We start from the raw sequence: 56,623 nt of genomic DNA on the forward strand, positions 1-56,623 counted from the left end.
CCCGCAGAAACCCTGTTCACAGGAGTACGTGATCCCGGGCAGCTCGGCGCGCACCGCCGCCAGGACCGTCTGGTCGGCGGCCACCTTCACCGTACGGCCGGAGCGGCGGAGTTCGACCTCGAAGGGGGAGCCGCCGGTCGCCGGGGCGGCGGTGAAGCGCTCCAGGTACGGCGTCCGGCCGTCCGGCAGCGCCGCGCCCACGGCCTCCATGAGCCCGTCGGGCCCGCAGCAGTACACGGCGGTCTCGGCCGGCACGTGCGCGAGGAAGCCCAGGTCGGGGAAGCCGGCCTCGTCCTCGGCGACGACCGTGACGCGCCCGCCGTCGCCGCCGAGCCGCTCGGCCTCGTCGGCGTACGGCATGGTGGCCCGGCTCCGCCCGCAGTAGACGAGCCGCCACTCCGCCCCGGCGGCCTCGGCGGCGCGCACCATCGGCAGGACCGGGGTGATGCCGATGCCTCCGGCGACGAAGACGTAGGCGGGGGAGTCGACGAGCGCGAAGCGGTTGCGGGGGCCCCGGACCTCGATCTCGACGCCCTCGTGGAGCGCCTCGTGGACCTCGCGCGAGCCGCCGTCCCCGTCCTCGATGAGACGGGTCGCGATCGTGTACGTACCGGAGTCGGCGGGGTCGCCGCAGAGGGAGTACTGCCGGACGAGGCCGGAGGGCAGGACGAGGTCGACGTGGGCGCCGGGCCGCCAGGCGGGCAGGTCCGCGCCGCCCGTGCCTTCCAGGCGGAGTTCGACGACCCCCTCGGCGGGCGTGGCGCGGCCGGCGACGCGGACCTTGCGGGGGACGGTGCGGCCCCGCCCGTACCCGGAGACGGGCACGTCGAGCGCGGGCAGCGGCCACAGGGGGGCCGAGGACATCCGGTTCCGGACGGCGCGGCGGACGAGGAGCGCGGCTCCGGCCCCGACTCCGGCGAGGACGGTGGCGGTGGTCAACCGGGGCATCAGCGGCCTCCGTTGGCGCCGGGGGAGGAGGTCAGGTAGGCCACGGCCTGCTCGGTGTCCCCCTCCTGGGAGGGGTGGTAGGAGCGGCTCAGGTAGCGGGGGATCGAGCGCAGCATGTCGGGGGTGGAGGGCAGCACGCCCTGGCGTCCCTTGCGGACGAACTGGCCGACGGACGCCTTGGCCTGGGGGTGCGTCGGGTCGTTCTCCATGAAGAAGCGGACGCCCCGCTGCCAGAGGAAGACCATCGCGGAGAAGGCGGTCGCCCAGGTGCGGGCACGGCGCCGGTAGCCGCCGTCGAGGTGCTGGAAGAGCTCGAAGGCGACGGCCCGGTGCTCGACCTCCTCGGCGCCGTGCCAGCGGAGCAGGTCGAGCATGACGGGGTCGGCGCCGCGCCGGTCGAGCTCGTCGGCGTTGAGGACCCAGTTGCCGAGGAAGGCCGTGTAGTGCTCGATGGCGGCGATGAGCGCGACCCGCTCCATCAGCCACCAGCGGCGCGGGCGGCCGGGCGGGAGGGTGCGGTCGCCGAGGAGCTTCTCGAAGAACCAGTCGACCTGGGCGGTGTACGGGGTGGGGTCGAGGCCCAGCTTCCTCAGGTGGGGGAGGACGTCGTCGTGGGCCTGGGAGTGGACGGCCTCCTGGCCGATGAAGCCGATGACGTCCTCGCGCAGCCGGTCGTCGGTGATGTACGGCAGCGCCTGCTTGTAGACGTGCACGAACCAGCGCTCACCGGCCGGGAGCAGCAGGTGCAGCACGTTGATCGTGTGGGTGGTGAAGGGGTCGCCGGGAACCCAGTGGAGGGGCGTCTTCTCCCAGTCGAAGGAGACCTTGCGGGCCACCAGCGCGGGCTGCGTATTAGACATGACGTCAATGTACTGAGCGGTAGGGGTGAGCGACAGAGCCCGAACACCCCTTCTTCCCCGACCTCTCCGCCCTCCCCGCCCCGTCAGCGCAGGGCCGCGACCGGCATCCCGTCCTCCGCCGTGCCGCGCAGATCCGCCCGCGCGCCCGCCGTCGCCCGCACGGCGAGGAGCGACCCGTCGGCCCGCCCCCGCACACCCCCGGTCGCCTCCACGGAGGCCAGGTCGTCGCTCCCGGCCGCCAGGACGTACCAGCTCCCGCCCGGCGCCCGCCACAGGACGCCCGCGAGGACCCGGGGGTCGCGGACCCCGCACGAGGCGGAGTTCTCGGCGTGGGCGGCGACGGCGGCCGGGACCTTCGGATCGGGGACGAGGAACTGGGCGAGGGCCCGGCCGCCGGTGCCCCGCCAGGTCTCGGCGCGGGAACACACCCACGCCCCCTGGCCCGCGCGCTCCGGCAGCGGCTGCCGGGCGAACCGCCAGGCGTTCACGGACCGCACGCCGTGGCCCCGCGCGGCGGAGAGCCCGCAGGCCGTACGGGCCCACGCCTGCCGCGCGTCCGGGCCCGTCGCGTCCACCGGCCGGTCCGGGGCGCCCCAGAGCAGCCGGGCGGGCGCGAGCTCACCGAGGTCGCTCAGCAGCCGGGTGCCGGAACCGTCCCGCACCTGGAGGGTGTTCCAGCGGGCGCACTCCTTCGCCTGGGCGGCGGGACTCGGCATCGGCTCCGTCACCCCCTGGGCGTCCCGGGCGAGCGGCCAGGCCTCCTTGGCGGGCGAGAGGAGATCCCGCACCCCGACCTCCCGCGCCCAAGGAGCCGTGAGATAGCGGACGTTGCCGGAGGCCCGGGACACGACCAGGGCGAGGGAGCCGACCTCGTCGGCCGCGTCGGTACGGGCGAAGTCCAGGGCGGCGCCGTCCGTGCCCTCCACGGGCTCGGCGTACCGCACCGCCCGCAGCCCGTCGTGGAAGAGGACGACCCGGGCCCCGTCCACCAGTCCCGCGAAGAGCAGCTGCGGCGACCCCATGGGCGGCCCGACGGGCGTCCCCGGCGTCGCGGACGAGGTCACGGAGAGCCCCGGCCGCGCCCACACGGCCAACGCCCGCCGCAGCAGCGCGCGATCCGCCACGAGCGGGCCCCGGGCGGGCCACACGGAGAAGTCCCGCCGCGTCGCCGCGGTCCACGCCCCGGCCGGCACCCGCCGGACGGCGGCCGGATCGAGCGCGGCCTCGGCGGCGGGGTTACGGGCGTAACTCGGCGCGGCGGCCCCGTTCCGCCCCCACCCGTCCCCCGGCAGCCCGAGCAGCGCGCCACAGGCGGCGAGCGCGACGACCCCGACGGCGGCGGCCCGCAGATGCTGCCGGCGCCGGAGCAGATCGGTGGGCCGGGCCTGAAGGGAACAGGGATCGAACTCGGCCGATTCGAGCAGAGCGGCACCGCTCAGCCGCGCGGGCCGGGGGCGGCCGGCGGGCATGGAGGAGCCGCCGCCGGGGCGTCCCGCCGTCCCACCCGGACCGTACCCCGAGGCCCCGCCCGGCCCGTGCCCCGGCGTCCCGCCCGGACCGTAGCCCAAGGCCCCGCCCGGCCCGTGCCCCGGCGTCCCGCCCGGGCCGTGTCCTGGTGTTCCGCTCGGGCCGTGCCCCGAGGCCCCGCCCGGCCCACCGCCGTCCTGGGCACCCCGGGTGCCCGCGGTGCCCGGGGCCGCACCTTCGGCGGCGGACCGTCCGGGCCCGCCCGTGCTCCCGGACCGTCCGGGCTCGCCCGTGCTCCCGGACTGGCCGGACCCGGCCGTGCCCCCGGACCCGCCGGGCCCGGCCGTGCCCCCGGCGGTGACGGAGCTGCCGGAGCCGGAGGCGGGGTGCCCACGACCGAGGTCGCCCTCCGCGGCACCTGCGCCGACACCCGCGTCCCCGCCTTCGGTGGCGGCGGCGGTGGCGTCCCGGCCGGGGCCGCCGCCCCAGGCGTCGGCGAGACGGCCGAGTCGGCCGAGGCCCCCGGACTTGCCCGGGCCTCCGCCCCGCCCGGGCCCCGCCTGCTCCCCGACCCGCGCGGACTGCCCGTCGCGACCGGGGGCGCCGGGGGCGCCAGGGGCGCCGGAGGGGCCGGGGGCCCCACGGCCCCCGCCGGTCCCGCGGGCCGAGCCGGGCCCGCCGACCCCGTCGTGGCCACCGGGCCCGCCGGCGCCACGGGCCCCCTCGTGCCCACGGCCCCCGCCGGGGCCCCAGGTTGTGCCGACGGGGCCTCCGGGCCCGCCCCGCCGGTCGGCCTCGCCACCGCCGCCCCGCTCCGCACCGTCCGCCCCGTCCAGCGCGTCGAGCGCGTCCGCCTCCGCCAGGGCCGCCGCCGGGTCCGTGACGCCCGCCGCCGCCAGGACGCGGAGGACCTCCGCGTCGCCCTGGCGTTCCAGGCCGCGGAGCACGTACGCGGCCCGGCCGGGGCCCGAGAGGGCGGACAGGCGCTGGTCCAGGGCGAGTTCGTCGGCCCCGCCGACGCGGGGGAAGACCCGCAGCCCCCACACCTGCGGCAGCAGCGGCGGGAACTGGGCGCGGCGCGGCAGGGCCCGGCGGCGCAGCGGGAGGCCGGCGACGATCGCCTGTCGCAGCACCTCGCCCCGTACGTACGCGTATCCGGGATCGACCGCGTCCTCCGTGCGCCGCGGTGCCGGAACCGAAGGCCCCGGCACCCGCCGCCGCGGCAGTGAGCGCTGGACGAGCGCGTGCGCGGTCAGGACCCGGCGGTTGCGGCCGAGCGAGGGCGGCAGCACCAGATAGGCGATGCGGACGAGCCGCGGATAGCGCTCGACGAGCGCGGCCTCGGCCTGCTCGACGTCGACGGGACCAACGGGCGAGGGGACGAGATCCTGGGTGCTCACGTTCAGCAGAACGAGCGATTCATCCGATGGTCACCCCGGAGGGACCCCGGCGGGGCTCACGCGGGGTACGTCGTCAGACGCTCGCGCAGCAGGTCCGTGACTTCGTCGGGCACGCCGAGCCCGTCCCGTACGTACTTCTCCATCGACCCGTGGCGGACGTCGACCTCGTCGAGCGCCGCGTCCAGGTACTCCGGCAGGACGCCGATCAGCTGGAGCGCGAGGTCGGGGTCGCCGCCCTGGGCGGTGAAGCCCTCGATCATCGGCGCGAACGCCTGCCGCACCGCAGGGTTGACCGCCAGGTACTCGCTCCGCACGGTCTCCGCGTCCGCGCCGAGCAGCGTGAGCACGACCGTCGCCGCCCACCCGGTCCGGTCCTTGCCCGCCGAGCAGTGGAAGAGCAGGGGGCCGGCACCGGGCGTGCCGAGCTCGGTGAGGAGGGAACGGTACGCGGCGCGGGCGGCGTCGCCGGAGACGAAGGTCCGGTAGGTGCGGGCGAAGGCGGTGCGGACCCGGCCGCCGCCGAGGTGCTCCTCGGCGAGCGCCGGGTCGGAGAGCAGGACCTTGAGACGGGCGGCGGGCGGCAGCCCGCTGGAGGCCAGGTGGTCGGCGAGCACGTCCGCGACGAGCGACCGCGCGCCGACAGGCAGCCGGTCGGGCCGTTCGCCGCGCTCGGTGTCGGTCCTGAGGTCGACGACGGTACGGATGCCGAGACCGGCGATCACCGGCTCGGCGGGGTCGAGCCGGTCGAGCTGCGCGGAACGGAGAACGACCCCGGACCGGACCGCCCGCCCACCGCCGAGCGGCAGCCCGCCGAGATCCCGGAGGTTGGCGACGGAGGTGGCGGGAATGGCGGGCATGACGTCGACTCCTCCGATGCGGCTGCTGCTACGGCCACTGCTGCTGTCGACCGTAATGGACCACCCCGATTACGCCAGCCGATCCACCGCCCCGGCGGATCCACCGCCTCCGGCCGGAACCCGCCCCGGCCGGGGTCCTGGCCAGAGCCCGGCCAGAGCCCGGCCAGGACCCGGGCCAGCCCGGCCTGACGGCCGGCCGGGGCCGGCACTCGGTCCGGGGCCGCCCTCGCGCGGACCGCACTGCCGCCGGGCTTCCCGGGCTTCCTGCCACTCCCCGGGGAGCCCCGGGCTTCCCCGGGCCCCCGGGCCCCCGGGCTTCCCCGGGCCCCCGGGCTTCCCCGGGCCCCCGGGCTTCCCCGGGCCCCTGGCCGCCCCGGGCCCCGGGGCGGCCAGGGCCGGGGAGGCCCGGCCCCCGGCCGGGGCCGTCCCCGCCCGGGCCGCATCGGCCCCAGACCCCGACCCCCAGCCGGGGCCGTCCCCGGGTCAGGCCGTGTCGTGCGTTGCCAGGAACTCCTTCTCCCGTTCCGGCGGGAGTCCCTTGGCCGGGCGGTCGGCCCGTGAGGGGGCGGTGCCGGCGAGGGATTCCAGCCAGGTCCAGGTGTCCGCGACCGTTTCCGTCACCGGGCGGCAGCGCAGCCCCGTCGCGACGGCCCGGGAGACGTCGGCGGTGTGCAGGGCGTCGTACATCTCGCCCGGCGGGAGCCACACGGGCAGCTCGGTCCAGGGTTCGATCCCGGCGGCGAGGACCGCCTCCGGGTCGGCCCACCGCAGGCGGGCGTCCGAGCCGGTCGTCCGGACGCAGGCGTCGAGCAGCTCGCCCATCGTGGTGTGGCCGGGCGGCGAGACGAGGTTGTACGGTCCCGAGAGCCCGGCCGCGACCGCGTCGAGCGTCCAGGCGGCGAGGTCGCGGACGTCGACGTACTGGAGGGGGAGCGCCCGCGGCCCGGGGGCCAGGACGTCGCCGCCCCGGGCGATGCGGCCCAGCCACCAGGGGAGCCGGCCGACGTTCTCGTACGGGCCGAGGATCAGCCCGGCGCGGACGTGCAGCGTCCGGTCCTCCCCGAACGCGGCCGTCGCCGCGAGCTCGCCGCCGCGCTTGGCCTCGGCGTACGGCACGTCGCCGGCGTCCGGCGAACCCTCCACGAGCGGCCCGTCCTCGCCGAGCCCGGCGGCGGGCGGCCAGGTGTAGACGGAGCGGCTGGATATGTACGCGTACCGCCCGACCCGGTCGGCGAGCAGCCGGGCCGCGTCTCGGACGGCCGAGGGCGCCCCCGACCAGGTGTCGACGACGGCGTCCCAGGTGCCGTCGGCGAGCGCGTCGAGCCCGCCGACGCGATCGGCGGCGCGATCGCCGACGAGGGTGCGCGCCCCCGCGGGGGCGGGGCGACGCCCGCGGTGGAAGACGGTCACCTCCCACCCGCGCCCCAACGCGGCCTCGACGACCGCCCGTCCCACGAACTCCGTACCACCGAGCATCAGCAGTTTCATGATCGAAGCGTGCCCGCCGGGAGACGGGCAGGGCCAGGCATTCCGCTGCCGGAGGATTCCGCTGCCGGAGGATTCCGCCGGGGGAGGAACGGGCGGGGAGCGCGTCAAGGAGGAGGCGGTCTGTTCCCCCGTTCGGGGGGATGGCACCATGGCGGGCGATGACGGATGCCCGGTCGCCCCTGCGCGCCCTGCGAGCCGCACTCTTCGCGGTGGTGTGCGTGGCATTGGCAGCCGTGGGGCATTCGTCCATGTCTGCGCACCAGCTTCCCGCCCCCGTTCTCCTCGGCGCCTTCGCCGGGACCGCCGCCCTCGCCTGGGCGGCGGCCGGCCGCCGCCGGGGCGCGGCGACCGTCGCGGGCACCATGGCCGGCCTCCAGGGCGGGCTGCACCTGCTCTTCTCGGTGACGGGCGCGCACACCATGGCCCCGGCCACGGCCGTGCCTCACCGGCACCCGACCACCGGCATGCCGGCCGGACACGCGGCCGTCATGGACCCCGCACCGACGGGTGCCATGGACGGGATGGCATCCATGGACGCCATGGATGGGATCGCATCCATGGACTCCATGACCTCCATGGCGTCCATGGCATCCACGAGCTCCGGCGTCGGCATGCTCGCCGTCCACCTCCTCGCCGCCCTCCTCTGCGGCCTCTGGCTCGCCCACGGCGAGGCCGCGTTCCTCACGCTGGCCGAGGCCGCCCTCGCGTACGCCTTCACCCCGCTGCGCCTGCTCCTCGCCTCCGTCCGCGTTCCCGACGCCCCGCGCGGCCCGGTCCGCCGGGCGAACGGCGGAGCCCACCGGCCGGCCACCGTCGTCCTCGCCCACACCGTCTCCCGCCGTGGCCCGCCCCGCCCCGCCGCACTTCTCGCCACGGCCCTCGGAGCACAGGTCTGACACCGGGGGTCTCCTCCCGTTGTCCTCTGAACACTCCAAGGACGGTCCCTCATGGCCATCGACGATCCCGCACGCCCGGAAACGGCACCCGAATCGGCACCCGAACCGGCACCCGAACCGGCACCCGAGGCGGCACCCGAGGCGGCAAGAGAAACGGCACGCCCCGCCCGCCCCGGCACCTGGAGCGCCCTGCGCCCCCTCGTTCTCCGCCTGCACTTCTACGCCGGCGTCCTCGTCGCCCCCTTCCTCCTCGTCGCCGCCGTCAGCGGCCTGCTCTACGCGCTCTCCTTCCAGGCGGAGAAGGTCGTGTACGCGCACGAGCTCGAAGTCCCGGTCGGCGACACGACCCTGCCGCTGTCCCAGCAGGTGAACATCGCCCGCAAGGTCAACCCGAACGGCACCGTCACCGCCGTCTGGCCCGGTGCCGAGCCGGGCGCGACCACCCGTGTCCTGATGGACGACCCGGACGTCCCCGAGGGCACCTCGCTCGCCGTCTTCGTGGACCCGTACACCGGAGACGTACGCGGGCAGCTGCCCAGCTTCGGCGGCTCCGGCGCCCTCCCGCTGCGCACCTGGATCGACGGCCTCCACGCCGACCTGCACCTCGGTGAGCTCGGCCGCAACTACAGCGAGCTGGCCGCGAGCTGGCTGTGGGTGATCGCCCTCGGCGGCGTGGCGCTCTGGGTCGGCCGCCGGCGGAAGAACAAGCGCGCGCTCGTCATACCCGAGGGCGGCCCGGCCTCCCGCCGCCGCACCCTCTCCTGGCACGGCTCGGTCGGTCTCTGGGCGGTCACCGGACTCGTCCTGCTCTCCGCGACGGGCCTGACCTGGTCGCGGTACGCGGGCGAGAACATCGGCGTCGTCCAGGACGGCCTCGGCGGCGCGACCCCGAAGCTCTCCGCGACGCTCGACCCGTCGGCGGGCTCCGGCTCCTCCGGCCACGAGGGTCACGGCGGGGGCCACACCGGCACCACGACCACGCCCCAGGGCCCGGACATCGGCATCGACAAGGCGCTCGAAGCGGCCCGCGCGGCGGGCATCGACAGCCCGAAGGTCTCCCTCGTCCTGCCCGCCGAGGGGAAGGGGTACGTGGTCAAGGAGACGGACACGCAGTTCCCGGTCCAGCTGGACTCGGTGGCCCTGAACCCGGCCGACGGCGCGGTCGTCGACCGGCTCGCCTTCGCCGACTACCCGCTCCTCGCGAAGCTGACCCGGATCGGCATCGACGCCCACACCGGCGTCTTCCTCGGCCTGTTCAACCAGCTCGCCCTCGCGGCCCTGGCCCTGTCCCTGATCCTGCTGATCCTCTGGGGCTACCGGATGTGGTGGCTGCGCCGCCCGGGCCGCCCGGTGGCGCGCGGCGCCTGGCGGAAGGTGCCGGTGACGGCGCTGCTGCCGCTCGTGGCCGTGACGGCGCTCGTCGGCTGGTTCGTCCCGCTGCTCGGTCTGAGCCTGCTGCTGTTCCTGGCGGTGGACCTCACCCTCGCGCTGGTCGCGAAGGTGAGGGCCCGTAACACCGGGACAACTGTCTGATCAGGGCGTGTACTTGTAGCCGACCCGCCGCACGGTCTGGATCGTGTGGCGGTGCTCGGCGCCCAGCTTGCGGCGCAGCCGGGCCACGTGGACGTCGACCGTACGGCCGTCGCCGACGTGTCCGTACCCCCACACCGTGGTGACCAACTGGTCGCGGGTGTGCACCCGGTGAGGGTGCGCCACCAGGTGGGCGAGGAGCTCGAACTCCAGGTACGTGAGGTCGAGCGCCTCGCCGTCCACGACGGCGATCCGCCGGACCGCGTCGATCGCGACCGGCCCCTCCTGCTGCTCCTGCCCGTCACCCGTCTGCTCGACGGTCGGGGCGGGGGCGGCGGCGGCCGTCGGGGCGGCGGCGTCGGCCGGTACGAGGACGAGGTACCCGATCATCGGCGGGCGCCCCGGCAGCGTCGGCAGCGTGTGCGGCGGTGCGGGGAGCAGGGTCGCGCCGGGCGGCAGGAACTCGGCCACCTGGGAGAGGTCGACGACCTCGTTCGGATGGACGGAACGGAGTCGGTGCCGGCCGGGACGGCCGAGACCGGAGGAGGCGGAGACGGCGGAGGCGGCGGGAATGGCGGTGGCGGTGTAGGCCATGGCGGAAGTCAGCTCTTTCGCGCGGAGGAGGAAGACGGAGAGTTCTCCTGCGCGTCGGCCGAAGGCCGGAGGATCGGACCTGCCGATCGGGGCTTTAGAGGGCCGACGCGTTCATCGCGCGACAACACACCCGGTCGAAGTCGTGGTGCTGACGGGAAGGCCAGAACGGCTCGAGGTCGTGGCGACCCGTCGCAGTCTCGTTCCTCTTGGTGATGGCCATATCCCTATTCAATCAGAAGGGAATGCGTCCGACGACCCCTTCGTCGGCCAAACCCCGTGACGTACATCCCACATGACGGAAACAAACGAGGAGAGGCGCCCACCGTACGGAACGGTGGGCGCCTCTCCCGAAGCGGCTGCGGATCAGACCTGGCCGGCCTCGGCGAGCGCCTCGCAGCAGGTGTCCACGATGAGGCGGGTCACCACGTACGGGTCGACGTTCGCGTTCGGGCGACGGTCCTCGATGTAGCCCTTCTGGTCCTGCTCGACCTGCCACGGGATGCGGACCGAGGCGCCGCGGTCCGAGACGCCGTAGGAGTACTGGTCCCACGGGGCGGTCTCGTGCAGACCGGTCAGGCGGTCGTCGATGCCGGCGCCGTAGTTCTTGACGTGGTCGAGCGGCTTCGAGCCCTTGCCGAGCGACTCGCACGCGGTGATGATCGCGTCGTAGCCCTCACGCATGGCCTTGGTGGAGAAGTTGGTGTGCGCGCCGGCACCGTTCCAGTCGCCCTTGACCGGCTTCGGGTCGAGGGTCGCGGAGACGTTGAAGTCCTCGGCGGTGCGGTAGAGCAGCCAGCGGGCGATCCACAGCTGGTCGGAGACCTCCAGCGGGGACAGCGGGCCGACCTGGAACTCCCACTGGCCGGGCATGACCTCGGCGTTGATGCCGGAGATGCCGAGACCGGCCTTGAGGCAGTTCTCCAGGTGCGCCTCGACGATCGGACGGCCGTGGATCTCGTCCACGCCGACGCCGCAGTAGTAACCGCCCTGGGGGGCCGGGAAGCCGTTGACCGGGAAGCCGAGCGGGCGGGTGCCCTCGAAGAAGGTGTACTCCTGCTCGATGCCGAAGATCGACTCCTGGGAGGCGTACTTCGCGGCGACCTCGGCCAGCGCGGCGCGGGTGTTGGACTCGTGCGGCGTCATGTCCGTGTTGAGGACCTCGCACAGCACCAGGATGTCGTCGCCGCCGCGGATCGGGTCGGGGCAGACGAAGACCGGCTTGAGGACGCGGTCCGAGGCGTGGCCCTTGGCCTGGTTCGTGCTGGAACCGTCGAAGCCCCAGATCGGGAGCTCGTCGAGGCCGAGCGGGCCACCCGTGATGATCTTCGTCTTGGAGCGAAGCTTCGCGGTCGGCTCGGTGCCGTCGATCCAGATGTACTCAGCCTTGAAGGTCACGGGTCTCATCCTTTTGCGTGCTGTGGCGTGCTGCTGCGGTGGTGGTCCGCTGCGGCTCGCGGCACTGCGAGAAGCTGCGGTCTCGGCGCTGACTGCGCTGTTTCGTTCGACCGCAGCTTGGCAACACGGGATTTCCCATCGGTTGCCCGTTTGTGAACCCCGTGTTACTCGGCCATCCGTGTCGACCCGGGACGCCTGTGCGAAGCGGGGCCCGGCGGGGGTGCCGCGTCGTATACGAGGACGGATTGTCGGAGCCACCAGGCAGACTGAGGACCATGGCGACGAACCCCAAGCCCCGCATCGGACTCCTCGGCACCGGCCCCTGGGCCGCCCGGACGCACGCGCCCGCGCTCGCGGGCCACGAGGGCGTCGAGTTCAGCGGGGTCTGGGGCAGACGGCCGGAGGCGGCGGCGGAGCTCGCGGGCACGTTCGGCACGAAGGCGTACGAGGACGTGGACGCCCTCTTCGCGGCGAGCGACGCGGTCGCGTTCGCGCTGCCGCCGGACGTCCAGGCGCCCCTGGCGGTCCGGGCGGCGCAGGCGGGCTGCCACGTCCTCCTGGACAAGCCGGTGGCGACGACCGTGGAGGGCGCCCGGTCGGTGGCGGACGCGGTCGAGGCGGCCGGGGTCGCCTCGGTGGTCTTCTGCACGCTCCGCTTCGCCCCGCCGACGGCGCGGTGGATCGAGGAGCAGCGCGCGAAGACCGGCTGGTTCCTGGGCGAGGCCCACTGGCTCGGCTCGCTCTACGGCCCCGGCTCCGCCAGCCCGTACGCGGACTCGCCCTGGCGCCGCGAGAAGGGTGGCCTCTGGGACGTGGGCCCGCACGTCCTCTCGGTGTACCTGCCGGTCCTCGGCGACGTCACGGACATCACGGCGGCCGGCGGCCCGGGGGACACCACCCACCTGATCCTCCGCCACACCTCGGGCGCGACCAGCACCGCCACCCTCACCCTCAGCGCCCCACCGGAGGCGGCGGAAGCGGCCCTCACCCTGTACGGCACGGAGGGCAAGGCCGAACTGCCCCGCTGGGAGGGCGCGGCGGCCGCCTACGGAGCGGCGGTGGACGCCCTGATCGGCGCGGCGGCCACGGGAGCCGCTCACCCCTGCGACGCCCGCTTCGGCCTCCGCCTCACCGAGATCCTGACGGAGGCGGAACGCCTGGTGTGATCTCAGCCCCCCCACGCTCCCTACGGCGACAAGGCCTCGCTCAAGGCACCGCACAGAGCGTCGAGCGCCGGCTCGTACAGGCGGTCGGGCGGGGTCGCGTAGCCGACGACCAGGCCGTCCGGGTGGGCCGGGGGGCTCGCGGCGGGGTGGCGGTACGAGGCCAGGCCCTCGACGGCCAGTCCGTGGCGGGCCGCCGCCGCGAGGGCCGCCGCCTCGGTGCCGGCGGGGAGCTCCAGGACGGCGTGCAGGCCGGCGGCGATGCCCGTGACCCGTACCTCCGGGACGTGCTCCGCGAGGACCGCCGTCAGCCGGTCGCGGCGGACGCGGTACCGCTGCCGCATCCGCCGGACGTGCCGGTCGTACGCGCCGGAGTCCAGGAACTCCGCGAGCGTCAGCTGCTCCGTCGCCGGGGTGTGCGGCTCGCGGAGGCCCTTCGCCGCGACCACCGGGTCCACCAGGGCGGCCGGCAGGCACATCCAGCCGAGGCGCAGGGCGGGGGAGAGGGCCTTGCTGACGGAGCCGAGGAAGGCCGTCCGCTCGGGGTCGAGCCCCTGCACCGCGCCCACCGGACGCCGGTCGTAGCGGAACTCGCCGTCGTAGTCGTCCTCCACCACCAGACCACCCGACCCGCGCGCCCACTCCAGGACGCCCGCCCGCCGCTCGGGATGCAGCGGCCCGCCGGTCGGGAACTGGTGGGCGGGGGTGAGGAGCACGGCCGCCGCGCCCTCCGGGATCTCCGCGACCCGCGCCCCGTCCCCGTCGACGGCCACCGGCACCGTGCCGACGCCCGCCTCGCCGAACAGGCCCCGGTGGAAGGGGAGACCGTACGCCTCGACGGCCCACGGCGCCGCCGGGCCGAGGACGCGCGAGAGCAGCCGCAGCGCGTGCGCGGCGCCCGAGCAGACCACGATCCGCTCCGGCGTCGTCCGGACGCCCCGGACCCGCGCGAGGTACGCGGCGAGCGCCTGCCGCAGTTCGATCCGCCCCTGCGGGTCCCCGATCCCGAAGGCCTCGTGCGGCGCCGCCGTCAGGGCGCGCCGGGAGGCCGCGAGCCAGGCCGCGCGCGGGAAGGCGCTCGGGTCCGGCTTGCCCTGGACGAGGTCGTACGGGGGCGGGGCGGGCGCCGCCGGCCGCGCCGGCCCCGGCGCGGGGGCCGCGACCCTGTCGGCCACCCGCGTCCCCGAGCCCTGCCGGGACGTCAGCCAGCCCTCGGCGACCAGCTCGGCGTACGCGTCGGCGACGGTGTTCCGGGCGATCCCGAGGTCGGCGGCGAGCGACCGGTACGGCGGCAGGGGCGTCCCGGGGGCCAGCCGTCCGCCGCGCACGGCCTCGCGCAGCGCCCGGATCAGCGCGGCGCGGCGGCTGCCGCCCGCGCCGAGCTCCAGATGCAGATCGGCCCCGAGGCCGCCGAGCCCGCCGACGTCGTCCGTCACACCGGTCAACGGGACAGCGCGTCCCGTACGGCCTCCTCCGACCGCGCCACGACGGCGGTGCCGTCCTCCGCCGTGATGATCGGCCGCTGGATCAGCTTGGGGTGCCCGGCGAGCGCCTCGATCCACCGGTCGCGGTTCTCCGCGTCCTTGGGCCACTCCTTGAGCCCGAGCTCCTTGGCGACGGCCTCCTGGGTCCGGGTGATGTCCCACGGTTCGAGGCCGAGCCGGTCGAGGACCTCGCGGATCTCGTCGGGCGAGGGCACGTCCTCCAGGTAGCGGCGGACGGTGTAGTCGGCGCCCTCCGCGTCGAGCAGGGTGAGGGCGCTGCGGCACTTGGAACAGGCGGGATTGATCCAGATCTCCATGCCCCACACGGTACCCCCCAGGCCGTCCTCCACCACCCCCCAAACCCTGTCTGGCCAGGGGCGATTGTCAGTGGGGGCCACTAAAATAAGGGGTGAAGGTGAGGGTCCCGGGGAGGGCCCGCACCCATCCTTCGCCAGGAGGTAGCCCATGGCTCTCGCCGTGATCCGGACGCCGTCGCTCGAAGCCTGGAAGCCGCTCCAGAGGAAGCCGCTGCCCGCGGGCCGCCCCCGCGAGTGGTACGTGACGCACAACCGCCGCCTGAAGGCCATGCGCCTGGCCATCGCCCTGCTCGACGCGGGGGTCTACGTCCCGTCGAAGGCCACGAACGCGACGATAAGGACGACGGCCGCCGGCATCGGCATCCACCCGCCGTCCGACACCACCTGCCGCATGGTCCGCGCCCTGATCCGCTACGGCCGCTGACACCGGGGTGTGCTGCCCGGACACGACCGGGCAGCACACGCGGGGCGCCGGGATCCGGCCGCTACCAGGCCACCGGCAGCCGTTCGGGCAGCCGCTTCATGAAGTTGGTGCGCCACACCAGCTGTTCGACCGGCACCGCGAGCCGCAGCTCCGGCAGCCGGTCGAGGAGCGTCTCCAGGGCGATCTCGGCATGCCGCTTGCCGAGCGCCGTCGCCGGGCAGTAGTGCCCCCCGCCGCCGAACGAGAGGTGCTCGGCGGCGTTCTCCCGGCCCGGCCGGAAGGCCAGCGGGTCCGGGAACCGCTCCGGGTCGTGGTTGGCGGCCTCCACGAGTACGAGGACCAGCTCACCGGCCCGTACCTCGACGTCGCCGAGGCGTACGTCCTCCAGGGCGATCCGCGGCAGCCCGTCGCCGATCGACAGGTTCACCCGCAGCAGTTCGTCCATGGCCCCGGCGACGGCGCCCGGGCCGCCCGCGGTCAGGGCCTCCCGGACGTCCGGCCGGGTCAGGACCGAGACCAGCGCCATGGTCAGGAACCCGGCGGTGGAGATCACCCCGGCCCCGAACAGGGTCACGCCCACCGTCGCCAGCATCTCGTCCGTCAGATGCGCGTACTCGGGGTCCTCGCGCAGCGCCGCGAGCTCGGCCATCAGCCCGCCCGTCGCCGGATCGTCCAGGCGCCCGGTCATGTAGGCGATGTCCCGGTCCCAGTTGAGGCGGGCCGCCTCGATCTCGCGGGGCGCGTTCATGAAGGCCACGTCCAGGCTGCGCAGCAGCCGCGGCCCGTCCTCCTCGGGGATGCCCAGCATCCGGCAGTGCAGCCCCGCCGAGTACGGGTCGGCGTAGGAGCCCCGCAGCTCCCCGGGCGCCCCCTCGGCGACCAGCGCGTCCACCAGGGACGCGGCCCGCGCCCGAAGCCACTGCTCCAGGCCGGGCGCCTTCGGGTTGATGGCCTTCATGACGGCCTTGCGCAGCCCGGCGCCGGTGATGTTCCCCATGTTGTTCACCACGTGCGGCGGGATCGTCAGCGCGTACTGCCGGGGCGCTCCCGGCGCCGAGGTGTCCTTCAGGCTGAACCGCGGGTCCTCCAGGACCTGCTTGCACAGCCCGTACGAGGAGACCAGCCAGGCCTCGGCACCGGCGATCGTGCGGACCCTGCGGACCGGCTCGGCGCGCAGCGCGCCGATCTCGGCGGGCAGCCGGGTGCCGTCCCAGTCGAAGGGGAAGGCGGGCGGTTCGTTCGTCATGACCGCGGTCATCGCGCGTCTCCTTCGACATCGGCTTCGACGGGCGTGAGGATGCCGTGCCCCTGGTTGCGGGAGGCACGCAGCCCGGTGCCCCGGGCGTAGAGCAGGTCGGCCAGCGGCAGCGCCTGGTGGTAGCAGTTGAGCGAGGAAGGCACCCCGAGGATCGCGGGGGTGTCCAGGAACAGCGGCACCTCGGCGCAGATGTACGCCCGGCACACGTCCTTCTGGAGCGCGCTCGCCTCCTGCCCCGGCGTCAGCTTCCCGGCCAGGAAGATCCCGGTGAGCGCGTCACAGGTCTCGCGCACCACCGGATCCCCGTCGACGGCCGCCAGGACCTGACGGTGCAGTTCCCGGTACGCGGGCAGGGCCTGGAACTCCGACATGCCGCGGGCCCGTACCCGTAAGCCGGCTGGGTCGGCCTCCGCCGCGGCGGCGCCGACCTTCGCCCGCACCCCCCGGAGGTTCTTGACGGCCTTGCGGCGCGCCTCGTCCGGCCCGTATCCCAGGGCCTCGTACATGTCGGCGACATGCAGATCGGTGTAGACCAGATCGACCTGGTCGAAGTGGTCCGTTCCCCAGCGCGTCAGCTCGCGCAGCCGCTGGGCGGTGAAATAACTGTTTCCCGGGGAGACGCCGATGACCACGTGTGCGCCTTCTTCGGCGATGACACGGCAGTGGTCGGTGTACGGCTGGAGCCGGAGCGTCTCTACGGGGGCGAAAGCCGCCTGAGTCACGTAGGCAGTCCTCATCGCGCCAGCTAGTCCCAGCGGAGCCCAGTGCTCCGGGTGTGGCGGCGGCGACGACCACACGTTATCGATCAGTCGCGGAGAGCGAACGGCTTACCCGTGGGTAGGGGTGGGAGTTCGTCACCTCTTCGCGTGCCCGTCGTACGGGGGACACAGGACGGGCCGGCCGTCAGAGCCAGTTGCGTTCCCGGGCGGCCAGCGCGGCCCGGAAGCGGTTCGGTGCTCCCAGGCGCCGCATGAGCGCGGCGACGTGGCCCCGGTAGGTCCGGAGGGACATGTGGAGCTCACGCGCGCCGGCCTCGTCCTTGTCCGTCCGCGCCATGGTGCGGAGGACGCGGAGCTCGGTGTCGCTCGGCAGGTCGTCCATGACCCCGTACGACCGTGACCAGCGGGATTCGAAGCCCGACAGGAGATGGGACAGCAGACCGGGCTGGCGGACGACCAGGGCGCCCTGGGTGATGTCCGCCGGATCGGTCGCCACCAGGGCGGTCCGCCGGTCGAAGATCACCATCCGTTCGAGCGGCCCGCCCGTCCCCCGCACCTCGGCGCCCCGCTCCGACAGTTCCGCCACGAAGCGGCCGACCTTCGGGGATTCGAGCGCGTCGGCGTGCACGAGGGTCCGCATCCGCAGGCCCCGGCGCAGGTACTTCAGGTCGGAGCTCCTGACCGCCTCGAAGGCGGCGGTGAGGATCGGCCCCGGGTGCGTGGTCAGCCGTTCCTCGCGGGAGAAGAACGTCAACTCGTCGACGCAGGAGACCACTTGGTCGAGCCCCTCGACGTACTGCAGCTCGGCGACCTGTCCCCGTCTCCCGGTCCGCCTGTCCTCGGCGAGGCTCTCCACCAGGTGGCGCGACGAGGCGACGCGCCGGATCTCGCCCTGGAGCCCGTGGATCCGCAGCCGCGTCAGCCGGTCGACCACGGACGCGGGATCGGCGCCGCTGAACGTCCGCTGATCGGCCGTGGCCACCATGCCGAGGTCCTGGAGCCTGCCGAGCGCGGCTCCGGCGCTTTCCCGGTCGATCCCGCACTCGACGGCGATCGCGGCGATCCCGATCCCCGGTGACCGCAGGGTCGTCCGGTAGACCGCCTCCTCGCCCGCGCTCACGCCCAGGGGAGCGAGCGTGTTGCCTTCCACCGTGTCCATGTCCACCCGTGTTCCTGTCGGTTTCCTGTCGGTGCCTCTGCCGGAGGGAGATCCTTCAACGGGTCCGGCGCGTCCCCAAGGGACCTAAGACCGTTCCCGGAAGGACCAACGACCCGGCCCCGACCCCGCGGTCCGAGGGGCTCGGAACCGCTCGCGTCGGCGGGGCGCATGCCGGTGCGACGCCAAAGCGCCCGCCTGCCGGAGGAGTTCGTCACCGCCCGGTCCGTACCGCGGTGGGTGCGGTGGGCCCTGCCCGGCGAGACGACCCATAGGGCGGACTTATGCGGCCATAGACCTGCCCACGGGCGGGAGCGCGCGGCCTGCAGGAAGCTGCGGCCGGGGCCCGCAGGGAGTGCCCTCGTCTCCGGCCCGGAACCGGGCCCGCCCGCTCATAGCTTGGGTCGGGTCCGTGGTGACGCCTCCGAGGCCGTCGCGCGGGATCAAGGGGGCCCAGGAGCCCCGAACCCACCCAGGAGAAGAGCGACAGTGAGGCGGAAACGCACGGCCCTTACGGTGATCGGCGTGCTCGCGAGCGGCATGCTGGCAAGCGGTGCGGCGGCGACGGCCGTCGCGGCGGACGCCGGTGCCGGAGAAGGAGTCGACGGGGGGCTGACCGTCGAGACGAGCACGCTCGTCGAGAGCGACTACATCGCGCACGTCACGGAGCCCGAGGGCAAGGACGACGGGGTGCCCGGTGGCCTGATCGAGGTGACGACGACCAGTGACGGCACCACCTTGCTCGCGTACTGCCTCGATGCCGGCACCGCGCTGAAGCGAGGCGCCGCCTACCGAGAGGCAGGCCGGTCCGAGGTGCCCACGCTGAAGGGCAACCCGGACGCGGCGAAGGTCGACTGGATCCTGCGGCACGGGTATCCGATGGTCTCCGAGAAGGCGCTCGGCGAGCAGATCGGCGCCGAGCTCTCCAAGGGCGCGGCAGCCGGGGCGACCCAGGCCGCCATCTGGCGCCTCACCAACCACGTCAAGGCGGTCCCGTGGGACCCGGCGGGAGCCGAGCTCGCCGACCACCTCGTGGCCCACGCCGTCGACACCGAGGAACCGGCCCCCTCCCTGGCCCTCGCCCCCGGCACCGTGGCCGGGCGGGCCGGGTCGATACTCGGGCCGATCACGATCGGTTCCACCGGCGATCAGATCGGCGTCTACCTCGACCCCGCGGCCGTCGCGGCCGGCGTGGCGCTGACCGACCGGTACGGAAACGTGGTCTCGGACGGCGACGGCAGGCTGATCGAATCCGTGACGGACGGTGAATCGGTGTTCGTGAAGGCCCCTGCCGACGCGGGGCAGGTCGACGCGACCGTCTCGGCGATGTCCTTCGTCCCGGTCCCGGTGGGCCACAAGCTGGTCAGTACGGAGAGCCAGGCCCTGGTTCTGGTCAGCGGTGACTGGGTTCCGGTCACCGCGCGGACGAAGGCGAGCTGGACCGCCGCCATCCCGCCGTCGCCCACGCCCACGCCCACGCCTACGGCCACGGCCACACCCGCGCCAACGGCCACGGCCGACCCGAGCGGCTCGGTGAGCCCGGACCCGAGCGGCTCGGTGAGCCCGGACCCGAGCGGCTCGGTGAGCCCGGACCCGAGCCAGTCCGTCTCCCCGACCGCGACGAGCGTGACGACCGCGCCGACGGCCACGACCGCCCCCGGCGTCAGGCCGGGCGCCACGCCGGGCGCCACGCACTCGGCCGACGCGGGGCCCTCGGCGCCGGCCGCCACCGGCGCCGCCGGAGACTCGGAGCTCGCCTCCACCGGCAGCTCCGGTGTGCTCTGGTTCGTCGCCGTGTCAGGCGCGGGGCTGGTCGTGCTCGGCGCCGCCGTGGTCCTGATCCACGCATGGCGCCGTCGGTACCGCACTCTGGGCTGACGAAACGAGCGGACCCCGGGTCGGCGCGATGCCGACCCGGGGTCCGTTACGTGTGTCTCAGCGGCTCAGGTGAGCCGTGCCGCTTTAGAGGTCGAAGTAGAGCTCGAACTCGTGCGGGTGCGGGCGCAGCTGGATCGGGGCGATCTCGTGGGTGCGCTTGTAGTCGATCCAGGTCTCGATGAGGTCCGAGGTGAAGACACCGCCGGCCTGGAGGTACTCGTTGTCGTCCTCCAGGGCGCGGAGGACGGCCTCGAGGTTGGTCGGGACCTGCTGGACGTTGGCGTGCTCCTCGGGAGCCAGCTCGTACAGGTCCTTGTCGATCGGCTCCGCCGGCTCGATCTTGTTCTTGATGCCGTCGAGGCCCGCGAGGAGCAGCGCCGAGAAGGCGAGGTACGGGTTCGAGGACGGGTCCGGCGCGCGGAACTCGACGCGCTTGGCCTTCGGGTTCGAGCCCGTGATCGGGATGCGCATGGCGGCGGAGCGGTTGCGCTGCGAGTACACCATGTTGACCGGCGCCTCGAAGCCCGGGACCAGGCGGTGGTACGAGTTCACCGTCGGGTTGGTGAAGGCGAGCAGCGACGGGGCGTGCTTGAGGATGCCGCCGATGTAGTAGCGGGCGGTGTCCGAGAGGCCCGCGTAGCCGGTCTCGTCGTAGAACAGCGGGTCGCCGTTCGACCACAGCGACTGGTGGACGTGCATGCCCGAGCCGTTGTCGCCGAAGATCGGCTTCGGCATGAAGGTCGCGGTCTTGCCGTTCCGCCAGGCGACGTTCTTGATGATGTACTTGAACAGCATCAGGTCGTCGGCCGAGGCCAGCAGCGTGTTGAACTTGTAGTTGATCTCGGCCTGGCCGGCGGTGCCGACCTCGTGGTGCTGGCGCTCGACCTGAAGGCCGACGTTCTCCAGCTCCAGGGACATCTCCGAGCGCAGGTCGGCGAAGTGGTCGACCGGCGGGGCCGGGAAGTAGCCGCCCTTGTAGCGGACCTTGTAACCGCGGTTGTTCTCCTCCGCACCGGTGTTCCAGGCGCCGGCCTCGGAGTCGATGTGGTAGAAGCCCTGGTTCGCCGAGGTCTCGAAGCGGACCGAGTCGAAGACGTAGAACTCCGCCTCGGGGCCGAAGTAGGCGGTGTCGGCGATGCCGGTGGAGGCGAGGTACGCCTCGGCCTTCTTCGCGATGTTCCGCGGGTCGCGGCTGTAGGCCTCGCCCGTGATCGGGTCGTGGATGAAGAAGTTGATGTTCAGCGTCTTGTCGCGGCGGAAGGGGTCCACGCGCGCGGTCGACAGGTCGGCACGGAGCGCCATGTCGGACTCGTGGATCGCCTGGAAGCCGCGGATCGACGAACCGTCGAACGCGAGCTCCTCGGACGGGTCGAAAGCCGTCGCCGGGATCGTGAAGTGCTGCATCACACCCGGAAGGTCGCAGAAGCGGACGTCGACCATCTTGACGTCGTTGTCCTTGATGAACTTCTGGACCTCGTCGGCGTTCTGGAACCCGTGCGTCTGGGACATCCCACTCCTCCTACTCCCGGCCCGGGGAGGGGCGGGGTTTCAGCTTGGTCGTGCGGCCATTGCGGGTGGCACACGCTGGTCCCGACCATAGGCAGACGGGATTTCTCCGGCGTGACCCAATTGTTTCGTCCAAGTTAACCGGAGCCGGTGACGTTCCTCGATCCGACACCGGCGCGGCGCCCGCTCGCCTACCCGGGCCGAAGTGATCAAAACCGGGCACAGTACCGTGGTCGGGTGGACAACAGGCAAGCACTCGGATCGTGGCTCTCCGGCCCCCGTGCCGCGGCGGAGCAAGCAGGCGTGGACTTCGGATACCGGGGTCAGCAGCTGGGACTCCCCGAGGAGGGTCCCGGGTCGATCGCCCGCCCCGGACGCCGGCTCGGCGCTCTCGCCGTCGACTGGGCCCTCTGCCTGCTGATCGCATACGGCCTCATCACCGACAGCTACACCCAGGCCACCGGCAACTGGGCCCTGGCGCTCCTCTTCGTCGTGAGCGTCCTGACGGTCGGCACCGTCGGCTCGACGCCCGGCAAGCGCCTCTTCGGCCTGGGGGTCGTCTCGGTGAACGGCGGCCGCCTCGGCATCCTGCGCGTGGTGCTCCGCTCCGCGCTCGTCTGCCTCGCCATCCCGGCCCTCATCTGGGACCGCGACGGCCGCGGCCTCCACGACCGCCTCTCCGGAGCCGTCCAGGTCCGCATCTGAGCGGGACGCGCGTACGGCGAAGGCCCCGGACCGTTTCCTCGGTCCGGGGCCTTCGCCGTACGTGTCGTCGGGGGTCAGCGCATCTTTCCGCCGCGCGGCATCCGCATGCCCTTGGGCATCGGACCCTTAGGGAGGGGCATGTTGGACATGAGGTCACCCATGGCCCGAAGCCGGTCGTTGGCCGCGGTCACCTGCGGGCCGGTGAGCACGCGGGGCATCTTGAGCATGGTCGTACGGACCTTCTTCAGCGGCACCTGGCCCTCGCCGTCGCCGACGATGATGTCGTGCACCGGCACGTCCACCACGACGCGGCTCATGCGCTTCTTCTCGGCCGCGAGCAGGGACTTCACCCGGTTCGGGTTGCCCTCCGCGACGAGCACGATGCCGGCCCGGCCAACCGCGCGGTGCACGACGTCCTGGCTGCGGTTCATCGCGACCGCGGGGGTCGTCGTCCAGCCGCGCCCGACGTTCTGCAGCACCGCCGCCGCCGCACCCGGCTGGCCCTCCATCTGCGCGAAGGCCGCGCGCTCGGCGCGCCGCCCGAACACGATGGCCGCCGCGAGCAGCGCCAGGACGAAGCCCAGGATGCCCAGGTAGACCGGGTGGCCGATGAGGAAGCCGATCGCGAGGAGGACACCGAGTACGCCGATGCCCACGCCAGCGACGACAAGTCCGACCTTCGGGTCGGCCTTCCGGGTCATCTTGTACGTGAGGGCGATCTGCTTGAGTCGCCCCTGGTTCGCAGCGTCAGCGCTGCTCGTGTTTGCCTTCCTCGCCATGTCCTGAAGTTTACGTGGCCCGCGAGGCGCGGCCCGACGCGGCCTCCATCACATGCAGGGCCTCGACCCGGTCCCTCGCGTGTCGCCGGTCCTCCAGGACGGAGGTCCAGGCGTTGCGGCGGGCGGTGCGCTGGCCGCCGCCGAGCAGCAGGGCCTCCACCGCCCGCAGGGCGTCGGTGACGGACGGGATCGCGCTGACGCGGACATGGTGCGTCGATGCGGCCGGCATGGCGGGGTCCTCCCGTGGACGGTGGCGGTGAGTGAAACCAGGCTCACCGATCGGTGTTACCAGGGCGTGACCCGAGGGTCAAACACTGATGAAACGTTGATGCGGTGATCAGGGGTTCCGCCCCGGCGTGTCGTACGGGACAGGGGTGCCCGGAGACGGCGACGCGGCCCGTACCCCTCCGCTGACCTGCGGAGGCGTACGAGCCGCGTGGTGTTCACGAGGCGCCGGGGCGCGGTCAGACGGCCTGCGTGGCGTTGTCGACCGTGCCGCGCTTCTCGATCGCCTGCTGGAAGAGGCGGCCGGCGCGGTACGAGGAGCGGACCAGCGGGCCCGACATCACACCGGAGAAGCCGATCGCGTCGGCCTCGTCCTTCAGCTCCACGAACTCCTGCGGCTTCACCCAGCGCTCGACGGGGTGGTGCCGGACGGAGGGGCGCAGGTACTGGGTGATCGTGATGAGCTCGCAGCCCGCCTCGTGCAGCTGCCGGAGCGCCTCGCTGACCTCCTCGCGGGTCTCGCCCATGCCGAGGATCAGGTTCGACTTCGTGACCAGACCGTAGTCACGGGCCTGGGTGATGACGTCGAGGGAGCGCTCGTAGCGGAAGCCGGGGCGGATCCGCTTGAAGATGCGGGGGACGGTCTCGACGTTGTGCGCGAAGACCTCGGGGCGCGAGTCGAAGACCTCCTTGAGGAGCTCCGGCACCGCGTTGAAGTCGGGGGCGAGGAGCTCGACCTTCGTCCGGCCCTCGGCGCGGTCCGCAGTCTGCTGGTGGATCTGGCGGACGGTCTCCGCGTACAGCCAGGCGCCGCCGTCCTCCAGGTCGTCGCGCGCGACGCCGGTGATGGTGGCGTAGTTCAGGTCCATCGTGACGACCGACTCGCCGACGCGACGGGGCTCGTCGCGGTCGAGCGCCTCGGGCTTGCCCGTGTCGATCTGGCAGAAGTCGCAGCGCCGGGTGCACTGGTCACCGCCGATGAGGAAGGTGGCCTCGCGGTCCTCCCAGCACTCGAAGATGTTGGGACAGCCCGCCTCCTGGCAGACCGTGTGCAGGCCCTCGCTCTTCACGAGGCTCTGCATCTTCGTGTACTCCGGACCCATCTTCGCGCGGGTCTTGATCCACTCGGGCTTGCGCTCGATGGGGGTCTCGGCGTTCCGGACCTCCAGGCGCAGCATCTTGCGTCCGTCGGGGGCGACTGCGGACACATCGGCTCCTGTAGCTTCGATTCTTCGGCGCACACCAGGGTACGCCGTTGCTTCCCATGCCTTACTACGTCTGGCCAACCTCTGGCCAGCGCCACGCATTCCTCGCGGACCGCGTGCCTTCGTCCTCAGACGGCGGCGGGTTCCGTCGCCGGACGCTCGATCTCGCGCGGCTTGAGCTCCGCGTGCTCCAGGACGTCCCGCAGGTGGCGTTCCACCACCGGCAGCACCTCCGCGATCGTGAGATCGCGGCCGAGTTCGTTGGCGAGCGAGGTGACGCCCGCGTCCCGGATGCCGCAGGGGATGATCCGGTCGAACCACGCGTTGTCCGGGTTCACGTTCAGCGCGAAGCCGTGCATCGTGACGCCCTTGGCGACCCGGATGCCGATCGCGGCGAGCTTGCGGTCCTCGCGGCGCTGGCCGGCGTTGGACGGCGCGTACTCGGGCCCGTTCAGGCGCGGGTCGAACTCCTCGTCCGTGAGACGGGGGTCGAAGTCCAGGTTCAGCCCGCCGAAGGAAGGCCGCTGCTCGACCGGGTCGCCGAGAACCCACACACCGCTGCGCCCCTCGACCCGGGAGGTCTCCACGCCGAACTCGGCGGCGGTACGGATCAGGGCGTCCTCCAGGCGGCGGACGTGCGCGACGACGTCCACCGGGCGGGGCAGCTTCAGGATCGGGTAGCCGACCAGCTGGCCCGGACCGTGCCAGGTGATCTTGCCGCCGCGGTCCACGTCGACGACCGGCGTTCCGTCCAGCGGGCGCTCGCTCTCCGCCGTACGCCGTCCCGCCGTGTAGACCGGGGGGTGCTCGAGAAGCAGACAGGTGTCGGGGGTCTCGTCGGCGAAGCGGGCGGCGTGCACCTCGCGCTGCTTGTCCCACGCCTCCTGGTACTCGACGGCTTCCTCGCCGAACCCCAGGCGGACGAATCGCAGCTCACTCACGGCCATGCCTCCTCCTGGATGCCGGGGCCGGTCCCCGGGGGTCGTCCCGGGCCGGTGCGGCACCATGCGTCATTCACGCCCATGCCACTGTACGGCGGCGCGCCGGGCACCCCTCCGGCAGGTTGACGGGGAGGCCTACGTCAGCGATGCCGTCAATCCTCACACGATCGGATGAATGTGGGGCGAAGGTGGCGGTAAGGGCGGTCGGGACCGCTAAATTCGCGCCGTTCCATGAGGGTCCGAACGGGCTGCACCTGGGCCCGGAAGGCAGGAGACCGCACAGCTGATGACGGAACGACCACCGCAGCGCATCCCGAACCGCCAGCTCGCCGCGCTCATCGCCGAAGCCGGGTTCTCCCATGCGGGCCTCGCCAGACGAGTGGACCAGCTCGGTCTGGAGCACGGCCTCGACCTGCGGTACGACAAGACCTCCGTGACCCGCTGGCTCCGCGGCCAGCAGCCGCGCGGCACGACCCCCGCGCTCATCGCCGAGGTCTTCACCCGGCGCCTCGGCCGCCGCCTCTCCGCCCAGGACCTCGGACTCGACGCCTGCGCGCCGGTCTACGCGGGCCTGGAGTTCGCGGCGACGCCCGAGGAGGCCGTGGACATCGTCAGCGGGCTGTGGCGGAAGGACTCCGGCAGCCACGCGGAGCTCCGCAAGATCGCGTTCACGCCGGCGGGCCTGGTGGTCCCCAGCCGGGACTGGCTGATCGGCAGGGCCGACGAGCGGGTCGCGCGGGGTGAGCCGGCGCCGGGGGCGCGGCCGGTGCCGCCCCACGAGGCGCGCGCGCCGCACGCCCCGCGCCTTCCCGGCCCGGACCCGAGGGTCCCGCCCCAGGGCCGCTTCTCGGTCCCCCGGCAGCGGGGTACGGACCGGGGCCCCGGCCAGCGGGTCTCCAGCGGCGACATCGCGGCGCTCCGCTCCGTCGGCGAGCTCTTCCGGACGCTCGACCACGCGTACGGCGGCGGGCACGCGCGGCAGGCGCTCGTCAGGTACCTGGAGCACGAGGCGGAGCCGATGCTGCGCGGCACGTACGGGGAGTCCGTCGGCCGCCGGCTCTTCGCCGCGGCCGCCGACCTCACCCGGCTCGCCGGCTGGACCTCGTACGACATCGCGGCCCACGGCCTCGCGCAGCGGTACTTCGTCCAGGCCCTGCGGCTCGCGCAGGCCGCGGGGGACCGGGCGTACGGGTCGTACGTGCTCCTCACCATGAGCTGCCAGGCGGTCTACCTGGGCCACGGGCGCGAGGCCGTGCAGCTCGCGCGGGTGGCGCAGCAGGGAGTGGGCCCCGGGGCGCCGCCCGTCGTCCAGGCGATGCTCCACGCGATCGAGGCGCGGGGGCACGCGGTGCTCGGCGAGGCGCGGGTGTGCAGCGCGTCGCTGGTACGGGCGGAGCGGGCCCTGGAGGCGGCGCGGCCGGGGGACGAGGTGCCGTACTGGGCCCGGATGTTCGACGAGGCCCAGCTCGCGGACGAGCTGGGGCACTGCCACCGGGACCTCCAGCAGTACCGGCCGGCCGCGCAGCACGCGGAGCGGGCCCTCCAGCTGAGAGCCCCCGGCTTCGCCCGCAGCCGCCTCTTCTGCCGCGTCGTCCTGGCCACCTCCCGCCTGGCCCTCGGCGAACTGGACCAGGCGTGCGCGCTGGGGGCGGAGGCGGCGCAGCAGGCGTCGGAGATGCGGTCGGCGAGGGCGGTCGAATACGTCCGCGACTTCGAACGCCGCCTGGAGCCCTACCGAGACGCAGCCGCGGCCCGCACCTACCGAGACCGCGTGGCGGCCCTGGGCTGACCCGAGGCCTCCGGGCCTCCGGGCCTCCGGGCCTCTGGGCCTCCGGGCCTCTGGGCCTCTGGGCCTCTGGGCCTCTGGGCCTCTGGGCCTCTGGGCCTCTGGGCCTCTGGGCCTCTGGGCCTCTGGGCCTCCGGGCCTCTGGGCCTCTGGGCCTCCGGGCCTCCGGGCCTCCGGGCCCCCGGGCCTCCGGACCCCCGGGCCTCCGGGCTTCCGGGCCTGGGCTCATGGGACCCCGGAGTGCCGGGGCCCCATGCCCAGGGCCCTCGGCCTCCCGTGCCCCACGGGCCGCTTCGGCGTGGCGGGTGCCCGCCCCGGTCGGGCGGTGCCCGCATGCGTGGGCGGTGCCCGGCCGCACCTCCGTGTGGGCATTCGTCCCGCTGGGGCGGGACGGGTGGGCACACGGGACGGCGCCCCCTGCCGGGCCTAGGCTTCCGCGCATGGACCCGCACCCGGGGTGCGGCGCCGTGGTGGGTTGTGCCCACCCGCCCCCAAGCTCTTCGAGCAGGGGGGGACCCCCGGCCGTGCGGAACGCCTGCCCACAACCCGGGGGCCCGGCCCGAAGTCACCGCCCGGCGGCGCGCCGCCGCAACCCGGGCGGCTGTCCACGGGCACCGCCCGGAGGCGCGCCGCCACAACCCGGGCGGCAGCCGAAGGGACCGCGCGGCGGGGCGCCGCGAGAAGGGGGCCTCGTCAGGCCGCGTGCTCCGTGGGGACGGGGGCGGGGGCCGGGAGGCCCAGGTCCTTCAGGAGGGCTTCGGTGGCTCGGTGGGCCGAGGCGAGGGCTCCGTGGGGGGTGGACGTGTCGCGGTGGTCCCCGCACACGTACAGCCCCGCGAGGAGCCGGACGGGACGCCGCGCGTCGTGCGGCGGCGGCATCGACGGGACCGCGTCCGGCGTGTGGTGCAGCGCCAGCAGCTCCCAGTCGTCCGTCGACGTCCCGTACAGCGTCGCCAGGTGCTTCCGTACCCGCCGGTCCGCGTCGTCCGGCGGCGCCCCCAGGACGGTGGAGGTGATCAGGGGGCGGGAGGTGGGGGAGCGGGTCGGGTCCACGGCGTTCATGACCGCCGTGTGGGACACCGGCCCCCCGGGGTCGGACTCCAGGAACAGGGACGGGTCCGCCGTCGGCGCCGCCGGTGCCGTGTGGTGGAGCACCGTCACCGGGTGGAAGCCCGGCGTCCGCAGCCCCGGCAGCAGCGCCGCCGCCGACCGCGCCCCCGTCGCGAGAAGCATCGCCCGGCAGCCGAACACCCCGTGCTCCGCCGTCGTGACCCGGGAGACGGACACGTCCGTCACCCGGACGCCGGTGCGGACCGTCCCGGCCGGGAGGGCCGCCGCCAGGCGCTCGGGGAGCGCCGAGGAGCCTCCCTCGGGTACGGCGAGACGGCCCCGCGCGAAGGCCCGCAGGGCCAGGTCGGCGCGGCGGCTCGACGTCCCCAGGTCCGGGTCGGAGAGGAGCGCCGCGAGCAGGGGCCGCAGCACCCCCTGGACCGTCCGTGCCGGCAGCCGCGCCGACAGCGCCTCGCGCGCCGTCCGCTCGGGACGGGCGAGCAGTCGCTGGGACGGGGTAGCGGCCAGGCGGACCAGCGAGGCTCCGAGCCGCGCCTGGTCGAGGGAGGCCGCCGGCCGCCGGGGGGCGCTCGCGAGGGCGCGCGCCACGTTCAGCGCTCCCCCCACGCTCCGGGGGCGGGTGTGCGACGCGCCCCACCGCGCGTGCCGCCCGTCGCTGTGCACGATCACCCCGGGCGCGAACGGGCGCAGCGACAGCCCGGCGAGCCCCGGTGTCGCCCGCAGCTCCTCGGCCGAGAGCGTGAGCAGCGGCCCCACCCGGTCGAGGAGGAAGCCGTCGACGGCGTCGGTGGCCATCCGGCCGCCGACCCGCTGCTCCTCCTCCAGGACGAGGACGTCGAGCCCGGCCCCGACCAGCCGGTGGGCGGCAGCGAGTCCCGCGATCCCGGCTCCGACGATGACGACGTCGACGGTCTCCGTGGCCTCCGTGGCCTCCTTGGTTCCCGTGACGTCCGTTCGCTGTGCGGTACTTGAGGTCTTTGCGGTACTGAGCACGTGCCCCTCCCCAGGTCGGCGCCGCCGGTGGGAGGCGTTATGCCCCCAACCGGCCCCCGGAATGCCCGAGTTCGCGGTCGTTTCACGCAATGGGCATCGAGCGTAGGCAGCGCTCCCACGGAAGTCGTCCCGCGCGCACCGGGGTTCACGCAGCACGGGGGAGCGCAAGCCCCTCGGGGCGGGGAGGATTCAGCGCGCCGCCGCCCTGATCGCCTCGTCGATCGTCGGGAACGCGAAGGTGAATCCGGACTCCAGGAGGCGGGCCGGCAGCACCCGCTGACTGCCCAGCACGTCCTGCGCGAAGTCGCCGAGGACCAGCCGCAGCGCCGGTGCCGGGACCGCGCAGACCGTCGGGCGGCGCAGGACCCGCCCCATCGCCGCCGTCACCTCGCGGTTGGTGACCGGCTCGGGGGCGGTGAGGTTCACGGGGCCCGACAGGGACGGGGTGTCGACCAGGTGCCGCAGGGCCGCCACCTCGTCGTGGAGCGAGATGTGGGACCAGTACTGGCGCCCGTCGCCCATCCGCCCGCCGAGCCCGGCGCGGAAGACGGGGAAGAGCCGCCCCCACGCGCCGCCCTCGCGGGCCACGACGAGGCCCGTACGGGCGTACGTGACCCGGATGCCCGCCTCCTCGGCCGGGGCCGCCGCGGCCTCCCACTCCACGCAGACCGAGGGCAGGAAGCCCGTGCCCGCCGGGGCGCTCTCGTCCACCGCGCGGCTGCCGGTGTCCCCGTACCAGCCGAGCGCCGTGCCGCAGACCAGGGCCTCCGGCGGGTGGGCGAGCCCGGCGAGGGCCTGGGAGATCGCGGTCGTCCCGAGGACCCGGCTGTCGCGGATCTCCCGCTTGTACGCCTCGGTCCAGCGGCGCTCGCCGACGCCCGCGCCCGCCAGGTGCACCACCGCGTCCACGCCGACGAGCCCGGCGGCGTCCACGTACAGCCGCTTCGGGTCCCATTCGACCTCGTCGGCGGTCGCGGCCGGCCGGCGGACCAGCCGGAGGACGTCGTGGCCGTCGGCGCGCAGGGAGCGGACGAGGGCCGCGCCGATGAGCCCGGAGGCCCCGGTGACGGCGACCCGCTTACGGGTGGCGGAAGGCTTCATGACCCCATCCTGCCCTTCCGCCGTCCGCGCGTGGCACAGTGGCCGCCATGATCGAGCCGAAGTCTCCGGACACGCCCGAGTCGCACGAGACGCCCGAGTCGCACGAGACGCCCGAGTCGCACGAGACGCCCGAGTCGCACGAGACGCCTGAGGCGCCTGAGGCGCCTGAGGCGTCCGAGACGCGGATACGTGCCGCCGTGCCGGACGACGGCCCCGCGCTCGCCGTGCTCGACGCGGACGCCTGGTCGACGCTCCACGCCGTGCTGCCCCGGCCGACAGAGCCGTACCCGCCGTTCTTCGACGAGCGCCACCTCGTGGAGGACTACCTCGTGGCCGTCCACGACGGGGCGCTCGTCGGGTACGTGCGGACGGTCCCCCCGACCCCGCTCGCCGCCACCGCCCACGTCCGCCAGATCCAGGGCCTCGTCGTCGCCGAGTCCGCCCGGGGGAAGGGCGTGGCGCGGGCGCTGCTGCGCGCCGCCGCGGACCGGGCGCGCGCGGAGGGCGCGCGCCGGATCACCCTGCGGGTCCTCGGGCACAACGCGCCGGCGCGTGCGCTGTACGCCTCCGAGGGGTACGTGGTCGAGGGACTGCTGCCGGGCGAGATGCTGATCGCCGGGCAGTACGTGGACGACGTCCTCATGGGCCGCTCCCTGCTCGACTCCTGAGTCACGCCCCGGCCGCGTCGCCCAGCAGCCTCATCCCGCCCATCAGTTCGCGCAGGCACCGGACGGCGAGTTCCGCCGGTGAGCCCGGGCCGCGTACCGGGGCGTCCGACTCCGCCCAGCTCTCCAGGGCGATCCGGATCGCGTCCGTTGCCGCCGCCGCCGCGAGCCGTACCTCCAAGGGGTCGGCGTCCGGCCCCGCGAGCCCGGCGACGACCTCGCGCAGCCGTTCCTCGGACTCCTGGTTGACCCGGTACCAGACGGCCCGCAGGGCGGGGTCCTCGGTGGCCGCCCGCAGGAGGCCGCGCGTCCAGCGCAGGCCCTCGGCGGCCGTCTCGTCCTGCGCGCCGAGGGATTCGGCGATCGATTCCTCCAGGACGGCGGGGAGCCCGTCGGCCGCCTCGGCCCGGTGCTCCGCGAGGCGCTCGCGCCACCGCTCGGCGCCCACCGCGAGCAGTGGCGCCACCGCGTCCTGCTTCGAGCGGAAGTAGCGGTAGAAGGTGCGCAGCGCGACGCCCGCCCGCTGCGCGATGTCCTCGGCCGTGGTGCCGTCGGGGCCGCGCTCGGTGAAGAGCTCGGCGGCGGCGCGCGCGATGTCCAGCTGCGTGGCCGCCTTGCGGCGCTCCGTCAGGGTTTGCGTGGGGGGCGTGGCGCCCTCGGGCTTGGTGCTCACCCACGAAGCGTACGCCCCCGAATGCCCAAAGTGCACGATATGCAGCTATGGCAAAACGTGCCACTTGGGCGTACGGTGGCAGCACTTTCCGCAAAGCTTTCCCGAGAGGTTGTCGCCATGACCCAGCTGACCCGTTACGAAGGACGCCGCGCCCTCATCACCGGCGGCGGCTCCGGCATCGGCCAGGCCACCGTCCTGCGCCTCCTCGCCGAGGGCGGCCGGGTCGTCGCCGCCGACATCAGCGAGGACGGCCTGAAGGACACCGTCGCCAAGGCCGGCGACGCCGCCGACCGCCTCACCACGGTCGTCGTGAACGTCGGCGACGAGGCGTCCGTACGGGCCGGCGTCGCCGCCGCCGTCGAGGCCCTCGGCGGCCTGGACGTCCTGGTCAACGCGGCCGGCATCCTGCGCTCCTCGCACACCCACGAGACGAGCCTCGACTCCTTCGAGCAGGTGCTCCGGATCAACCTCACCGGCACCTTCCTCATGATCCGCGAGGCGATCCCCGCCCTCCTGGAGGGCAGCGACGCGGCCGTCGTCAACTTCTCCTCGACCTCCGCGAACTTCGCCCACCCCTACATGGCGGCCTACGCGGCCAGCAAGGGCGGCATCCAGTCCATGACCCACGCCCTCGCCGCCGAGTACTCCAAGCAGAACATCCGCTTCACCGCCGTCCAGCCCGGCTCGATCTCCTCCGGCATGACCGACGGCTCCGGTGCCAGCAAGCAGTCCATGGGCCCCGGCCTCCCCGAGGACACCGACTGGTCGCTCTTCGCCAAGCTGGCCCCCGCCCTCGGCCAGGGCTTCGCCGGCCCGGAGACCGTCGCGAGCGTCGTCGCCATGCTGGCCTCCGAGGACGGCAGGTTCATCACCGGCACGGAGGTCCGTGTCGACGGCGGGACGCACTTCTGATGTCCTCGCGTGCGGCACGCGAGTTCGGCGGACGGACGGCCGTCATCACCGGCGCCTCCTCCGGCATCGGCGCCGGGCTCGCCCGGGAGGCGGCGCGGCTCGGCATGAAGCTGGTCCTCGCCGACATCGCCGCCGACCGGCTCGCCCTCTTCGCCGAGGAGCTGCGGGCCGGCGGCGCCGAGGTCGAGTCCGTGGTGACCGACGTGTCGGTGCCCGCCTCCGTCGAGGCGCTCGCCGACACCGCGTACACCCGCTTCGGCACGGTCGACCTGCTCGTCAACAACGCCGGGATCATGGCTCTCGGCTACTCCTGGGAGATCCCGGCCGAGCGCTGGGACGCCATGCTCCGCGTCAACATCGGCGGGTACGTCAACGGGATCCGCGCCTTCGTCCCGCGCATGCTGGAACGCGGCGAGAAGGCCTGGGTGGTCAACGTGTCCTCGGTCGGCGGCCTGCTGCCGAGCCCGCTGATGGCCCCGTACAGCGTCACCAAGTTCGGCACGCTCGCGCTGACCGAGTCGCTGTACTACGAGATGGCGATGAAGCAGGCTCCGATCCAGGTGTCCGTCGTGACGCCCGGCTCGGTCAAGAGCGAGATCTTCTCGGCCGCCAGGCCGGGACAGACCGCGCCCCCGGAGGTCACCGCCTTCGGCGAGCACCTCCAGAACCTCGCCGACGAACACGGGCTCACGCCCGAGGAGCACGCCGAGCGCGTCTTCGAGATGGTCGCCGAGGGGAAGTACTGGGCGATCCCGCAGCCGGAACAGCTCTTCCCGGCCCTCCAGCCGCGTACGGACATGATCCTCGCGCAGGAGAACCCCAGCCTCCAGCTGGGCTGAGCCGAGAGGCGGACCCCGTCCCCCGCGGGGTCCGCCTCTCTTCCGTCTCTCTTCCGTCACGACGTCCCGAAGCGCTGCCACAGCCTCGGCAGGCGCGCGGCGAGCGCGTCGTCGTCCTCCAGGTCGAGCGGCGCGCCCATCGGCTCCCCGCCCGGCATCGGAATCCCCAGGTCGGGCGTCTCGGCGCCGGTCAGCTGCTCGTACGCCTCGTCCGCCGCGAACCCGATCTCCTCGCCGTCCCCGTCGATCTCCACGTCGAAGTCGAGGAGCAGCTCCGCCAGCGCGTCCGGCTCGTGCAGCGCGCCCTCGAAGACGTCCCGGCCCTGGCCGATGAGCCAGCAGCGGAAGGAGTCGAAGGTCTCGTCGCCCGCCCCGTCGAAGATCAGGGCCGCCGCGCCCCACAGGTCCCAGAGGTACGCGCGGTTGTAGCGGGCCTCGAAGTGGCGGGCGTAGTCGAGCACGGAGTCGGGATCCAGCCTGGTCAGCCTCTCCACGAGCAGATCGGCCTGATCCTCGGGGTCGCCCTCGGCGGCCTCGCGGGTGGCGTCGATGATCTCCCAGAACTCCGTCTCGTCCATCACGGGACCAGCATCGTGGGTCGGCGGGCGCGGCGCACCCGGAATGACCGGACGGAATCCGGACAGAAGATGTCGTACTTTCCTGTCAGGGTGGAGCGCATGACGAAGGACAACGCATCTCTCCGCGGACGTGTCTGCCTGGTCGCCGGGGCCACCCGGGGCGCGGGGCGGGCCATCGCCGTCCAGCTCGGCACGGCCGGGGCCACGGTGTACGTGACCGGGCGCACGACCCGCGAGAAGCTCAGCGAGGTCGGCCGCGCGACCGAGACCATCGAGGAGACGGCCGAACTGGTGACGGCCGCCGGCGGCGAGGGCGTCGCCGTCCCCACCGACCACCTGGACCCCGGACAGGTCCGGGCCCTGGTCGAGCGGATCGACCGCGAGCGGGGCCGGCTCGACGTGCTCGTCAACGACGTGTGGGGCGGCGAGCACCTCATCGGCTCCGCGTTCGGGAAGAAGACCTGGGAGCTCGACCTCGCGGCCGGCCTCAGGATGCTCGAACTCGGGGTCCGGACGCACGCCATCACCTCGCACACGGCGCTGCCGCTGCTCGTCCGCCACCCGGGCGGGCTCGTCGTCGAGGTCACCGACGGCACGGCCGCGTACAACGCCACCCGCTTCCGCGAGAACCTCTTCTACGACCTCGCCAAGAACGCCCCGATCCGGATGGCCTTCGGCCTCGGCAAGGAGCTGGAGGAGTACGGGGGCACGGCGGTCGCGCTCACCCCCGGCTGGCTGAGGTCGGAGCAGATGCTCACCACCTTCGGCGTGACCGAGGAGACCTGGCGCGACGCGCTGGAGAAGGTCCCCGACTTCGCGATCTCCGAGTCCCCGGTCTACGTCGGCCGCGCGGTCGCCGCCCTGGCCGCCGACCCCGACCGCCACCGCTGGAACGGACAGTCCCTGTCGAGCGCCGGGCTGGCGGGGGAGTACGGCTTCACGGACGCGGACGGCTCACGGCCGGACGCCTGGGGGTTCATCGTCGCGAGCGAGAACGCGAGCGAGACGGGGAGCGAGACGGGTAAGCCGGACCCGGCGGACTACCGGTAGAGCTCGCCGAGCCCCCGCGCCGCCTCGGCGAACCGTTCCCGCAGCGGCGCCGGGGCCAGGACCTCCGCCTCCGGCCCGAGGCCGAGCAGCTGGCCGAGGGCGACCTCCTCGCTCTCCACCCGCAGCACGATCCGCACCCGCCCGTCCGCCTCCCCCTTCGCGGCGGCCAGCGCCTCCTCCGCCGCCGCGCGGTCCGTCACGTACGGGAGCCTCCGCGCGCCCGCCTCCGTGAGCCGCAGCTCCACCTCCGTACGCAGGAGGGAGCGGGCGAACTCGGCGGCGCGGTCGGACCAGAACTCCGCGAGGTCGAACCCGGTGTCGCGGAGGAAGGGCTCGCCCATCGCCACCGCCGTGAAGCGGTCCACGCGGTACGTGCGGAACGCGGAGCCCGAACGGGCGCAGAGGTACCAGACCCCGGCTTTGAGGACGAGGCCGTACGGCTGGAGCTCCCGCTCCACCTCCTCGCCGTCGCCGCGGCGGTAGCGGGCCGCGAGCCCGCGGTCCTCCCAGACCGCCTCGGCCACCGGGGCGAGCAGGTCGGGGGTCTCCGGCTCCTGGTACCAGCCGGGCGCGTCCAGATGGAAGCGACGGCCGGCCGCGTCGGGAGCGTCCCGCAGGGAGGGCAGCAGCGCCGCCGAGACCTTCAGCCGGGCCGCCGAGGCCGCGTCCTCCAGGCCCATGTCCCGCAGCGCGCCCGGCAGTCCGGACAGGAACAGGGCCTCGGCCTCGCCGCGGGCCAGGCCGGTCAGGCGCGTACGGTACCCGCCGACCAGGCGGTACCCGCCGGACCTGCCCCGCTCCGCGTACACCGGCACCCCCGCCTCCGAGAGGGCGAGGGCGTCCCGGGTGACGGTCCGCTCCGACACCTCCAGCTCCTCGGCCAGTTCGGCCGCCGTCATCGATGGACGCGACTGGAGGAGCAGGACCATCTTGATGAGGCGGGCGGCACGCATGAACCCATCATGCGTGCCGCCCGCCTCGGTGGAGCCTTCGGGGAGGACCCTTACAGGCCGTAGCGCTCGCGCGCCTCCTTCACGGCCGTCGCGCGGATCTCGCCGCGGCGGGCCAGCTGGGCCAGGGTCGCGACGACGATCGACGGGGCGTCGACGCCGAAGTGGCGGCGGGCCGCCTCGCGGGTGTCCGACAGGCCGAAGCCGTCGGCGCCGAGCGAGGTGTAGTCCTGCTCGATCCACTGCGCGATCTGGTCCGGGACCTGGCGCATGTAGTCGGAGACCGCGAGGACCGGGGAGGTGATGCCCGCGAGGGCCTCACGGATGTACGGGACCTGCTCCTCGCCGCGCAGGAGGGCCGCGTCGGCCTCCAGGGCGTCACGGCGCAGCTCCGTCCAGGAGGTCGCGGACCACACGTCGGCGGCCACGCCCCACTCCTCGGCCAGCGTCTTCTGGGCCTCCAGGGCCCAGTGGATCGCGGTGCCGGAGGAGAGCAGCTGGATGCGGGCGGCGTTCGCGGGCAGGTCGAGACCGGCCGACTCCGCCGTGTTGAAGCGGTAGAGGCCCTTGACGATGCCCTCGTCGATGCCGGACGGCTTGGCCGGCTGCGGCATCGGCTCGTTGTAGACCGTCAGGTAGTAGAAGACGTTCTGGTCCTCGCCCTCGGCGGCCTCGCCGTACATCCGGCGCAGACCCTCCTTGACGATGACCGCGACCTCGTAGGCGAACGCCGGGTCGTAGGTCAGCGCCGCCGGGTTGGTGGCCGCGATCACCGGCGAGTGGCCGTCGGCGTGCTGGAGGCCCTCACCGGTCAGGGTCGTACGGCCGGCGGTCGCGCCGACGAGGAAGCCGCGGCCGAGCTGGTCGCCGAGCTGCCACATCTGGTCGGCGGTCCGCTGCCAGCCGAACATCGAGTAGAAGATGTAGAACGGGATCATCGCCTCGCCGTGCGTGGAGTACGCGGTGGAAGCGGCGATGAAGTCGGCCATCGAACCGGCCTCGGTGATCCCCTCGTTGAGGATCTGGCCGTTGACGGCCTCCTTGTAGTACATCAGCTGGTCGCGGTCGACCGGCTCGTACGTCTGGCCCTTGGGGGAGTAGATCCCGAGCGACGGGAACAGGCTCTCCATGCCGAAGGTGCGGGCCTCGTCCGGGACGATCGGGACCCAGCGCTTGCCGGTCTCCTTGTCGCGGATCAGGTCCTTGATGAGACGCACGAACGCCATCGTGGTCGCCATCGACTGCGAGCCGGAGCCCTTGTCGAAGGCGGCGAAGGCCTTCTCGGCCGGGGCCGGGAGCGGCGCGAGCGCGTGGGTGCGGCGGGCCGGGGCGGGGCCGCCGAGGGCCGCGCGGCGCTCCTGGAGGTAGCGGACCTCGGGGGAGTCGGCGCCGGGGTGGCCGTAGGGCACCTGGCCGTCGACGAACTGCGCGTCCGAGATGGGGAGTTCGAGAAGGTCACGCATGTTCTTGAACTCGTCGGTCGTGAGCTTCTTCATCTGGTGGTTCGCGTTCTTCGACGCGAAGCCCTCACCGAGGGTGAAGCCCTTGACGGTCTGCGCGAGGATGACCGTCGGCGCGCCCTTGAACTCCAGGGCGGCCTTGTACGCGGCGTACACCTTGCGCGGCTCGTGGCCACCGCGCGAGAGGTGGAAACACTCGAGGATCTTGTCGTCGGACAGCAGCTGCGCCATCGCGGCGAGCTCCGGGTCCTTGCCGAAGAAGTCCTGGCGGATGTAGGCGGCGTCGCGGGTCTGGTACGTCTGGACCTGCGCGTCCGGCACCTCGCGGAGGCGGCGGACGAGGGCGCCGGTGGTGTCGAGCGCGAAGAGCTCGTCCCAGGCGTTGCCCCACAGCGACTTCACGACGTTCCAGCCGGCGCCGCGGAACTGGGCCTCCAGCTCCTGCACGATCTTGAAGTTGGCGCGGACCGGGCCGTCGAGGCGCTGCAGGTTGCAGTTGATGACGAAGGTCAGGTTGTCGAGACCCTCGCGGGCGGCGAGTGCGAGTGCCGCCGTCGACTCGGGCTCGTCCATCTCGCCGTCGCCGAGGAAGGCCCAGACGTGGGACGCGGAGACGTCCTTGATGCCGCGGTTCGTCAGGTAGCGGTTGAAGCGCGCCTGGTAGATCGCGGAGAGGGGGCCGAGACCCATGGAGACGGTGGGGAACTCCCACAGCCAGGGGAGGCGGCGCGGGTGCGGGTAGGAGGGCAGGCCGTTGCCGCCGGACTCCTGCCGGAAGTTGTCGAGGTGGCCCTCGCCCAGGCGGCCGTCCAGGAACGCGCGGGCGTAGATGCCGGGGGCGGCGTGACCCTGGATGTAGAGCTGGTCGCCGGAACCGTCGGCTTCCTTGCCCTGGAAGAAGTGGTTGAAGCCCGTCTCGTAGAGCCAGGCCGCGGAGGCGAAGGTGGCGATGTGGCCGCCGACGCCGTACTTGGAGCCGCGGGTGACCATCGCGGCCGCGTTCCAGCGGTTCCAGGCGGTGATCTTCCGCTCCATCTCCTCGTCGCCGCCGGACGCGCCGATGGACGGCTCGGCGGAGGTGGGGATGGTGTTGACGTAGTCCGTCTCCAGGAGCTTCGGCAGGGCGAGGCCCGCGCCTTCGGCGTGCTGGAGCGTGCGGCGCATCAGGTAGGCGGCCCGGTGGGGGCCGGCGGCCTTGGTGACGGCGTCGAGGGAGGCCGCCCACTCGGCGGTCTCCTCGGTGTCACGGTCCGGGAGCTGGTCGAGCTCGCTCGGAATCTTGCCTACGGGATCGGTCATGATCGCCGCCTTCCGGACAGGTGGGGTGGAGATAAGGGGGGCCATGTCTGGCAGGACAGGGCGAAGGGCCGGGTGACGGCCCGCCGAAGACTGTAAACCGACGATCGATGATCGATCAAAGGGTTGAAGACAGAAACCTCTTCAAATCGAGAAAGTCGGCACAGGGTGCCAGGAACGAGGGCACCCGGTGCCGCGATTTTGCCCCGTTTTCGCAGGTCGGAACGGCTGTACGGAGCGGATGGGCGCACGAATGAGCGGGCCCGTCCGAAGACGAGCCCGCTCACTGTGAGTAATGCCATGCGGGGCGTACGGGGCTCAGGCCCGGGGCGCGCAGCCCAGCACGTGCGCCTTCACGAGCGCCCCGATGTTCGGATCGCCCCTCCGGAAGGCCTCCACCAGCTCCTGGTGCTCCTCCGCGTACGACTTCTGGACCGTGCCGAGCCAGCGGATCGACAGGGCCGTGAAGACCTCGATGCCGAGCGTCTCCCAGGTGTGCAGCAGTACGGCGTTGCCCGCCGCCTTCACCAGCTCCCGGTGGAAGGCCACCGTGTGCCGGACCTGCGCGGTCCCGTCGGCGGCCGCGTCGGCCTCGTACAGGGCTGCCACGTGCGGCTCCAGGGTCGAGCAGTCGGTCGCGAGCCGCCCGGCGGCCAGCTCGGCCGCGATCTGCTCCAGACCCGCCCGGACCGGGTAGCTCTCCTCCAGGTCGGCCGCCGTGAGGTTGCGGACCCGGACGCCCTTGTTCGGCGCCGACTCGATCAGCCGCAGCGACTCCAGCTCGCGCAGCGCCTCGCGGACCGGGGTCTGGCTGACCTCCAGCTCGGTCGCGATCCGGCGCTCCACGATGCGCTCGCCCGGCTTCCAGCGGCCGCTGACGATCCCCTCCACGATGTGCTCGCGGATCTGTTCGCGCAGCGAGTGGACGACGGGGACGGTCATGAAGGCTCCTCGGGGAGTGTTGACCCTTAGACAATACGGCGACGCCCCCGCCCGGAAACACTTCCGGGCGGGGGCGCCGCAGGTGAGGCTCGTTACGTTGCGCCTCGACGGCGCGACGCGGTCACGGCTCAGAGACCGAGGTCGACCTCGAACTCGCCGGCCTCCAGGATCGCCTTGACGGCCGTCAGGTAGCGGGCGGCGTCGGCGCCGTCCACCAGACGGTGGTCGTAGGAGAGCGCGACGTAGGTCATGTCGCGGATCGCGATCGTCTCACCCAGGTCCGGGTGGTTGATGACGACCGGACGGCGCACGGTGGCGCCGATGCCCAGGATGGCGACCTGGTTCGGGGGCACGATGATCGTGTCGAACAGCGCGCCGCGCGAACCGGTGTTGGAGATGGTGAAGGTCGCACCGGCGAGGTCGTCCGGCGTGATCTTGCTGGCGCGCACGGCGCCGGCCAGCTCCGCGGTCTTCTTCGAGATACCGGCGATGTTGAGGTCGCCCGCACCCTTGATGACCGGGGTCATCAGACCCTTCTCGGAGTCCACCGCGATACCGATGTTCTCGGTGTCGAAGTAGGTGATCGTGCCCTCGTCCTCGTTGATCCGGGCGTTGATGACCGGGTAGGCCTTCAGCGCCTGGGCGGCCGCCTTGACGAAGAACGGCATCGGGGAGAGCTTGACGCCCTCACGAGCCGCGAACGCGTCCTTGGCACGGGCGCGCAGCTTCATCAGCTTGGTGATGTCGACCTCGACGACCGAGGTCAGCTGGGCCTGGCCGTGCAGCGCCTTCATCATGTTGTCGCCGATGACCTTGCGCATGCGGGTCATCTTGACGGTCTGACCGCGCAGCGGGGAGACCTCGAGCGACGGGGCCTTCGAGGCGGCCGGGGCGGCGGCCGGAGCGGCCGGAGCCACGGCGGCGGCCTTCTTGGCCTCGGCGGCGGCGAGGACGTCCTGCTTGCGGATGCGACCGCCGACGCCCGAACCCTTCACGGCCGACAGGTCGACACCGTTCTCGGTGGCGAGCTTGCGGACCAGCGGGGTCACGTACGCGCCGTCCTCGGCCGGCGTGGCCGGAACCGGGGTGACGAGCGCCGGAGCGATCGACGGGGCGGCCGGGGCGACCGGGGCCGGGGCGGCCACGGGAGCGGCCGGGGCGACCGGAGCCGGGGCGGCGACCGGGGCGGCCGGAGCCACCGGGGCGGGCGCGGCGACCGGAGCCGGGGCGGCGGCGGGGGCGGCCGGGGCAGCCGGGGCGGCGGCGGCCGGAGCGGCACCCGCGGCACCGATGACGGCGAGCTTGGCGCCGACCTCGGCGGACTCGTCCTCGGCGACGACGATCTCCAGGAGAACGCCGGAGACCGGCGCCGGGATCTCGGTGTCGACCTTGTCCGTGGAGACCTCGAGCAGCGGCTCGTCGGCCTCGACGGTCTCGCCGACCGACTTCAGCCAGCGGGTCACGGTGCCCTCGGTGACGGACTCGCCCAGGGCGGGCAGCACGACGTCGGTGCCGGCGGCACCACCGGCGGCCGGAGCCGCGGCGGGGGCCTCGGCGACCGGCGCCGGGGCGGCCGGAGCCTCGGCCACGGGGGCCGGGGCGGCGGCCGGGGCCGGAGCGGCCTCGGCGGCCGGGGCGGCGGCCGGGGCCGGGGCGCCCGTGCCGTCGTCGATGATGGCCAGCTCGGCGCCGACCTCGACCGTCTCGTCCTCGGCGACCTTGATGGAGGCCAGGATGCCCGAGGCGGGGGCGGGGATCTCGGTGTCGACCTTGTCGGTCGAGACCTCGAGCAGCGGCTCGTCGGCCTCGACACGCTCACCCTCGGCCTTGAGCCAGCGGGTGACGGTGCCCTCGGTGACGCTCTCGCCGAGCGCCGGCAGGGTTACGGAAACCGACATGGTTTCAGTTGCTCCTAACGAATTGCGGAAAGTGGTCGTCGCGCCCTGTGATGACGGGAACCGTCAGTCGTGGGAGTGCAGAGGCTTGCCGGCCAGGGCCAGGTGGGCCTCGCCGAGCGCCTCGTTCTGCGTCGGGTGGGCGTGGATGAGCTGCGCGACCTCGGCCGGCAGCGCCTCCCAGTTGTAGATCAGCTGCGCTTCGCCGACCTGCTCGCCCATGCGGTCACCGACCATGTGGACGCCGACCACGGCACCGTCCTTGACCTGGACGAGCTTGATCTCGCCCGCGGTCTTGAGGATCTTGCTCTTGCCGTTGCCCGCCAGGTTGTACTTCAGGGCGACGACCTTGTCCGCACCGTAGATCTCCTTGGCCTTGGCCTCGGTGATGCCGACGGAGGCGACCTCGGGGTGGCAGTACGTCACCCGCGGCACGCCGTCGTAGTCGATCGGAACGGCCTTCAGGCCCGCGAGGCGCTCCGCGACGAGGATGCCCTCGGCGAAGCCCACGTGCGCGAGCTGGAGCGTCGGGACGAGGTCGCCCACGGCCGAGATCGTCGGCACGTTGGTACGCATGTACTCGTCGACCAGGACGTAGCCGCGGTCCATCGCGACGCCCTGCTCCTCGTAACCGAGACCGGCGGAGACCGGGCCGCGGCCGATCGCGACGAGCAGCACCTCGGCCTCGAAGGTCTTGCCGTCGGCCAGGGTGACCTTGACGCCGTTGTCGGTGTACTCGGCGCCCTGGAAGAAGGTGCCGAGGTTGAACTTGATGCCGCGCTTGCGGAACGCGCGCTCAAGAAGCTTCGAGCTGTTCTCGTCCTCGACCGGGACGAGGTGCTTCATGCCCTCGATGACCGTCACGTCGGTGCCGAAGGACTTCCACGCCGAGGCGAACTCGACGCCGATGACACCGCCGCCGAGGATGATCGCGGACTCGGGGACCCGGTCCAGGTTCAGCGCGTGGTCCGAGGTGATGATCCGGTTGCCGTCGATCTCCAGGCCGGGGAGCGACTTCGGCACGGAGCCGGTGGCGAGGAGGACGTGACGGCCCTCGACGCGACGGCCGTCGACGTCGACCGAGGTCGGGCTGGACAGGCGGCCCGTGCCCTCGATGTACGTGACCTTGCGGGAGGCGACGAGACCCTGGAGACCCTTGTAGAGGCCCGAGATCACGTCGTCCTTGTACTTGTGCACGCCCTTGATGTCGATGCCCTCGAAGGAGGCCTTGACACCGAACTGCTCCGCCTCGCGCGCCTGGTCGGCGACCTCGCCGGCGTGGAGCAGGGCCTTCGTCGGGATGCAGCCGTTGTGCAGGCAGGTGCCGCCGAGCTTGTTCTTCTCGATCAGTGCGACGTCCAGGCCCAGCTGCGCTCCGCGCAGCGCCGCGGCGTAACCGCCGCTACCGCCGCCGAGGATCACTAGGTCGAAAACGGTGCTGGCGTCGTTCGCCACGTCACGTCCTCCATGCATGTGCGCTCGTCGCCGGTCTTCCATGACCGGGCGGCGGCTGGTGTCCGGCCGCTTTATTTCGGCCCTGTGGTGGGGGCCCTGTCCTGCCGAGAACCCATCTTCGCACTTGTTGACGGACGACGGGACGCGGGGCCGTGCTCTGAGACGGCCGATCGTCCGTACGGCGGGCTCTCCGCAGCGTACGAAGGTACGGATTTCGTCGCGAGCGAACAGATGTCGAACAAACGGGTACGGCCCCGGGCGCGATGCCCGGGGCCGTACCGTCACGCCACGGCGCGGATGGCTCAGATCTCGCCGTCGGCGGTGCGCTCGGCCAGCTTGACCAGGGTGCGCACCGAGGAGCCGGTGCCGCCCTTCGGGGTGTACCCGTACGGGGCGCCCTCGTGGAAGGCCGGGCCGGCGATGTCGAGGTGGGCCCAGGTGATGCCCTCGCCGACGAACTCCTGCAGGAAGAGACCGGCGACCAGGCCGCCGCCCATCCGGACGCCCATGTTCGCCATGTCGGCGGTGGAGGAGTCCATGGACTTGCGCATGTCCGCGGGGAGCGGCATCGGCCAGGACTGCTCGCCGACCTCGTCCGCGATCTCGTGGATCGCGGTACGGAAGTCGTCGTCGTTGGCCATGATGCCGAAGGTGCGGTCGCCGAGCGCGAGGACCATGGCGCCGGTCAGGGTCGCCACGTCGACGATCGCGTCCGGGTGCTCCTCGGAGGCCTTGGTCAGCGCGTCGGCGAGGACGAGACGGCCCTCGGCGTCGGTGTTCAGGACCTCGACGGTCTTGCCGCTGTACATGTTCAGGACGTCACCCGGGCGGGTGGCGCTGCCCGACGGCATGTTCTCGGCGAGGGCGAGCCAGCCGGTCACGTTGACGGCGAGGCCGATGCGGGACGCCGCGACGACGGTGGCGAAGACGGCGGCGGCGCCGGCCATGTCGCACTTCATCGTCTCGTTGTGGCCGGCCGGCTTCAGGGAGATGCCGCCCGAGTCGTAGGTGATGCCCTTGCCGACCAGGGCGAGGGTCTTCTCCGCCTTCGGGTGGGTGTAGGCGACGCGGACGAGGCGCGGGCCGCGGACGGCGCCCTTGCCGACGCCGAGGATGCCGCCGTAGCCGCCCTTCTCCAGCGCCTTCTCGTCGAGGACCTGGACCTTGAGGCCGTGCTCCTTGCCGGCGGCCTGGACGGCGGCGGCGAAGGAGGCGGGGTAGAGGTCGTTCGGCGGCATGTTGATGAGGTCGCGGGCGCGGTTCATCTCCTCCGCGACGGCCTGGGCGCGCTCGGCGGCGGCCTTGTAGGCCTTGTCGCGCGGCTTGGCGCCGAGCAGGGCGACCTCGGCCAGCGGCTTCTTCGCGTCGGCGTTCTCCTGGTACGCGGTGTAGGCGTACGCGCCGAGCAGGGCGCCCTCCGCGATGGCGGCGGCGTCGTCGGGGGAGCCGATGGGCAGCGCGAACGCGGCCTTCTTCGTGCCGGCCAGGACGCGGGCGGCCACACCGGCGGCGCGGCGCAGGGTCTCGGCGCCGAAGGACTCGCCCTCCTCGGGGGCGGCACCCAGGCCGACGGCGAGGACGACGGGGGCCTTGAGGCCGGCGGGGGCGGGCAGCTTGGTCGCCTCACCCTCGGCACCGGAGGCGCCCAGGGTCTCCAGGACGGCGGCGAGCCGGCCGTCGAAGGCCTTGTCGACGGCCTCGGCGCCCGAGGCGACGACGAGCGTCTTCCCGGACTTCGCGACGCCGACGACGAGGGCGTCGGCGCGCAGCGTCGCCGCGCCGGCAGTGCTGAGAGTGAGAGCAGTCACGGTGGTGAAATCTCGCTTCCATTGAGTTCTGTGGCGGTCGAGGGATGGGCCGACCGTGCCCGCCGCATCGTATTTCGGCCCGGAGAGCGCCGAGAACGAGCCTACGCTCGCTCACCGCGTTCGCTCACGGCGGCAGGGATTCACTCATCCGTGGTGTCTCTTTCATGTTTACCCTTCCGGCTCGTCGCGCCCGGTCACACTCGCCTCATTCACGCAAGGACGCCACGCCGTCCTTCGCCTCATCTGCGACATCTCCACAGGTTCCGCCGGTCCGGGCGGGAGCCTGTCGAGGGGGGACACCCGTCATGGACTCCGACCGAATCCGTACGCCCAGAAGCGCATCCCGCGGCGCCCGCGCCGACCGCAGCGCCCGCGCCGACCGCACCGCGCCCCGCATAGGGAAGATCGCGGCCCTCGCCGCCGCCGCGCTGCTGGCCACCGTCGTCCCGTCCGCGCAGGCGGTCGCCGCGACGGCGCCCCGGATCGATCTCGCCGTGCTCGTCGTCGACGACGGCGGGAGCGCCGTCGGCGCGATCACCGCCGAGCTGAAGGGCTCCGGCGTCCCGTTCCGCCGGATCGACCTCAACGACCCGAACCGTCCCGTCCTCGACACCGCCTTCCTCAGCGACACGGTCGACGGCCGCCCCCGCGCCAAGTACCAGGGCGTCGTCCTGCCCCACGAGAGCGCCTTCGGCCCGGACTCCGCCGAGCACACCGCCCTCCGGACGTACGAGCGGACCTTCGGCATCCCGCAGGTCGACGCCTACACCTGGTCGCACCCCGGCGTCGGCCTCGACTACACCGACCAGGGCGGCTGGTCCGGTGTCCTCGACGGGACCACCGCCGCCGTCACCGCCGCCGGCCAGGCCGGGCCCTTCCGCTACCTCAAGGGGGCCGTCACCTTCGAGGACAACGACCCCTCGATCGCCGAGAGTTACGGCTACGCGGGCCGCCCCCGCACCGGCTACACCAGCTTCGTCGACATCCCGGTCGAGGGCGGCGGCCGGGCCAGCCTCGTCGGCGAGTACACCGCCGACGGCCGCCGCGAGCTCGTCGTCACCTTCGCCTACAACCAGTACCAGCGGCAGTTCCGCGCCCTCGCGCGCGGCATCGTCGAGTGGCTCACCCAGGGCGTCCACCTCGGCCAGAACCGCAGCTACCTCTCCGTCCACGTCGACGACGTCTTCGCCCCCGACGCCCGCTGGGACACCGCGCTCAACTGCACCCCCGGCGACTTCGACTGCGTCGGCGACGACGGCGAGGGCGTCAACCCGGTCCGCATGACCGCCGCCGACGCCCAGTACGCCGCCGCCTGGCAGAAGTCCTCCGGCTTCACCCTCGACATGGTCTACAACGGCGGCCAGGGCGAGCAGTGGAAGACCGAGCACGGCGGCACCGACGCGCTCACGGCCCAGCTGGTCGCCGACCGCGCCCAGTACCGCTGGATCAACCACACGTACACCCATCCCTTCCTCGGCTGCGTCCAGGACAACACCACCGTCCCCTGGCGGTGCGCCAAGGACACCTCCGGCAACACCCTCTGGGTCAGCCGCTCCGAGCTCTCCGGCCAGATCCGCGACAACCACAACTGGGCCGTCGGCAAGGGGATCTCCGTCGACCGCACCGAACTCGTCACCGGCGAGCACTCCGGTCTGAAGACCCTGCCCCAGCAGCCCGCCGACAACCCCAACCTGGCCGGCGCCCTCGCCGACAACGGCGTGAAGTGGCTGGCGAGCGACAACTCCCGCGAGCCGCAGCAGCGCACGGTCGGCACCGGTTCCTCCGCCGCGCAGACCGTCCCGCGCCACCCGATGAACGTGTACTACAACGTCGGCACCGCCGCCGAGATGGCCGACGAGTACAACTGGATCTACACCTCCCGCGCCGACGGCGGCAGCGGCATCTGCGAGTCCAACCCGGCCTCCACCTGCCTGCCCGCCCCGCTGGACACCGCGACCGGCTACGCCGAGCACATCGTCCCGCAGGAGGCCCGCACCGCCCTCTCCCACGTCCTCGGCAACGACCCCCGGCCGCACTACGTCCACCAGTCGAACCTGGCCGAGGAGCGCATCCTCTACCCCGTCCTGGACCGCGTACTGGCCGACTGCCGCGCCCTGTTCGCGGCCAACACCCCCCTGGTCAACCCGCGCCAGAAGGACGTCGGCACCGAGCTGAACCGCCGCGCCGCCTGGGACAAGGCCCTCGCCGAGGGCAAGGTCACCGCGTACCGCATCGGCACCGCGGTCACCGTCAAGGCCCCGGCCGGGGTCGACGCGCCCGTCACCGCCCCCGAGGGCACCCGCAAGCAGGCCCTGCTCGGCTCGACCGCCTTCGGCACGGCCTACGCGGGCACCCGCTCCGCCTGGACCGCGCCCGAACTGCTCCAGACCGCCATCACCCTCACGATCCCGACCGCCTGACGGCCTGACCAGCACGTTCTGGGGGGACACGCACATGCCGAGCAGTGGCCGTCACGTCACCATGCTCACCGAAGGCACCTACCCGCACGTCCACGGCGGCGTCAGCACCTGGTGCGACCAGCTCGTCCGAGGCATGCCCGAGGTCGACTTCGAGATCCTCGCCCTCACGGGCACCGGCCGCGAACCCGTCACCTGGGAGCTGCCGTCCAACATCACCCGGCACACCGCGTTCCCCCTCTGGGGCCATCCGCAGGGGCCGACGTCCGCCCGGTTCCCCGGAGCGCGTCGGCCCCTGCGGGGGCGCGAACACCGGGCCTTCCTCGACGCGTACGAGCGTCTGCTGCTCGCCCTCCTCGACCCGGAGGCCGGGTACGACTTCGGCGCGAGCCTGTACGAGCTCGCCGTCCTCGCCCGGCAGGGCCGGCTCACCGCCGCCCTCCGCTCCGAGCCGGCCCTCCGCTCGCTCATGTGGATCTGGACCATGCCGCACCTGCCGACGCTTGCGGCCAGGCCCACCGTCCACGACGCCCTCACCGCCACCGACCTGCTGGAACACGCCCTGCGACCGCTCGCCGCCCGGATAGCCCCCGGCGGTGTGGCGCACGCCGTCTCCAGCGGACTCGCCACCCTGCCCGCGCTCACCGCGCAGCACTTCGAAGGGGTGCCCTTCCTGCTCACCGAACACGGCATCTACCTCCGCGAGCGCTACCTCGGCTACCGCACCGACGCGCAACGCTGGCCCGTCAAGGCCCTCATGCTCGGCTTCTACCGCGAGCTCAACACGCTCGGCTACCGCAAGGCCGACCTCATCACCCCCTGCAACCAGTACAACCGGCGCTGGGAGGAGCGCGGCGGCGCCCCCGCCGACCGCATCCGCACCGTCTACAACGGCGTCGACCCGGCCCTCTTCCCCGAGGCCGGACCCGAGCCCGGGACCCCCACCCTCAGCTGGTGCGGACGCGTCGACCCCATCAAGGACCTGGAGACCCTGATCCGGGCGTACGCGATCTGCCGCGCCGAACTCCCCGTGCTCAGGCTCCGGTTGTTCGGTCCGGTCCCGGCCGGGAACGAGGACTACCGGACCCGCCTGGAGAAGCTCGCCGCCGAACTCGGCGTCGCCGACGGGATCACCTTCGAGGGCCGGGTCTCCGACGTCCCCTCCGCCTACGCGGCCGGCAACGTCGTCATGCTCTCCTCCATCAGCGAGGGCTTCCCCTTCTCCCTCATCGAGGCCATGTCCTGCGGCCGGGCGACCGTCTCCACGGACGTCGGAGGGGTGCGGGAGGCCGTCGGCGACGCCGGGCTCGTCGTCCCGCCCCGCGAACCGGCCGTCATGGCCGCCGCCGTCACGGCCCTCCTCCGGGACGACGCCCGCCGCGCCGAACTGGGCCGCCAGGCCCGTCAGCGGGTGATCGACCGCTTCACCCTCAACCGCTCGGTGGACGGATTCCGCCAGATCTACCGGGAGCTGGCGGGAGAGCCGTGCCTCCCGGAGGCCACCCCGAAGCTGACGATCCCGTCGCCCCGGCGCGCCCCGAAGACGGCCGCCGTCCCCGCGCAGACACCCGCGCCCGCCCTCGTCGCAGGAGGCACCCCCGCATGAGCGGCTCGCTCTGGCTGAAGCCCCCCGCGGCGGAGACCGTCCCCCTCCCGTCCGTCCCGCGCCCGCGTGACGGCGCGCCGACGGCCGCCGAGGGGACGGCCGTCGACCCGATCGACGAACTCACCGCCCGTCTCGACGAGTTCGTCGCCGAAGCCGTCCACCCCGACGAGATAGCCGCGCTCCTCGAATCCGACGGCATGACCGACGACCACATCCGCCTCACCTACGGCCGCGCCGACTCCTTCACGCTCGCCGAGGACCTCTACGCGCGCGTGGAGCGGCGCCACGCCCCGCCCGAGGCGCCCGACGGCCCGCCCTGGCACGCCGAGCTCGCCGGCTGCCTCCTGCGCGGCCTCGTCTTCGCGCTGCCCGGCCTCGCGTACGTCCTCGCCGCCCCCCTCATCCAAGGGGAACAGCAGCGGTACGGGCTCCCCGGAGGAACCATTCCCCTCCTGGCGGGGGCGGTCACCGGCTGGGTCTGGAACCAGACCCTGTCCCACCGCGCCTACACCTGGCTCGGCCTCGGCGACCGGGCCGCCGCCGCCCGCACCCTCCTCGTCGGCGCCCCGTCCGGCGCCCTCGCCGGAACGGCCGTCGCCCTCGCGACCTCCGCCCCCGGCGAGCTGCCCGCCGTCCTCTTCGGCGCCTGGCAGGGGTTCTACCTCGCCGCCGCGACCGTCCTCCTGGTCCTCGGCCGCGAACGGGCCCTGCTCTGCGCCCTGTCGCCGCTCGCCGGAGCCTTCCCCGCCCTCCGCTGGGACCTCCCGGCCCCGCTCCGCACGGGCCTGCTCCTCGCCTCGCTCGCCGCCGCCGCGGCCTTCGCCGCGCACGCCCTGCGGCCGGGCTTCGCGCGGGACGCGGCGGGCCGGGGCGGACCACCGCGCGCCGCCTCGCTCCCGTACGGCCTCTTCGGCCTCGGCAGCGGACTCCTCGTCCTCCAGGCGGGCGCCGGCGACTCCCTGGTCAGGGGGGCGGGGGCGGTCGTCGCCCTCACCGTCTCCATGGGCCCGGCCGAATGGCTGCTGCACCGTTTCCGGCACGAGAGCCTGGCCCGGCTGCGGACCCTGTCGACCGCGCGGGAGTTCGGCCGGGCGGTCACCGGCACCCTCGTCCTCTGCCTCGGCGGCTACCTCACCGTCCTCGTCGGCCTGACCCTCGCCGCGACCGCGGCCTGGCCGGGCGTGCCGATGCCGGAACTCCCGCGCGTGATCTCGCTGCTCCTCATCGGGGCCGTGCTCTGGCTGGGGCTGCTGCTCCAGTCCTTCGGCGCCGTGGCGGGCGCGGCGGCGGTGTGCCTGCTCGCCTCGGCGGCGCAGGCGGCCGCGCCCGCCGCGGGGCCGCTCACGACCGGGGGAGCGGCCGCCCTGCTCGGCCTGCTCACCTGTGCTCTGCTGGTACGACCGACCGCGCACCGCGCGTAAGGAGGAGACCGGACCCATGCCCGCATCCCTCCTGGTGCCGTTCTACGAGCACCCCGCCGACCGCCCCGAGGCCTGGTCGGCCCTGATCGAGGCCGCTCCCTCCCTGTACGGGGTCGTCGTCAACCCGGCGAACGGCGCGGGCGAGGCGCCCGACCCGGCGTTCACCGAGGCCGCCGAGCGGCTGCGGGCCGCCGGCGTCCGGGTCCTCGGGTACGTGGACACCGACTACGGCCGCCGCCCGCACGCCGAGGTCGTCGCCGACCTGCTCCGGCACCGGGACTGGTACGGGGCCGACGGGGCCTTCCTCGACCAGGTCGCGACCGCTCCCGCCGCCCTCGCCCACTACGGGCGGATCGCGGTCGCCGCCCGCGCCGCCGGGGCCGCGACCCTCGTCCTCAACCACGGGACCCACCCCGACCCGGGGTACGAGGAGCTGGCCGACCTCCTCGTCACCTTCGAGGGCCCCTGGGACACGTACCGGGCGCTCGACCTCCCGGTCGCCCCGCACTACTGCCACCTCGTCTACGCCGCCCCGCCCGGCGTCCGCCCCGCGACCCCGGTGCACTGCGCCGTGCCGGGCACGGGCGCGCACCCCTGGGGCACCCTTCCGTACCTCCTGGAGCCCGCCCGATGAGACCCGCCCGGCACCGACGCCCTCTCCCGCTCCTCGCGGCCCTGTTACTCCTCGCGACCGCCTGCACGGCCGCCCCCGACCACGACCCGAAGCCGGCGGACGCGCGCTGGCGGCCGAAGCCCGGCCTGGCCTGGCAGTGGCAGCTCAGCGGCCGTCTCGACCCGACGGTCGACGTCCCCGTGTACGACATCGACGGCTTCGACCACCCGGCCGCGACGGTGAAGGACCTGCACGACCGGGGCCGCAAGGTCATCTGCTACCTCTCCACCGGCGCCTGGGAGGAGTTCCGGCCGGACGCCGCGAAGTTCCCGAAGGAGGTCCTCGGCAAGGGGAACGGCTGGAAGGGCGAGCGCTGGCTCGACATCCGCCGCGTCGACGTCCTGGAGCCGCTCATGGCGGCGCGGCTCGACATGTGCCGGGACAAGGGCTTCGACGCGGTCGAGCCCGACAACATGGACGGCTACCTCAACCCCACCGGCTTCCCCCTCACCGGGGCCGACCAGCTCCGCTACAACCGGCTGATCGCCCGCATGGCCCACGAACGGGGTCTCGCCGTGGGCCTCAAGAACGACCTGGACCAGATCCCCAGGCTCCTCGCCGACGTCGACTTCGCGGTGAACGAGCAGTGCGCCGAGTACGACGAGTGCGGCCGCCTCGCCCCGTTCGTGGCGGCGGGCAAGGCGGTGTTCCACGTCGAGTACGAGCTGACGAACGACCAGTTCTGCCCGCAGGCACGGAAGCTGGGCCTCAGCTCGATGAGCAAGAAGTACGCACTCGGGGTCTGGCGGAAGGCCTGTTAGACGGCGGCCTGTCAGACGGCGGGCCCCAGCGTCAGCGCGACCAGCGCGACCGTCGCCGCCGTCTCCTCCAGCGCGCCGAACACGTCGCCGGTCACCCCGCCGAACCGTCGCACGCAGCGCCGCAGCAGCAGCGCCGCCGCCCCCAGGGCCGCGCCGGTCGCCACCACGTTGCGGACGGCGTCGTACGGGGAGAGGAGCAGGCCCGCCGCCGCGACGGCGACCAGGGTCAGCCCGGTCGCGATCGTGGCCGAGCGGACCGGGACCGTCGCCGCGACGATCGCGCCGAGGCCCTCGGGCCGGGCCGGGGGAACGCCGTGGCGGGAGGCGTGGGTGAGGGCGAGCCGGGCGACGGTCGCGGCCAGGGCGGCGCCGATCGTGCCCTGCGCCCACCCGTCCCCGTACAGCTCGTACAGGGCGGCGACCTGCGCGAACAGGACGAGGACGAGGGCGATCACGCCGAACGGGCCGATGTCCGACTGCTTCATGATGCGCAGCGCGTCCTCGGCGGGCTTCGCGCTGCCGAGGCCGTCCGCCGTGTCCGCGAGGCCGTCGAGGTGGAGGCCGCGGGTGAGCACGGCGGGAGCGGCGACGGCGGCGACGGCGGCGAGCAGCGGCCCCGAGCCGAGCAGCAGGAACGTGCCGCCGAGCGCGGCGGCGGCGAGGCCGACGGCCAGGCCCGCGAGCGGCGCGCAGAGCATGCCGGCGCGCGCCGCGCCCCGGTCCCAGCGGGTGATGCGGGCGGGAAACACCGTCAGAGTGCCGAAGGCGAAACGCAGGCCGTCCATCCGGGCAGGGTAATCGGCGATCACGGACGGTAGATTTCTCATATCGCACATATCGGAACGGGGTGGCATGGGTCACTGGTTCGCCCGCAACATCGTCGAGCCGGGAAAGCTCCCGACGCTGCTCGCTCTGACCTCCTTCGTCCTGACATTCCTGGTCACCCGGACCGTCACCCGCCTCATCAGGGCGGGCAAGGGCCCGTTCAGGAACGTTTCCTCAGGCGGGCTCCACATCCATCACGTGGTGCCCGGCGTCGTCCTCGCCGTCATCGGCGGCTTCGGCGCGGTGGGCAGCGGCCGGCACGGGCTCGGCGCCGCCGTCTTCGCCGTCGTCTTCGGGATCGGCGCGGGGCTCGTCCTCGACGAGTTCGCGCTCATCCTCCACCTCGACGACGTGTACTGGACGGACGACGGCCGCAAGAGCGTCGAGGCGGTGGTGCTCACCGCCTCCCTCGTCGGCCTCGTCCTCAGCGGCTTCTCCCCGCTGGGCGTCGACGACCTGACCGCCGAGGAACGCGCGGACCGGACGACCTTCCTGCTCAGCCTCGCGGTCAACTTCCTCTTCGTCCTCACCGCCCTGGTGAAGGGGAAGTTCCGCACGGCCGTCTTCGGCACCCTCATCCCGTTCGTCGCGATCTTCGGGGCGGTACGGGTCGCCCGCCCCGGCTCCTGGTGGGCCCGCCGCTTCTACCGCCGCCGCAAGCACGCGCGGGCCCGCTCGATACTCCGCGAGTACCGGCACGACAAGCGCTGGACGAAGCTCCGGCGCCGCTTTCAGGACCTGATCGGCGGCTTCCAGGAGCGCGTCCCCGGCGGGGGCTCCACCCCTTCCTGACCCCGCTCGCGCCAGGCCTGGACGGCGATCAGGACGAGGACGCCCACGATGGCCGCGAGGTGCTCCTTGCCCGCGAGGTTCGGCTTGACGATCACCTCGACGACCATCGCCACGACCACCGCGCCCCCGGTCCACCAGGCCCGGTAGCGCCAGCAGACGTAGACGGCGAGCCCCACGACGGCCGCCGAGGGCCCGGTGTCGACGACCAGCGCGTCCGAGGCCGGGAGCCCGAGGACGCTCTCGGGCCCGAGGGCGATGCCCACGCGCGCGTACAGCGTCCCGCACAGCGTCGCCAGATAGGCGACGGCGAGCGTCCGCCACCGTCCGAGGCAGATCTCGGCGATCCCGAACACGAGCAGGACCTGCGCGAGCGCGCCCCAGACGGGCAGGTCGAGCGCCGGGACGAAGAGCGAGAGGGGCGTACGGAGCAGGGCGAGCCACAGCGGGTCCTCGGCGCGGACGGAGCCGATGTCCTGGACCGGCTGGTAGCCCCACTCCTGGTTCTGGACCACCTGGAACGCGGCCGTCAGACAGACGGCCGCGAGCGTCATCGCGACCGCCCGCCACCCCCGCTCGGCGAGGGCGGCCCGGACGGTCCCGAACAGCGGACCCCACTCGCGCCGGGCGAAGGCGCCGACTCTCCCGGAGGCCCCGCTCAACGGCCGCTCTCCAGATGCTTGCGGTGCAGCCACTTCGGCAGCCCGGGGGCTTCGAGGAAGCCCTCGGCGCGGCCGGCGGCGATGCCGATGCGCGGCAGGTCGGCGCTCTTCTCGAAGAGCATGAAGCGCGGCTCCCAGATCGGTCGGTACTTGGCGTTGGCGCGGTACAGCGACTCGATCTGCCACCAGCGGGAGAAGAAGCTGAGCAGCGAGCGCCACACGCGCAGCACGGGTCCCGCCCCGAGCTTCGAGCCGCGTTCGAAGACGGAACGGAACATCGCGAAGTTCAGCGAGACCTGGGTGATCCCGATCTCCTTCGCCCGCTGGAGGAGCTCGATCACCATGAACTCCATCAGGCCGTTCTCGGAGTCCCGGTCGCGGCGCATCAGGTCGAGCGAGAGCCCCTTCGGCCCCCAGGGCACGAAGGAGAGCAGCGCCCGCAGATCGCCCTTGTCGTCCGTGCACTCCAGCATCACGCAGCGCCCGTCGCGCGGGTCCCCGAGCCGGCCGAGGGCCATCGAGAAGCCGCGCTCGGTGGCCCCGTCCCGCCAGTCGTCGGCCTTGCGGAGCAGCTCGGCCATCTCCTCGGCCGGGATGTCCTCGTGGCGCCGGATCCTGACCTCGTACCCGGCCCGCTTGACCCGGTTGAACGCCTGCCGGACCGTGCGCATCGCCCGGCCGTCCAGCGTGAACTCGTCGGTCTCCACGATCGCCTCGTCCCCCAGCTCCAGGGCGTCCAGGCCGTGCCGGGCGTAGATGACCCCGGCCTCCTCGCTCGCGCCCATGACGGCCGGGATCCAGCCGTGCTCGCGGGCCTCGGCGAGCCACGGCTCGATCGCGCCGGGCCAGGCCTCCGGGTCGCCGATCGGATCGCCCGAGGCGAGCGAGACCCCGCCGACCACCCGGTAGGCGATGGCCGCCTTCTCGCTGGGCGACCACACGACGCTCTTCTCGCGGCGCAGCGCGAAGTAGCCGAGGGAGTCCCGGTCGCCGTACTTGTCGAGGAGCGTCCGCAGCCGTTCCTCGTCCGCCTCGGTCAGCGGGTCGACGGCCCGCCGCGAGCGGAAGGCGGCGAAGAGCACCGCGAAGAGCAGCAGCGTGGACATCACGTTGATGGTGACGTCGACCCAGCCCGGGGTGCTGATCCCGGCGTAGCCCGAGTCGTCGACGGCCAGGGTGATCAGCCGCATCACGCCGTACCGCCAGCGCTCCAGGAAGGTGGAGTGCTCGGTGGAGGTGTTGGTGACGGTCACCAGGACAGCGGCGAGCAGCGAGGTGACGAGCAGCCCGCCGATCGCCACGATCGCGGCGAGCAGCGGGTTGGAGCGGTCGCCCTTCGCGTAGAACTCCCTGCGGCCGAGCAGCAGCGCGAGGACGAAGGCGGCGGTCAGGCCGAGCGAGACCCAGTTCTGGGCGTGCTCCCGGATCTCCGGGAAGAACATCACGAGGGCGAAGAGCAGCAGGAAGAGCCCGGCGAGGACGAGGTTGAGGATCCACGCGGCCCGTTTCCTGCGGCGCATGGTGATCGCCATGAAGAGCGTGAAGACGCCGGAGGCGAAGCCCGCCGTGAGCATGTACGGGGTGAAGAAGTCGTCCTCGTTGTGCCGGCGCAGATCCTGGCCGAACGACACCCAGACGGCGCTCAGGAAGTTGATGAACGTGACGACGCGCAGGTACCAGACGGCGAACGCGGCACTGCGCCGCGAACGGACGGTGGAACCCCGGGGCGCTGACTCCCGGGAGGCCGAGCCTCGGTGCGCTGATTCGGCGGACAAACGGACCTCTCCCATGAAAAGCGATCATATGGGGCACCGCTGGCCGCGCGGAGACGCCGGAGGCGGCCGTGCGCGCGTCGCGCACACGGCCGCCTCCGGAGCAGTCAGGTTTTCCTCCCGCTCAGACCTCTTCGGCCGCCTCCGCGTCCGGAGTGGTCTGATCCGGTCGCTCGGGCAGCTCCGCGGCGAGGGCCGCGGCGGCCTGGACGAGGGGAAGTGCGAGCAATGCCCCGGTTCCCTCACCCACATGGACGCCGTGATCGAGCAGAGGGTTGAGTGCCATCCGGTCCAGCGCCTTCGCCTGCGCCGGCTCCCCGCTCACCTGCCCCGCCAGCCACCAGTCCGGCGCGCGGAACGCCGCCCGCTGCGCCACCAGCGCGCAGGCCGCGCCCACGACCCCGTCCAGGATCACCGGCATCCGCCGCACCGAGGCCTGGAGCAGGAAGCCCGTCATCGCCGCCAGGTCCGCGCCGCCGACCGCCGCGAGCAGCTCCAGCTGGTCACCGAGGACCGGCCGGGCCCGCCGCAGCGAGTCCCGGACCGCCGCGCACTTGCGCATCCACGCCAGGTCGTCGATCCCGGCGCCGCCCCGGCCGGTCACCACGGAGGCGTCCGTCCCGCACAGGGCCGCGATCAGCGTCGACGCCGGGGTCGTCCCGCCCACGCTCAGGTCCCCGAGCACCACCAGATCGGTGCCCGAGTCCGCCTCCTCGTCGGCGATCGCCATGCCGAGCCGCACCGCCGCCTCGGTCTCCTCGGCCGTCAGCGCGTTCTCCACGTCGATCCGGCCGCTGCCGCGCCGCACCCGGTGGCGTACGACATCGGCCGGCAGCAGCTCCGGCTCGCAGTCGACACCGGCGTCCACGACCCGCACCGGCACGTTCATCGCACGGGCGAGCACGGCCACCGGGCTCGACCCGTCGACCACCGCGCGCACCAGCTCGTGCGCCGTCCCCGCCGCCCGGCCCGACACGTCGAGCGCGGCGACCCCGTGGTCGCCCGCGAAGAGCACGACCCGCGGCTGC

General features: G+C 73.4%; 48 protein-coding genes (2 of these 48 cut by a window edge). 17 read left to right on the plus strand and 31 right to left on the minus strand.

Annotation, left to right across the window (positions count from 1 at the left end):
- The 5 genes from ACFC0Z_RS21985 to ACFC0Z_RS22005 all read right to left on the minus strand — a co-directional run.
- Positions 1-948, minus strand: the 5' portion of a protein-coding gene (locus tag ACFC0Z_RS21985) for a PDR/VanB family oxidoreductase (protein ID WP_376440474.1). The gene continues 132 nt to the left of window position 1, outside the view; 948 of the gene's 1,080 nt are visible here — the first part of the coding sequence; it begins with the start codon at positions 946-948; the stop codon falls past the left edge of the window.
- Complete coding sequence (locus ACFC0Z_RS21990; protein WP_376440476.1) at positions 948-1,808, minus strand: metal-dependent hydrolase; 861 nt, start codon at positions 1,806-1,808, stop codon at positions 948-950. The genes ACFC0Z_RS21985 and ACFC0Z_RS21990 overlap by 1 nt, the downstream gene beginning before the upstream one ends.
- An 83-nt stretch (positions 1,809-1,891) precedes the next feature.
- On the minus strand, positions 1,892-4,675 hold the full coding sequence (locus ACFC0Z_RS21995) for a hypothetical protein (RefSeq protein WP_376440478.1): 2,784 nt from the start codon (positions 4,673-4,675) through the stop codon (positions 1,892-1,894).
- Between the two features lie 56 nt (positions 4,676-4,731).
- Entirely contained in the window at positions 4,732-5,532 is an 801-nt protein-coding gene (locus ACFC0Z_RS22000) for a tyrosine-protein phosphatase (protein ID WP_376440481.1), read from the minus strand.
- Positions 5,533-6,015: 483 nt separating this feature from the next.
- The gene (locus ACFC0Z_RS22005) at positions 6,016-7,020 is read right to left on the minus strand and encodes an NAD-dependent epimerase/dehydratase family protein (RefSeq protein ID WP_376440484.1); all 1,005 of its coding nucleotides are present in this window, start codon (positions 7,018-7,020) and stop codon (positions 6,016-6,018) included.
- A gap of 248 nt (positions 7,021-7,268) precedes the next feature.
- Between ACFC0Z_RS22005 and ACFC0Z_RS22010 the strand changes: the two genes are divergently transcribed.
- Entirely contained in the window at positions 7,269-7,916 is a 648-nt protein-coding gene (locus tag ACFC0Z_RS22010; RefSeq protein ID WP_376440487.1) for a hypothetical protein, read from the plus strand.
- Positions 7,917-7,967: 51 nt separating this feature from the next.
- On the plus strand, positions 7,968-9,449 hold the full coding sequence (locus ACFC0Z_RS22015; RefSeq protein ID WP_376440490.1) for a PepSY-associated TM helix domain-containing protein: 1,482 nt from the start codon (positions 7,968-7,970) through the stop codon (positions 9,447-9,449).
- Here ACFC0Z_RS22015 and ACFC0Z_RS22020 read toward each other — a convergent pair whose 3' ends face one another.
- Both ACFC0Z_RS22020 and glnII read right to left on the minus strand, forming a co-directional pair.
- Positions 9,450-10,040: a winged helix-turn-helix domain-containing protein gene (locus ACFC0Z_RS22020; RefSeq protein ID WP_376440493.1), complete on the minus strand. Its 591-nt coding sequence runs from the start codon at positions 10,038-10,040 to the stop codon at positions 9,450-9,452.
- 363 nt (positions 10,041-10,403) lie between these two features.
- Positions 10,404-11,435: a glutamine synthetase gene (gene glnII, locus ACFC0Z_RS22025; RefSeq protein WP_376440495.1), complete on the minus strand. Its 1,032-nt coding sequence runs from the start codon at positions 11,433-11,435 to the stop codon at positions 10,404-10,406.
- A gap of 275 nt (positions 11,436-11,710) precedes the next feature.
- Between glnII and ACFC0Z_RS22030 the strand changes: the two genes are divergently transcribed.
- Complete coding sequence (locus ACFC0Z_RS22030) at positions 11,711-12,601, plus strand: Gfo/Idh/MocA family protein (protein WP_376440497.1); 891 nt, start codon at positions 11,711-11,713, stop codon at positions 12,599-12,601.
- A 20-nt stretch (positions 12,602-12,621) separates the two neighbouring features.
- Here the strand turns inward: ACFC0Z_RS22030 and ACFC0Z_RS22035 are convergent, their stop codons facing one another.
- Both ACFC0Z_RS22035 and ACFC0Z_RS22040 read right to left on the minus strand, forming a co-directional pair.
- Complete coding sequence (locus ACFC0Z_RS22035) at positions 12,622-14,034, minus strand: PLP-dependent aminotransferase family protein (protein WP_376440500.1); 1,413 nt, start codon at positions 14,032-14,034, stop codon at positions 12,622-12,624.
- A gap of 5 nt (positions 14,035-14,039) precedes the next feature.
- The gene (locus ACFC0Z_RS22040; protein ID WP_376440503.1) at positions 14,040-14,399 is read right to left on the minus strand and encodes an arsenate reductase family protein; all 360 of its coding nucleotides are present in this window, start codon (positions 14,397-14,399) and stop codon (positions 14,040-14,042) included.
- Between the two features lie 148 nt (positions 14,400-14,547).
- Here ACFC0Z_RS22040 and ACFC0Z_RS22045 point away from each other — a divergent pair, with 148 nt between their 5' ends.
- Positions 14,548-14,823 (plus strand): hypothetical protein, encoded by a 276-nt coding sequence (locus ACFC0Z_RS22045; RefSeq protein WP_360802282.1) that lies wholly within the window; start codon positions 14,548-14,550, stop codon positions 14,821-14,823.
- Positions 14,824-14,884: 61 nt separating this feature from the next.
- On the opposite strand, the gene ACFC0Z_RS22050 is transcribed toward ACFC0Z_RS22045, so the two are convergent.
- The 3 genes from ACFC0Z_RS22050 to ACFC0Z_RS22060 form a co-directional block, all read right to left on the minus strand.
- Positions 14,885-16,081, minus strand: a complete 1,197-nt coding sequence (locus tag ACFC0Z_RS22050) for a cytochrome P450 (RefSeq protein WP_376440507.1) — start codon at positions 16,079-16,081, stop codon at positions 14,885-14,887.
- Positions 16,078-16,803: a tRNA-dependent cyclodipeptide synthase gene (locus tag ACFC0Z_RS22055; protein ID WP_376440510.1), complete on the minus strand. Its 726-nt coding sequence runs from the start codon at positions 16,801-16,803 to the stop codon at positions 16,078-16,080. Before ACFC0Z_RS22055 ends, ACFC0Z_RS22050 begins: the two co-directional genes overlap by 4 nt.
- A gap of 181 nt (positions 16,804-16,984) precedes the next feature.
- Positions 16,985-17,959: a helix-turn-helix transcriptional regulator gene (locus ACFC0Z_RS22060; RefSeq protein ID WP_376440513.1), complete on the minus strand. Its 975-nt coding sequence runs from the start codon at positions 17,957-17,959 to the stop codon at positions 16,985-16,987.
- Between the two features lie 522 nt (positions 17,960-18,481).
- On the opposite strand from ACFC0Z_RS22060, the gene ACFC0Z_RS22065 reads away from it, so the two are divergent.
- Complete coding sequence (locus ACFC0Z_RS22065) at positions 18,482-19,834, plus strand: thioester domain-containing protein (RefSeq protein ID WP_376440516.1); 1,353 nt, start codon at positions 18,482-18,484, stop codon at positions 19,832-19,834.
- Between the two features lie 84 nt (positions 19,835-19,918).
- On the opposite strand, the gene glnA is transcribed toward ACFC0Z_RS22065, so the two are convergent.
- The gene (glnA, locus tag ACFC0Z_RS22070; protein WP_360802271.1) at positions 19,919-21,343 is read right to left on the minus strand and encodes a type I glutamate--ammonia ligase; all 1,425 of its coding nucleotides are present in this window, start codon (positions 21,341-21,343) and stop codon (positions 19,919-19,921) included.
- Between the two features lie 234 nt (positions 21,344-21,577).
- On the opposite strand from glnA, the gene ACFC0Z_RS22075 reads away from it, so the two are divergent.
- Positions 21,578-22,045, plus strand: coding sequence for an RDD family protein (locus ACFC0Z_RS22075; RefSeq protein WP_376440519.1), 468 nt, complete (start codon positions 21,578-21,580; stop codon positions 22,043-22,045).
- A 74-nt stretch (positions 22,046-22,119) separates the two neighbouring features.
- Here the strand turns inward: ACFC0Z_RS22075 and ACFC0Z_RS22080 are convergent, their stop codons facing one another.
- From ACFC0Z_RS22080 to lipB, 4 genes are all read right to left on the minus strand, one after another.
- Positions 22,120-22,824, minus strand: coding sequence for a DUF4191 domain-containing protein (locus tag ACFC0Z_RS22080; protein ID WP_360802265.1), 705 nt, complete (start codon positions 22,822-22,824; stop codon positions 22,120-22,122).
- Between the two features lie 10 nt (positions 22,825-22,834).
- Positions 22,835-23,053 carry a hypothetical protein gene (locus ACFC0Z_RS22085; protein WP_376440522.1) on the minus strand — a complete coding sequence of 73 codons (219 nt, stop codon included), beginning with the start codon at positions 23,051-23,053 and terminating at the stop codon, positions 22,835-22,837.
- 235 nt (positions 23,054-23,288) lie between these two features.
- Entirely contained in the window at positions 23,289-24,257 is a 969-nt protein-coding gene (lipA, locus tag ACFC0Z_RS22090; protein WP_376440525.1) for a lipoyl synthase, read from the minus strand.
- A 125-nt stretch (positions 24,258-24,382) separates the two neighbouring features.
- Complete coding sequence (lipB, locus tag ACFC0Z_RS22095; RefSeq protein WP_376440528.1) at positions 24,383-25,195, minus strand: lipoyl(octanoyl) transferase LipB; 813 nt, start codon at positions 25,193-25,195, stop codon at positions 24,383-24,385.
- Positions 25,196-25,481: 286 nt separating this feature from the next.
- Here lipB and ACFC0Z_RS22100 point away from each other — a divergent pair, with 286 nt between their 5' ends.
- A complete protein-coding gene (locus tag ACFC0Z_RS22100; protein WP_376440531.1) occupies positions 25,482-26,984 on the plus strand; it encodes a regulator in 1,503 nt (500 codons plus the stop codon).
- Positions 26,985-27,674: 690 nt separating this feature from the next.
- Here ACFC0Z_RS22100 and ACFC0Z_RS22105 read toward each other — a convergent pair.
- Entirely contained in the window at positions 27,675-28,949 is a 1,275-nt protein-coding gene (locus tag ACFC0Z_RS22105; protein ID WP_376441297.1) for an NAD(P)/FAD-dependent oxidoreductase, read from the minus strand.
- Between the two features lie 285 nt (positions 28,950-29,234).
- On the minus strand, positions 29,235-30,146 hold the full coding sequence (locus ACFC0Z_RS22110) for a TIGR01777 family oxidoreductase (protein WP_376440533.1): 912 nt from the start codon (positions 30,144-30,146) through the stop codon (positions 29,235-29,237).
- 47 nt (positions 30,147-30,193) lie between these two features.
- Between ACFC0Z_RS22110 and ACFC0Z_RS22115 the strand changes: the two genes are divergently transcribed.
- Positions 30,194-30,814, plus strand: a complete 621-nt coding sequence (locus ACFC0Z_RS22115) for a GNAT family N-acetyltransferase (RefSeq protein WP_376440536.1) — start codon at positions 30,194-30,196, stop codon at positions 30,812-30,814.
- A 1-nt stretch (position 30,815) separates the two neighbouring features.
- Here ACFC0Z_RS22115 and ACFC0Z_RS22120 read toward each other — a convergent pair whose 3' ends face one another.
- Complete coding sequence (locus ACFC0Z_RS22120; protein WP_376440539.1) at positions 30,816-31,484, minus strand: TetR/AcrR family transcriptional regulator; 669 nt, start codon at positions 31,482-31,484, stop codon at positions 30,816-30,818.
- A gap of 117 nt (positions 31,485-31,601) precedes the next feature.
- Here ACFC0Z_RS22120 and ACFC0Z_RS22125 point away from each other — a divergent pair, with 117 nt between their 5' ends.
- Positions 31,602-32,396, plus strand: a complete 795-nt coding sequence (locus ACFC0Z_RS22125; protein ID WP_376440541.1) for an SDR family NAD(P)-dependent oxidoreductase — start codon at positions 31,602-31,604, stop codon at positions 32,394-32,396.
- Positions 32,396-33,235 carry an SDR family NAD(P)-dependent oxidoreductase gene (locus ACFC0Z_RS22130; protein ID WP_376440544.1) on the plus strand — a complete coding sequence of 280 codons (840 nt, stop codon included), beginning with the start codon at positions 32,396-32,398 and terminating at the stop codon, positions 33,233-33,235. Before ACFC0Z_RS22125 ends, ACFC0Z_RS22130 begins: the two co-directional genes overlap by 1 nt.
- 56 nt (positions 33,236-33,291) lie before the next feature.
- Here the strand turns inward: ACFC0Z_RS22130 and ACFC0Z_RS22135 are convergent, their stop codons facing one another.
- The gene (locus ACFC0Z_RS22135) at positions 33,292-33,813 is read right to left on the minus strand and encodes a DUF4240 domain-containing protein (protein ID WP_376441299.1); all 522 of its coding nucleotides are present in this window, start codon (positions 33,811-33,813) and stop codon (positions 33,292-33,294) included.
- Between the two features lie 69 nt (positions 33,814-33,882).
- Here ACFC0Z_RS22135 and ACFC0Z_RS22140 point away from each other — a divergent pair, with 69 nt between their 5' ends.
- Complete coding sequence (locus ACFC0Z_RS22140; RefSeq protein ID WP_376440546.1) at positions 33,883-34,863, plus strand: SDR family oxidoreductase; 981 nt, start codon at positions 33,883-33,885, stop codon at positions 34,861-34,863.
- Here the strand turns inward: ACFC0Z_RS22140 and ACFC0Z_RS22145 are convergent.
- The 6 genes from ACFC0Z_RS22145 to ACFC0Z_RS22170 form a co-directional block, all read right to left on the minus strand.
- Positions 34,854-35,816, minus strand: coding sequence for a helix-turn-helix transcriptional regulator (locus ACFC0Z_RS22145; RefSeq protein WP_376440548.1), 963 nt, complete (start codon positions 35,814-35,816; stop codon positions 34,854-34,856). The two genes, ACFC0Z_RS22140 and ACFC0Z_RS22145, sit on opposite strands and share 10 nt — an antisense overlap.
- A 50-nt stretch (positions 35,817-35,866) precedes the next feature.
- Entirely contained in the window at positions 35,867-38,572 is a 2,706-nt protein-coding gene (gene aceE / locus ACFC0Z_RS22150) for a pyruvate dehydrogenase (acetyl-transferring), homodimeric type (RefSeq protein ID WP_376440551.1), read from the minus strand.
- Between the two features lie 315 nt (positions 38,573-38,887).
- The gene (locus ACFC0Z_RS22155) at positions 38,888-39,511 is read right to left on the minus strand and encodes a GntR family transcriptional regulator (protein ID WP_376440554.1); all 624 of its coding nucleotides are present in this window, start codon (positions 39,509-39,511) and stop codon (positions 38,888-38,890) included.
- Between the two features lie 128 nt (positions 39,512-39,639).
- A complete protein-coding gene (sucB, locus tag ACFC0Z_RS22160) occupies positions 39,640-41,409 on the minus strand; it encodes a 2-oxoglutarate dehydrogenase, E2 component, dihydrolipoamide succinyltransferase (protein WP_376440557.1) in 1,770 nt (589 codons plus the stop codon).
- Between the two features lie 63 nt (positions 41,410-41,472).
- Positions 41,473-42,861 carry a dihydrolipoyl dehydrogenase gene (lpdA, locus tag ACFC0Z_RS22165; RefSeq protein WP_376440560.1) on the minus strand — a complete coding sequence of 463 codons (1,389 nt, stop codon included), beginning with the start codon at positions 42,859-42,861 and terminating at the stop codon, positions 41,473-41,475.
- A 302-nt stretch (positions 42,862-43,163) separates the two neighbouring features.
- Complete coding sequence (locus ACFC0Z_RS22170; RefSeq protein ID WP_376440563.1) at positions 43,164-44,669, minus strand: leucyl aminopeptidase; 1,506 nt, start codon at positions 44,667-44,669, stop codon at positions 43,164-43,166.
- Positions 44,670-44,974: 305 nt separating this feature from the next.
- Between ACFC0Z_RS22170 and ACFC0Z_RS22175 the strand changes: the two genes are divergently transcribed.
- Genes ACFC0Z_RS22175 through ACFC0Z_RS22195 form a run of 5 tightly spaced genes read left to right on the plus strand, consistent with a single transcriptional unit; the run spans position 44,975 to position 51,547 of the window.
- On the plus strand, positions 44,975-47,089 hold the full coding sequence (locus ACFC0Z_RS22175) for a hypothetical protein (protein WP_376440566.1): 2,115 nt from the start codon (positions 44,975-44,977) through the stop codon (positions 47,087-47,089).
- Between the two features lie 34 nt (positions 47,090-47,123).
- Positions 47,124-48,692 carry a GT4 family glycosyltransferase PelF gene (gene pelF / locus ACFC0Z_RS22180; protein WP_376440569.1) on the plus strand — a complete coding sequence of 523 codons (1,569 nt, stop codon included), beginning with the start codon at positions 47,124-47,126 and terminating at the stop codon, positions 48,690-48,692.
- Positions 48,689-50,113 (plus strand): hypothetical protein, encoded by a 1,425-nt coding sequence (locus ACFC0Z_RS22185; protein WP_376440572.1) that lies wholly within the window; start codon positions 48,689-48,691, stop codon positions 50,111-50,113. The genes pelF and ACFC0Z_RS22185 overlap by 4 nt, the downstream gene beginning before the upstream one ends.
- A gap of 16 nt (positions 50,114-50,129) precedes the next feature.
- A complete protein-coding gene (locus ACFC0Z_RS22190; RefSeq protein ID WP_376440574.1) occupies positions 50,130-50,747 on the plus strand; it encodes a spherulation-specific family 4 protein in 618 nt (205 codons plus the stop codon).
- Complete coding sequence (locus ACFC0Z_RS22195; protein ID WP_376440577.1) at positions 50,744-51,547, plus strand: endo alpha-1,4 polygalactosaminidase; 804 nt, start codon at positions 50,744-50,746, stop codon at positions 51,545-51,547. The genes ACFC0Z_RS22190 and ACFC0Z_RS22195 overlap by 4 nt, the downstream gene beginning before the upstream one ends.
- An 11-nt stretch (positions 51,548-51,558) precedes the next feature.
- Here ACFC0Z_RS22195 and ACFC0Z_RS22200 read toward each other — a convergent pair whose 3' ends face one another.
- The gene (locus ACFC0Z_RS22200; RefSeq protein WP_376440581.1) at positions 51,559-52,332 is read right to left on the minus strand and encodes an adenosylcobinamide-GDP ribazoletransferase; all 774 of its coding nucleotides are present in this window, start codon (positions 52,330-52,332) and stop codon (positions 51,559-51,561) included.
- Positions 52,333-52,399: 67 nt separating this feature from the next.
- On the opposite strand from ACFC0Z_RS22200, the gene ACFC0Z_RS22205 reads away from it, so the two are divergent.
- Positions 52,400-53,164 carry a hypothetical protein gene (locus tag ACFC0Z_RS22205; RefSeq protein WP_376440584.1) on the plus strand — a complete coding sequence of 255 codons (765 nt, stop codon included), beginning with the start codon at positions 52,400-52,402 and terminating at the stop codon, positions 53,162-53,164.
- Here the strand turns inward: ACFC0Z_RS22205 and ACFC0Z_RS22210 are convergent.
- From ACFC0Z_RS22210 to cobT, 3 genes are all read right to left on the minus strand, one after another.
- A complete protein-coding gene (locus ACFC0Z_RS22210) occupies positions 53,104-53,823 on the minus strand; it encodes a hypothetical protein (protein ID WP_376440587.1) in 720 nt (239 codons plus the stop codon). The genes ACFC0Z_RS22205 and ACFC0Z_RS22210 overlap by 61 nt on opposite strands.
- The gene (locus tag ACFC0Z_RS22215; protein ID WP_376440590.1) at positions 53,820-55,613 is read right to left on the minus strand and encodes a phosphatidylglycerol lysyltransferase domain-containing protein; all 1,794 of its coding nucleotides are present in this window, start codon (positions 55,611-55,613) and stop codon (positions 53,820-53,822) included. Before ACFC0Z_RS22215 ends, ACFC0Z_RS22210 begins: the two co-directional genes overlap by 4 nt.
- Before the next feature lie 106 nt (positions 55,614-55,719).
- Positions 55,720-56,623 carry the 3' portion of a nicotinate-nucleotide--dimethylbenzimidazole phosphoribosyltransferase gene (gene cobT / locus ACFC0Z_RS22220; protein ID WP_376440593.1) on the minus strand. It continues 173 nt past the right edge of the window, so the window shows 904 of its 1,077 coding nt (coding positions 174-1,077); the start codon falls outside the window, past its right edge — the gene reads right to left on this strand; it ends in the stop codon at positions 55,720-55,722.

This window comes from Streptomyces sp. NPDC056144, assembly GCF_042264145.1.
GTDB lineage: Bacteria > Actinomycetota > Actinomycetes > Streptomycetales > Streptomycetaceae > Streptomyces.

Excerpts from the sequence above, each read along its gene's own strand:
- glnA (WP_360802271.1), bottom strand. The coding sequence starts at position 21,343 with ATGTCCCAGACGCACGGGTTCCAGAACGCCGACGAGGTCCAGAAGTTC.
- ACFC0Z_RS22135 (WP_376441299.1), bottom strand. The coding sequence starts at position 33,813 with ATGGACGAGACGGAGTTCTGGGAGATCATCGACGCCACCCGCGAGGCC.
- ACFC0Z_RS22190 (WP_376440574.1), top strand. The coding sequence starts at position 50,130 with ATGCCCGCATCCCTCCTGGTGCCGTTCTACGAGCACCCCGCCGACCGC.
- pelF (WP_376440569.1), top strand. The coding sequence starts at position 47,124 with ATGCCGAGCAGTGGCCGTCACGTCACCATGCTCACCGAAGGCACCTAC.
- ACFC0Z_RS22145 (WP_376440548.1), bottom strand. The coding sequence starts at position 35,816 with ATGCGTGCCGCCCGCCTCATCAAGATGGTCCTGCTCCTCCAGTCGCGT.
- ACFC0Z_RS22060 (WP_376440513.1), bottom strand. The coding sequence starts at position 17,959 with ATGGACACGGTGGAAGGCAACACGCTCGCTCCCCTGGGCGTGAGCGCG.
- ACFC0Z_RS22200 (WP_376440581.1), bottom strand. The coding sequence starts at position 52,332 with ATGGACGGCCTGCGTTTCGCCTTCGGCACTCTGACGGTGTTTCCCGCC.
- ACFC0Z_RS22020 (WP_376440493.1), bottom strand. The coding sequence starts at position 10,040 with ATGGCCTACACCGCCACCGCCATTCCCGCCGCCTCCGCCGTCTCCGCC.
- ACFC0Z_RS22000 (WP_376440481.1), bottom strand. The coding sequence starts at position 5,532 with ATGCCCGCCATTCCCGCCACCTCCGTCGCCAACCTCCGGGATCTCGGC.
- ACFC0Z_RS21990 (WP_376440476.1), bottom strand. The coding sequence starts at position 1,808 with ATGTCTAATACGCAGCCCGCGCTGGTGGCCCGCAAGGTCTCCTTCGAC.
- ACFC0Z_RS22010 (WP_376440487.1), top strand. The coding sequence starts at position 7,269 with ATGTCTGCGCACCAGCTTCCCGCCCCCGTTCTCCTCGGCGCCTTCGCC.
- ACFC0Z_RS22125 (WP_376440541.1), top strand. The coding sequence starts at position 31,602 with ATGACCCAGCTGACCCGTTACGAAGGACGCCGCGCCCTCATCACCGGC.
- ACFC0Z_RS22140 (WP_376440546.1), top strand. The coding sequence starts at position 33,883 with ATGTCGTACTTTCCTGTCAGGGTGGAGCGCATGACGAAGGACAACGCA.
- aceE (WP_376440551.1), bottom strand. The coding sequence starts at position 38,572 with ATGACCGATCCCGTAGGCAAGATTCCGAGCGAGCTCGACCAGCTCCCG.
- ACFC0Z_RS22155 (WP_376440554.1), bottom strand. The coding sequence starts at position 39,511 with ATGACCGTCCCCGTCGTCCACTCGCTGCGCGAACAGATCCGCGAGCAC.
- ACFC0Z_RS22175 (WP_376440566.1), top strand. The coding sequence starts at position 44,975 with ATGGACTCCGACCGAATCCGTACGCCCAGAAGCGCATCCCGCGGCGCC.
- ACFC0Z_RS22115 (WP_376440536.1), top strand. The coding sequence starts at position 30,194 with ATGATCGAGCCGAAGTCTCCGGACACGCCCGAGTCGCACGAGACGCCC.
- ACFC0Z_RS22215 (WP_376440590.1), bottom strand. The coding sequence starts at position 55,613 with ATGGGAGAGGTCCGTTTGTCCGCCGAATCAGCGCACCGAGGCTCGGCC.
- ACFC0Z_RS22205 (WP_376440584.1), top strand. The coding sequence starts at position 52,400 with ATGGGTCACTGGTTCGCCCGCAACATCGTCGAGCCGGGAAAGCTCCCG.
- ACFC0Z_RS22085 (WP_376440522.1), bottom strand. The coding sequence starts at position 23,053 with ATGCCGGCCGCATCGACGCACCATGTCCGCGTCAGCGCGATCCCGTCC.
- ACFC0Z_RS22110 (WP_376440533.1), bottom strand. The coding sequence starts at position 30,146 with ATGAAGCCTTCCGCCACCCGTAAGCGGGTCGCCGTCACCGGGGCCTCC.
- ACFC0Z_RS22130 (WP_376440544.1), top strand. The coding sequence starts at position 32,396 with ATGTCCTCGCGTGCGGCACGCGAGTTCGGCGGACGGACGGCCGTCATC.
- ACFC0Z_RS22050 (WP_376440507.1), bottom strand. The coding sequence starts at position 16,081 with ATGACCGCGGTCATGACGAACGAACCGCCCGCCTTCCCCTTCGACTGG.
- ACFC0Z_RS22100 (WP_376440531.1), top strand. The coding sequence starts at position 25,482 with ATGACGGAACGACCACCGCAGCGCATCCCGAACCGCCAGCTCGCCGCG.
- sucB (WP_376440557.1), bottom strand. The coding sequence starts at position 41,409 with ATGTCGGTTTCCGTAACCCTGCCGGCGCTCGGCGAGAGCGTCACCGAG.
- ACFC0Z_RS22030 (WP_376440497.1), top strand. The coding sequence starts at position 11,711 with ATGGCGACGAACCCCAAGCCCCGCATCGGACTCCTCGGCACCGGCCCC.
- ACFC0Z_RS22005 (WP_376440484.1), bottom strand. The coding sequence starts at position 7,020 with ATGAAACTGCTGATGCTCGGTGGTACGGAGTTCGTGGGACGGGCGGTC.
- ACFC0Z_RS22045 (WP_360802282.1), top strand. The coding sequence starts at position 14,548 with ATGGCTCTCGCCGTGATCCGGACGCCGTCGCTCGAAGCCTGGAAGCCG.
- ACFC0Z_RS22080 (WP_360802265.1), bottom strand. The coding sequence starts at position 22,824 with ATGGCGAGGAAGGCAAACACGAGCAGCGCTGACGCTGCGAACCAGGGG.
- ACFC0Z_RS22185 (WP_376440572.1), top strand. The coding sequence starts at position 48,689 with ATGAGCGGCTCGCTCTGGCTGAAGCCCCCCGCGGCGGAGACCGTCCCC.
- ACFC0Z_RS22040 (WP_376440503.1), bottom strand. The coding sequence starts at position 14,399 with ATGGAGATCTGGATCAATCCCGCCTGTTCCAAGTGCCGCAGCGCCCTC.
- ACFC0Z_RS22015 (WP_376440490.1), top strand. The coding sequence starts at position 7,968 with ATGGCCATCGACGATCCCGCACGCCCGGAAACGGCACCCGAATCGGCA.
- ACFC0Z_RS22195 (WP_376440577.1), top strand. The coding sequence starts at position 50,744 with ATGAGACCCGCCCGGCACCGACGCCCTCTCCCGCTCCTCGCGGCCCTG.